Source organism: Cryptosporangium minutisporangium (assembly GCF_039536245.1).
In the GTDB taxonomy this organism is placed as follows: domain Bacteria; phylum Actinomycetota; class Actinomycetes; order Mycobacteriales; family Cryptosporangiaceae; genus Cryptosporangium; species Cryptosporangium minutisporangium.
The window spans coordinates 346,030-403,700 of record NZ_BAAAYN010000017.1; the positions used below are offsets into that span (position 1 = coordinate 346,030).

General features: G+C 71.1%; 51 protein-coding genes and 1 pseudogene (2 of these 52 only partly in view). 22 read left to right on the forward strand and 30 right to left on the reverse strand.

Annotation, left to right across the window (positions count from 1 at the left end; all coding sequences use genetic code 11):
* The 3 genes from nrfD to ABEB28_RS13375 form a co-directional block, all read left to right on the forward strand.
* On the forward strand, positions 1 to 885 hold the 3' portion of the coding sequence (nrfD, locus tag ABEB28_RS13365; RefSeq protein WP_345728374.1) for an NrfD/PsrC family molybdoenzyme membrane anchor subunit. The gene continues 171 nt to the left of window position 1, outside the view; 885 of the gene's 1,056 nt are visible here — the last part of the coding sequence; the start codon falls outside the window, past its left edge; it ends in the stop codon at positions 883 to 885.
* A 63-nt stretch (positions 886 to 948) separates the two neighbouring features.
* Positions 949 to 1,752, forward strand: a complete 804-nt coding sequence (locus tag ABEB28_RS13370; protein ID WP_345728375.1) for a hypothetical protein — start codon at positions 949 to 951, stop codon at positions 1,750 to 1,752.
* Between the two features lie 48 nt (positions 1,753 to 1,800).
* Positions 1,801 to 2,688 (forward strand): spermidine synthase, encoded by an 888-nt coding sequence (locus ABEB28_RS13375; protein ID WP_345728376.1) that lies wholly within the window; start codon positions 1,801 to 1,803, stop codon positions 2,686 to 2,688.
* Positions 2,689 to 2,710: 22 nt separating this feature from the next.
* Here ABEB28_RS13375 and ABEB28_RS13380 read toward each other — a convergent pair whose 3' ends face one another.
* Together ABEB28_RS13380 and ABEB28_RS13385 are read right to left on the reverse strand one after the other, a co-directional pair.
* Positions 2,711 to 3,619: an alpha/beta hydrolase gene (locus tag ABEB28_RS13380; protein ID WP_345728377.1), complete on the reverse strand. Its 909-nt coding sequence runs from the start codon at positions 3,617 to 3,619 to the stop codon at positions 2,711 to 2,713.
* 48 nt (positions 3,620 to 3,667) lie between these two features.
* A complete protein-coding gene (locus ABEB28_RS13385; RefSeq protein ID WP_345728378.1) occupies positions 3,668 to 4,624 on the reverse strand; it encodes an ADP-ribosylglycohydrolase family protein in 957 nt (318 codons plus the stop codon).
* A 173-nt stretch (positions 4,625 to 4,797) separates the two neighbouring features.
* Here ABEB28_RS13385 and ABEB28_RS13390 point away from each other — a divergent pair, with 173 nt between their 5' ends.
* The 4 genes from ABEB28_RS13390 (at position 4,798) to ABEB28_RS13405 (ending at position 7,537) form a co-directional block, all read left to right on the forward strand.
* Positions 4,798 to 5,037, forward strand: a complete 240-nt coding sequence (locus ABEB28_RS13390) for a hypothetical protein (protein ID WP_345728379.1) — start codon at positions 4,798 to 4,800, stop codon at positions 5,035 to 5,037.
* 112 nt (positions 5,038 to 5,149) lie between these two features.
* Positions 5,150 to 5,884, forward strand: a complete 735-nt coding sequence (gene ppgK, locus ABEB28_RS13395) for a polyphosphate--glucose phosphotransferase (protein WP_345728380.1) — start codon at positions 5,150 to 5,152, stop codon at positions 5,882 to 5,884.
* Positions 5,885 to 6,023: 139 nt separating this feature from the next.
* Entirely contained in the window at positions 6,024 to 6,608 is a 585-nt protein-coding gene (locus ABEB28_RS13400; protein WP_345728381.1) for an RNA polymerase sigma factor, read from the forward strand.
* The gene (locus ABEB28_RS13405; RefSeq protein ID WP_345728382.1) at positions 6,605 to 7,537 is read left to right on the forward strand and encodes a hypothetical protein; all 933 of its coding nucleotides are present in this window, start codon (positions 6,605 to 6,607) and stop codon (positions 7,535 to 7,537) included. The genes ABEB28_RS13400 and ABEB28_RS13405 overlap by 4 nt, the downstream gene beginning before the upstream one ends.
* Before the next feature lie 60 nt (positions 7,538 to 7,597).
* Here ABEB28_RS13405 and topA read toward each other — a convergent pair whose 3' ends face one another.
* The 5 genes from topA to ABEB28_RS13430 all read right to left on the reverse strand — a co-directional run bounded on the left by topA (position 7,598) and on the right by ABEB28_RS13430 (position 13,446).
* Complete coding sequence (gene topA / locus ABEB28_RS13410) at positions 7,598 to 10,480, reverse strand: type I DNA topoisomerase (RefSeq protein ID WP_376981976.1); 2,883 nt, start codon at positions 10,478 to 10,480, stop codon at positions 7,598 to 7,600.
* Positions 10,481 to 10,760: 280 nt separating this feature from the next.
* Positions 10,761 to 11,600: a lysophospholipid acyltransferase family protein gene (locus ABEB28_RS13415; protein WP_345728383.1), complete on the reverse strand. Its 840-nt coding sequence runs from the start codon at positions 11,598 to 11,600 to the stop codon at positions 10,761 to 10,763.
* A 180-nt stretch (positions 11,601 to 11,780) separates the two neighbouring features.
* On the reverse strand, positions 11,781 to 12,665 hold the full coding sequence (locus ABEB28_RS13420; protein WP_345728384.1) for a GntR family transcriptional regulator: 885 nt from the start codon (positions 12,663 to 12,665) through the stop codon (positions 11,781 to 11,783).
* A 44-nt stretch (positions 12,666 to 12,709) separates the two neighbouring features.
* Positions 12,710 to 13,081 carry an STAS domain-containing protein gene (locus ABEB28_RS13425; RefSeq protein ID WP_345728385.1) on the reverse strand — a complete coding sequence of 124 codons (372 nt, stop codon included), beginning with the start codon at positions 13,079 to 13,081 and terminating at the stop codon, positions 12,710 to 12,712.
* The gene (locus ABEB28_RS13430) at positions 13,078 to 13,446 is read right to left on the reverse strand and encodes an STAS domain-containing protein (protein WP_345728386.1); all 369 of its coding nucleotides are present in this window, start codon (positions 13,444 to 13,446) and stop codon (positions 13,078 to 13,080) included. Before ABEB28_RS13430 ends, ABEB28_RS13425 begins: the two co-directional genes overlap by 4 nt.
* 209 nt (positions 13,447 to 13,655) lie before the next feature.
* Between ABEB28_RS13430 and ABEB28_RS13435 the strand changes: the two genes are divergently transcribed.
* From ABEB28_RS13435 to ABEB28_RS13445, 3 genes are read left to right on the forward strand one after another with little or no spacing between them, the layout of a single operon-like run.
* A complete protein-coding gene (locus ABEB28_RS13435; RefSeq protein ID WP_345728387.1) occupies positions 13,656 to 14,915 on the forward strand; it encodes a PP2C family protein-serine/threonine phosphatase in 1,260 nt (419 codons plus the stop codon).
* On the forward strand, positions 14,912 to 16,531 hold the full coding sequence (locus tag ABEB28_RS13440) for a sensor histidine kinase (RefSeq protein WP_345728388.1): 1,620 nt from the start codon (positions 14,912 to 14,914) through the stop codon (positions 16,529 to 16,531). Before ABEB28_RS13435 ends, ABEB28_RS13440 begins: the two co-directional genes overlap by 4 nt.
* A complete protein-coding gene (locus tag ABEB28_RS13445) occupies positions 16,528 to 16,977 on the forward strand; it encodes a response regulator (protein ID WP_345728389.1) in 450 nt (149 codons plus the stop codon). The genes ABEB28_RS13440 and ABEB28_RS13445 overlap by 4 nt, the downstream gene beginning before the upstream one ends.
* Positions 16,978 to 17,110: 133 nt before the next feature.
* Here the strand turns inward: ABEB28_RS13445 and ABEB28_RS13450 are convergent, their stop codons facing one another.
* From ABEB28_RS13450 to ABEB28_RS13460, 3 genes are all read right to left on the reverse strand, one after another.
* Complete coding sequence (locus ABEB28_RS13450) at positions 17,111 to 19,453, reverse strand: sodium-translocating pyrophosphatase (protein ID WP_345728390.1); 2,343 nt, start codon at positions 19,451 to 19,453, stop codon at positions 17,111 to 17,113.
* Positions 19,454 to 20,053: 600 nt separating this feature from the next.
* Positions 20,054 to 20,497, reverse strand: a complete 444-nt coding sequence (locus tag ABEB28_RS13455; RefSeq protein ID WP_345728391.1) for an ATP-binding protein — start codon at positions 20,495 to 20,497, stop codon at positions 20,054 to 20,056.
* Positions 20,497 to 20,835: an STAS domain-containing protein gene (locus ABEB28_RS13460; protein WP_345728392.1), complete on the reverse strand. Its 339-nt coding sequence runs from the start codon at positions 20,833 to 20,835 to the stop codon at positions 20,497 to 20,499. Before ABEB28_RS13460 ends, ABEB28_RS13455 begins: the two co-directional genes overlap by 1 nt.
* Positions 20,836 to 21,035: 200 nt before the next feature.
* On the opposite strand from ABEB28_RS13460, the gene ABEB28_RS13465 reads away from it, so the two are divergent.
* From ABEB28_RS13465 to ABEB28_RS13485, 5 genes are all read left to right on the forward strand, one after another.
* Positions 21,036 to 23,450 carry a DEAD/DEAH box helicase gene (locus ABEB28_RS13465; RefSeq protein ID WP_376981621.1) on the forward strand — a complete coding sequence of 805 codons (2,415 nt, stop codon included), beginning with the start codon at positions 21,036 to 21,038 and terminating at the stop codon, positions 23,448 to 23,450.
* Between the two features lie 51 nt (positions 23,451 to 23,501).
* Complete coding sequence (locus tag ABEB28_RS13470; protein WP_345728393.1) at positions 23,502 to 24,194, forward strand: hypothetical protein; 693 nt, start codon at positions 23,502 to 23,504, stop codon at positions 24,192 to 24,194.
* Positions 24,195 to 24,395: 201 nt separating this feature from the next.
* Positions 24,396 to 25,916 (forward strand): TldD/PmbA family protein, encoded by a 1,521-nt coding sequence (locus ABEB28_RS13475; RefSeq protein ID WP_345728394.1) that lies wholly within the window; start codon positions 24,396 to 24,398, stop codon positions 25,914 to 25,916.
* On the forward strand, positions 25,913 to 27,307 hold the full coding sequence (locus ABEB28_RS13480) for a metallopeptidase TldD-related protein (RefSeq protein ID WP_345728395.1): 1,395 nt from the start codon (positions 25,913 to 25,915) through the stop codon (positions 27,305 to 27,307). Before ABEB28_RS13475 ends, ABEB28_RS13480 begins: the two co-directional genes overlap by 4 nt.
* A 14-nt stretch (positions 27,308 to 27,321) precedes the next feature.
* Positions 27,322 to 27,657 (forward strand): nuclear transport factor 2 family protein, encoded by a 336-nt coding sequence (locus ABEB28_RS13485; protein WP_345728396.1) that lies wholly within the window; start codon positions 27,322 to 27,324, stop codon positions 27,655 to 27,657.
* Between the two features lie 113 nt (positions 27,658 to 27,770).
* Here ABEB28_RS13485 and ABEB28_RS13490 read toward each other — a convergent pair whose 3' ends face one another.
* From ABEB28_RS13490 to ssd, 7 genes and pseudogenes are all read right to left on the reverse strand, one after another.
* Positions 27,771 to 28,157: an Rv3654c family TadE-like protein gene (locus ABEB28_RS13490; RefSeq protein WP_345728397.1), complete on the reverse strand. Its 387-nt coding sequence runs from the start codon at positions 28,155 to 28,157 to the stop codon at positions 27,771 to 27,773.
* Positions 28,154 to 28,474: a TadE family type IV pilus minor pilin gene (locus ABEB28_RS13495; protein ID WP_345728398.1), complete on the reverse strand. Its 321-nt coding sequence runs from the start codon at positions 28,472 to 28,474 to the stop codon at positions 28,154 to 28,156. Before ABEB28_RS13495 ends, ABEB28_RS13490 begins: the two co-directional genes overlap by 4 nt.
* Positions 28,475 to 28,494: 20 nt before the next feature.
* Complete coding sequence (locus tag ABEB28_RS13500) at positions 28,495 to 28,650, reverse strand: DUF4244 domain-containing protein (RefSeq protein WP_376981623.1); 156 nt, start codon at positions 28,648 to 28,650, stop codon at positions 28,495 to 28,497.
* A 149-nt stretch (positions 28,651 to 28,799) separates the two neighbouring features.
* Positions 28,800 to 29,537 carry a type II secretion system F family protein gene (locus ABEB28_RS13505; protein WP_345728399.1) on the reverse strand — a complete coding sequence of 246 codons (738 nt, stop codon included), beginning with the start codon at positions 29,535 to 29,537 and terminating at the stop codon, positions 28,800 to 28,802.
* The gene (locus ABEB28_RS13510) at positions 29,534 to 30,448 is read right to left on the reverse strand and encodes a hypothetical protein (RefSeq protein WP_345728400.1); all 915 of its coding nucleotides are present in this window, start codon (positions 30,446 to 30,448) and stop codon (positions 29,534 to 29,536) included. Before ABEB28_RS13510 ends, ABEB28_RS13505 begins: the two co-directional genes overlap by 4 nt.
* On the reverse strand, positions 30,445 to 31,620 hold the full coding sequence (locus ABEB28_RS13515; protein WP_345728639.1) for a TadA family conjugal transfer-associated ATPase: 1,176 nt from the start codon (positions 31,618 to 31,620) through the stop codon (positions 30,445 to 30,447). Before ABEB28_RS13515 ends, ABEB28_RS13510 begins: the two co-directional genes overlap by 4 nt.
* Positions 31,621 to 31,625: 5 nt before the next feature.
* A pseudogene (gene ssd / locus ABEB28_RS13520) lies at positions 31,626 to 32,713 on the reverse strand (septum site-determining protein Ssd).
* Between the two features lie 640 nt (positions 32,714 to 33,353).
* Here ssd and ABEB28_RS13525 point away from each other — a divergent pair.
* Together ABEB28_RS13525 and ABEB28_RS13530 are read left to right on the forward strand one after the other, a co-directional pair.
* Positions 33,354 to 34,301 carry an HAD family hydrolase gene (locus ABEB28_RS13525; RefSeq protein ID WP_345728640.1) on the forward strand — a complete coding sequence of 316 codons (948 nt, stop codon included), beginning with the start codon at positions 33,354 to 33,356 and terminating at the stop codon, positions 34,299 to 34,301.
* A 577-nt stretch (positions 34,302 to 34,878) separates the two neighbouring features.
* Positions 34,879 to 36,303: a hypothetical protein gene (locus ABEB28_RS13530; protein WP_345728401.1), complete on the forward strand. Its 1,425-nt coding sequence runs from the start codon at positions 34,879 to 34,881 to the stop codon at positions 36,301 to 36,303.
* Positions 36,304 to 36,319: 16 nt separating this feature from the next.
* Here ABEB28_RS13530 and ABEB28_RS13535 read toward each other — a convergent pair whose 3' ends face one another.
* Together ABEB28_RS13535 and ABEB28_RS13540 are read right to left on the reverse strand one after the other, a co-directional pair.
* On the reverse strand, positions 36,320 to 37,054 hold the full coding sequence (locus ABEB28_RS13535; protein WP_345728402.1) for a Fic family protein: 735 nt from the start codon (positions 37,052 to 37,054) through the stop codon (positions 36,320 to 36,322).
* A 29-nt stretch (positions 37,055 to 37,083) separates the two neighbouring features.
* Entirely contained in the window at positions 37,084 to 38,679 is a 1,596-nt protein-coding gene (locus ABEB28_RS13540) for a hypothetical protein (protein ID WP_345728403.1), read from the reverse strand.
* A gap of 329 nt (positions 38,680 to 39,008) precedes the next feature.
* On the opposite strand from ABEB28_RS13540, the gene acs reads away from it, so the two are divergent.
* Positions 39,009 to 40,982, forward strand: a complete 1,974-nt coding sequence (acs, locus tag ABEB28_RS13545; protein WP_345728404.1) for an acetate--CoA ligase — start codon at positions 39,009 to 39,011, stop codon at positions 40,980 to 40,982.
* A 103-nt stretch (positions 40,983 to 41,085) separates the two neighbouring features.
* On the opposite strand, the gene ABEB28_RS13550 is transcribed toward acs, so the two are convergent.
* Complete coding sequence (locus ABEB28_RS13550) at positions 41,086 to 42,066, reverse strand: WD40 repeat domain-containing protein (protein ID WP_345728405.1); 981 nt, start codon at positions 42,064 to 42,066, stop codon at positions 41,086 to 41,088.
* Between the two features lie 255 nt (positions 42,067 to 42,321).
* On the opposite strand from ABEB28_RS13550, the gene ABEB28_RS13555 reads away from it, so the two are divergent.
* Positions 42,322 to 43,245, forward strand: a complete 924-nt coding sequence (locus ABEB28_RS13555; protein ID WP_345728406.1) for an alpha/beta fold hydrolase — start codon at positions 42,322 to 42,324, stop codon at positions 43,243 to 43,245.
* 29 nt (positions 43,246 to 43,274) lie between these two features.
* On the opposite strand, the gene idi is transcribed toward ABEB28_RS13555, so the two are convergent.
* Positions 43,275 to 43,829, reverse strand: a complete 555-nt coding sequence (gene idi, locus ABEB28_RS13560; protein ID WP_345728407.1) for an isopentenyl-diphosphate Delta-isomerase — start codon at positions 43,827 to 43,829, stop codon at positions 43,275 to 43,277.
* Between the two features lie 214 nt (positions 43,830 to 44,043).
* On the opposite strand from idi, the gene mycP reads away from it, so the two are divergent.
* Positions 44,044 to 45,444: a type VII secretion-associated serine protease mycosin gene (gene mycP / locus ABEB28_RS13565; protein ID WP_376981617.1), complete on the forward strand. Its 1,401-nt coding sequence runs from the start codon at positions 44,044 to 44,046 to the stop codon at positions 45,442 to 45,444.
* Between the two features lie 96 nt (positions 45,445 to 45,540).
* Here the strand turns inward: mycP and ABEB28_RS13570 are convergent, their stop codons facing one another.
* Positions 45,541 to 46,101: a hypothetical protein gene (locus ABEB28_RS13570; protein WP_345728408.1), complete on the reverse strand. Its 561-nt coding sequence runs from the start codon at positions 46,099 to 46,101 to the stop codon at positions 45,541 to 45,543.
* 204 nt (positions 46,102 to 46,305) lie between these two features.
* On the opposite strand from ABEB28_RS13570, the gene ABEB28_RS13575 reads away from it, so the two are divergent.
* On the forward strand, positions 46,306 to 46,716 hold the full coding sequence (locus tag ABEB28_RS13575; RefSeq protein WP_345728409.1) for a hypothetical protein: 411 nt from the start codon (positions 46,306 to 46,308) through the stop codon (positions 46,714 to 46,716).
* Between the two features lie 323 nt (positions 46,717 to 47,039).
* Here ABEB28_RS13575 and ABEB28_RS13580 read toward each other — a convergent pair whose 3' ends face one another.
* Genes ABEB28_RS13580 through ABEB28_RS13590 form a run of 3 tightly spaced genes read right to left on the reverse strand, consistent with a single transcriptional unit; the run spans position 47,040 to position 48,621 of the window.
* On the reverse strand, positions 47,040 to 47,750 hold the full coding sequence (locus tag ABEB28_RS13580; RefSeq protein WP_345728410.1) for a histidine phosphatase family protein: 711 nt from the start codon (positions 47,748 to 47,750) through the stop codon (positions 47,040 to 47,042).
* Positions 47,747 to 48,232 (reverse strand): SUKH-3 domain-containing protein, encoded by a 486-nt coding sequence (locus tag ABEB28_RS13585; protein WP_345728411.1) that lies wholly within the window; start codon positions 48,230 to 48,232, stop codon positions 47,747 to 47,749. Before ABEB28_RS13585 ends, ABEB28_RS13580 begins: the two co-directional genes overlap by 4 nt.
* Positions 48,229 to 48,621, reverse strand: a complete 393-nt coding sequence (locus ABEB28_RS13590; RefSeq protein ID WP_345728412.1) for a YwqJ-related putative deaminase — start codon at positions 48,619 to 48,621, stop codon at positions 48,229 to 48,231. The genes ABEB28_RS13585 and ABEB28_RS13590 overlap by 4 nt, the downstream gene beginning before the upstream one ends.
* 92 nt (positions 48,622 to 48,713) lie before the next feature.
* Here ABEB28_RS13590 and ABEB28_RS13595 point away from each other — a divergent pair, with 92 nt between their 5' ends.
* Positions 48,714 to 50,363, forward strand: coding sequence for a right-handed parallel beta-helix repeat-containing protein (locus tag ABEB28_RS13595; RefSeq protein ID WP_345728413.1), 1,650 nt, complete (start codon positions 48,714 to 48,716; stop codon positions 50,361 to 50,363).
* A 41-nt stretch (positions 50,364 to 50,404) separates the two neighbouring features.
* Here the strand turns inward: ABEB28_RS13595 and ABEB28_RS13600 are convergent, their stop codons facing one another.
* From ABEB28_RS13600 to ABEB28_RS13620, 5 genes are all read right to left on the reverse strand, one after another.
* Positions 50,405 to 50,887 (reverse strand): SUKH-3 domain-containing protein, encoded by a 483-nt coding sequence (locus tag ABEB28_RS13600; RefSeq protein WP_345728414.1) that lies wholly within the window; start codon positions 50,885 to 50,887, stop codon positions 50,405 to 50,407.
* A gap of 37 nt (positions 50,888 to 50,924) precedes the next feature.
* On the reverse strand, positions 50,925 to 51,668 hold the full coding sequence (locus ABEB28_RS13605) for a YwqJ-related putative deaminase (RefSeq protein ID WP_345728415.1): 744 nt from the start codon (positions 51,666 to 51,668) through the stop codon (positions 50,925 to 50,927).
* A complete protein-coding gene (locus ABEB28_RS13610; protein WP_345728416.1) occupies positions 51,665 to 54,493 on the reverse strand; it encodes a toxin glutamine deamidase domain-containing protein in 2,829 nt (942 codons plus the stop codon). The genes ABEB28_RS13605 and ABEB28_RS13610 overlap by 4 nt, the downstream gene beginning before the upstream one ends.
* A gap of 190 nt (positions 54,494 to 54,683) precedes the next feature.
* Positions 54,684 to 54,818: a hypothetical protein gene (locus ABEB28_RS13615; RefSeq protein WP_345728417.1), complete on the reverse strand. Its 135-nt coding sequence runs from the start codon at positions 54,816 to 54,818 to the stop codon at positions 54,684 to 54,686.
* 46 nt (positions 54,819 to 54,864) lie between these two features.
* Positions 54,865 to 57,671, reverse strand: the end of a protein-coding gene (locus ABEB28_RS13620; protein ID WP_345728418.1) for a toxin glutamine deamidase domain-containing protein. 5,992 nt of this gene lie beyond the right edge of the window; the window shows 2,807 of its 8,799 coding nt (coding positions 5,993–8,799); the start codon falls outside the window, past its right edge — the gene reads right to left on this strand; its stop codon occupies positions 54,865 to 54,867.

Genomic DNA, 57,671 nt, shown 5'->3' on the forward strand with positions numbered 1-57,671 from the left:
GACCGGCGGCTGGCCACCGCGGGCCGGTACACGGCGGCCGGCTGCGCCGCCGCGGCGGTCGCAGCCCTGATCCGCGACCATCGACGTCCGGAACGCTTCCTCAGCGGGCTCCGCGCACCGGATCCGAGCTTCCCGCTCAGCCTGGGGACGTGGTTGATGTTGCCGTTCGCCGGCCTGGCGACGATCACCGCCGGCGCCGAACTAGGCCATGCCCTGCGGATCCATGCTCGGCTGCGGCCCGCGCAGGCGCCGACCGGCCGCGTTGTCGGGATCCACGGATACAAAAACGGTATCCGCGGACCCCTCCGCCTTGCCGGCCGACACCTGGGTGGGGCCTCGCTGCGAGCGAGATCCGCAGGACACGGCCTAGCCGGGTGGCGCCTGGTGGCGACGGTGACCGGGGCGGCCGCCGGGGTCCTGGGGCCAGCCGTGTGCACGTACACCGCGGTCACGCTCGTCGACACCGAGGTGCCCGCCTGGCACGAGGCGTACCGGGAACTTCCGTTCCTGTTCGCCGGCAGCAGCATCAGCGGCGCGGCCGGCGTCGGCCTGTTCGCGACCCTGGCCACCGACCCTGCTCCGGCCCGACGCCTGGCGCTGGCCGGCGCGGCGATGGAGCTGGCCGCCGCGGCCCGTCTCCGGGCCGCACCGGGCTCGTTCGGCGTCCCGTTCCGCAGCGGGCCGGCCGGGCGGCTGATGAGCGGCGCTGCGGCGCTGACCGCGCTCGGCGCCGTGGCCGTGCTGGTCGGACACGAACGGTTCGGCCGCGCCGGACGCTGGGCCGCGGCCGGTGGGGGCGCGGCGCTGCTGGTCTCCGGCGCGTTGAACCGACTCGGCGTGTACTTCGCCGGACGGCAGTCGGCCGAGGCCACCCGGCCGGGCTGAGACGGTTTGAGATGGGCACTTCGGGCGGTAACGTCAGTAAAGCGCAGTTCGCTGGGGGGAGCGATGGCCAACAATCCGATGGCCGCACACCACAACCCGGGCCTGGTCCGGCCGCACCCACCGCTGCCCGGAACACCGCTGCTCGACCTCCTCGCCGAGCCGCCCGAGGAACCGCCGGCCGCTGAGCCGTCCGGGCGTGACCCGGTCGCTATGGCCCTCGCCGGGGTTGCCGCGCTGTTCGCGACCGTGGCGCTCGGCGTCTCGGTGCTGACCTGGCTGAGCATGTCGGATCTGCAGACGATCGTCGCGGTCTCCGGCGCGAACCAGCCGGCGGACGGAGCCCGCCAGCAGCCGGCGGAGGTGGCCTCGGGCCAGGCCGTGGCGCCGATGCCCGGGCAACCGATGCCCGGCGAGCAGCTACCGCCGCCGAGCGCCGCCCCCGCGGCCTACTCGCAGGCTTATCGGCCGCAATCACTGCAGCTGTCGCTGCCTCCCTGCGGCTCGTCCCTGACCCGCTACGTAGACCTCGACGAACCGCGGGTGGACGCCGACGCCTCGCGCGCCGACCTGTACTACAAGTCGCGGGTCGGCTGTTACGGCACGCCCCAGCTCCACCTGATCAACGGGGTTACCGCCTCGATCGTCTCGCGGCCGACGATGCGTCCGACGCAGTGCGCCACCAGTATCCGGAACGCACCGGCCGACAACCCGATCTCGCTCGACACCACCAAGGTGCTCTGCGTGCTCACCTCGTCCGACAAGGCGATCGGCGAGGACATCACCCAGAAGATGGTCGTGCTGGTGATCTCGGCGCCGACCCCGACCGGTCAGAGCACGGCCCGCGTGAGCGCCTGGCACGTCAGCTGACGCACCTCTGCGCCGGACCGCGTGCCGGCAGTGGAGCATGCTGGAGGCGTGGCAGCAGTCAGCGGATCGAAGAAGCGCGGCAGACGGACCAACTCGGTCGAACCGTCTCCCGGCACGTACCAGTTGGAGGGCGTCACCGCGGAGATCGTCCGCGACCTCGACGCCGAGGCCGGTTGGATGCTGCTGTTGGACGGCGTCCCGAACTCGTACCTGAACCTGGACGACCCCACTCACCTGGAGTTCGAGTACCAGCAGTGGATGGCTCGCGCGGTGGACCTGCACCGACGCGACGACGAGCGTCCGCTCAGCGTCGTGCACGTCGGCGGCGGCGCGTGTGCGTTCCCCCGCTACGTCGCGGCTGCCCGGCCCGGGGCGCGACAGCTGGTGGTCGAGTACAACCCCGAGCTGATCGCGCTGGTCCGGACCGTGTTCGGCATCCGGACCGGCCCGGGCCTGCGCATCCGTGCCGGTGACGGGCGCGACGTCCTGGCCGGCCAGCACAGCGCCTCGGCGGACGTCGTGGTGCGCGACGCGTTCGTCGGCCCGGTCGTCCCGCCGCACCTGACCACCACCGAGTTCCTCACCGACGTCGCCCGGGTGCTGCGTCCGGACGGGCTGTACCTGGCGAACGTCACCGACGGGCCGCCACTGGAGCTCGCCCGCGCCGAGGTGGCCACCGCGCGGGCCACGTTCGAGCACGTCGCGCTGGTCTCCGAGTCACCGGTCCTGAAGGGACGCCGGTACGGCAACCTGACGCTGATGGCGTCACCCGCACCACTGCCGACGACGGACCTGGCGGGGCTGCTGGCTCGGTCGGTGGCGCCGACCCGGGTGCTGGAGGGCGCCGAGTTGGAGCGGTTCGCCGCTGGTGCGGTGGTCACGACCGACGACGCTCCGCTGGTACCCCCGGCTCCACCACCGCATCTCATCCGGTAACCGCGGGGGCGGGGGCCACCCTTCACGAGATCATCGGTACCTGCGCGAACCCCTGGCCGATGAACGTCAGCGCGCCGGGCGCCACCGAACGCCAGAACGTCGCGTCGTGGCAGCCCGGCGACACCCGCACCTGGGCCTCGTCCGGCAGGGCCGCTTTCAACGCCGACATGTTCGACGTGAAGGAGTCGTCGGTGCCGTAGTCGACGCGCACCGGCATCCCGGTCAGCGCCGCGCCGTTCGCGAGGACGTCGTAGCGGCTCCAGTCCGCGGCCGAGTCGAAGGCCTGCGCCATCGACTTCCGCGCCGCCGTGTAGTCGCGCCAGATCGCCGGCCCGGCGACCGCGCAGGCCGCCACTCGCGGCGCGTGGAGCTCGGCGAAGAGCAACGCGCCGTACCCGCCCATCGAGTAGCCGAGCAGCCCGATCCGCTGTCCGGCACCGGTTTGGAGCCCACGGCCGGCCAGTAGCGGCAGGAACTCGTCGACGAGCATGCCGAGCGGATCGTCACCGTCGGCGCGCGGATGCCAGAACCGGGGGCCACCGTCGGCGGCCGCCAGCACGAACGGCGGAACGCCTGCCCTGACGACGTCGGCGAGGTAGCGCGGTAGGGACAGCTCGTCCCCCAGTACGTCCTCGTCGCCGCCGTGGCCGTGCAGTACCAGGCAGACCGGCAGCGGCTCGTCGTCGCGGGCGCCCGGCGGGTAGGCGATGCGGTAGCGCACCGTCGCCCGGCGGTGCGCGGACCGGAACTCCCCCCGCACCACGTCCCCGGCCGCCGACCGCGGCTCCGGGGCGTAGACGTCGCAGGCGCCGAGCGCCCGGCGGAGCTGGAACTCGCCCGGCAGCACACCGGCGCCGACCAGGCTCACTCCGCTGACGGCGAGCAACCCGAGTCCGGCGACTCCACCGCCCAGTACCGTGCGTCTACTCACCACGCCAAGCAGACTAATTGGGCAACAAGGGTTAATTCATCCCCGTAGTTACCCCACGCGACGGCAGGCGAGCGCCAACCGCGCCAACCCGTCCGCGTCCAAGCCGGGCCAGCCGTGGACGATCGTGCGCCACTCGGCGGGAACCGCACTCTCCCCGCACGCCGCGCCCAGCAGCGCGCCGGCGATCGCGGCGACCGTGTCGGTGTCGCCGCCCCCGTTCACCGCACCCACGATTCCCGAGCGGAGCCGCTCGGCCTGGTCCTCGATCCGCCGCACCCGGACGATCGCCGACCAGGCCGCCTGGAACGCGGCAACCACCCAGCCGGAGGCGGGCGCGAACGCCGACGGCGGCTCCGCCTCGGCCGTCGCGATCCGGGCATCCCAATCCTCGGCCGAGTCGACGCGGTCGAGCCCCACCCGGACGTCGAGCTCGCCGGTACGGATCGCATGGTCGATCGCCAGGCACCAGAGCGCGCAGGCGTCACCGGCGACCGGGTCGTGATGGGTCAGCGCACTCACCGCCCGCGCCGCCTCGACGATGGCGTCCGGATCACCCGGATAGGCCAACGCGACCGGCGCCGTCCGCATCAGCGAACCGTTGCCCGCAGTGCGCCCGGACCGTGCGTGCATGCCCGCGCCGATCGCGCGCAGCAACGCGGCACCACCAGCCTCCCGGAACGGCGTGGCGGCAGCCTGGCCGAGCAGTGAACGGGTCTGCGCGCCCACGTCGGTCGCCCCGCCGCCGAACCACTTGACGACGAAGCCGGCGGCGATCCGGTCGAGAGCCTCGTCGGTCCGCAGGTCCAACCCTTCGGCGGCCACCTCCGCGATCACCACCGCCATCTGGGTGTCGTCGCTGTACTCACCTGCGGCGTAGTCGCCGTACCCACCACCGAGCATCTGCGGCTGGCCATCCGCGGGGCCGCGCTGCGACGGCTCGTACGCCACTCCCAGCGCATCGGCGCAGGCCGCCGCCACCAGCGTGCCGGCTACTCGATCGTCCACTATCCGCCCCTCGTCTTCCCTGGCAGGCACGATATCCCGTCCATCCTTTTCGGACCTTAAGTCCTAAGACGCAGCCGATAAGCGTCGTAAGCGATGTTCGCGACTTGCGTTACACCCGATCAGTCTGCAACTGTCGCGAAAGGTAGTTCCCAGATAACTCATGGTGACTGCCGATGAGCACCGGGAGAGCAGTCGTGACGTACAGCGGTTACAGCCGGAAGCAACCGCCACCGATGGATCCTCCACCGCAGGCACGGGTGCGGACCTACTGGCGGGGCTGTGTCCAACTGTGGCAAGCCCATCAGCCCGACGCGAACGGCCGCTGCGCGGCCTGCGGACGCCAGGGCGCCTGCCCCACCCTCACCGCGGTCGACGCCCTGCTGGCCGACGCGCTGGGCAAAGCAACCGACTGAGAGCCTCCGCCCGACCCGGCCGTAACCCCCGAGTTACCGGCCTAGTACGTTTCCGCCGCGGGTTTGCAAGGTAGGTCAGGTAGGAGAGCGCACCGCGGACGCTGGAGGCGGCATGACCATCCTGGGCATCGACATCGGCGGGTCGGGGATCAAGGGCGCGCCGGTCGACATCGACGCCGGCACGCTGACCGCTGAGCGGTTCCGGCTGGAAACACCCCGTCCGGCCGACCCGGATCACGTACTGCCGATCCTCGGCGAGGTCGCCGCACATTTCCCCGGCGACGGTCCGATCGGCGTCACGTTCCCCGGTGTGGTCGTCCGCGGGGTCATCAAGACCGCCGCCAACCTGCACAAAGACTGGATCGGCCTGGACGCGGGCACGGTCTTCACCGAGCTGACGCACCGCCCGGTGACCGTCCTCAACGACGCCGACGCCGCGGGCGTGGCCGAGATGGCGTTCGGTGCCGGGCGGGACCAGAAGGGCACGGTCATGCTCTTCACGTTCGGCACCGGCATCGGGAGCGCGCTGTTCCGGGACGGCGCTCTCGTCCCGAACACCGAACTCGGCCACCTCGAGCTCCACGGCAAGGACGCCGAGTTGCGAGCGTCCGACCGGGCCCGCGAGGAGAACGAACTGAGCTGGAGCAAGTGGGCCTCCCGGGTGGACGAGTACCTCGACCACATCGAGATGCTGTTCTCCCCCGACCTGATCATCGTCGGCGGCGGGGTCAGCAAGAAGGCCGAGAAGTGGATGTCCGAGCTCTCGGTCAAGGCCGAGATCGTGCCGGCCGCGCTGCTGAACAACGCCGGCATCGTCGGCGCCGCGATGGCCGCCGCGTCCGCCTGAGCCACCGGCAGATCGAGGCCGGCTCGCCTGCGCGGGCCGGCCTCGCCGCGCCGGTCGAGCCACCCGCCGCTCCGCCGGCATCGATTCGCCTGCCTGACCGGCGTGCAACGCGCCGGCGGATGCCGGCCACTCAGACTGTGTGACGAGTTCCCCGCTCACCGACCGGCAGCTGTGGGCCGATGCAACTGCCGGCGACGACAATGCCTTCGGGGCGATCTTCGACCGACATGCGAAGGCCGTCTACAACCACTGCTTCCGGCTCACCGGCAATTGGACGCTGGCCGACGACGCGACCTCCGCGACGTTCCTGGCCGCATGGCGGCGTCGTTCGACGGTGACGCTGGTACACGACTCAGCACTGCCCTGGCTGCTGACCGTCGCCACCAACACCGTGCGGGACGAGCGCCGCTCCTTACGCCGCCGGTTGTCGCTGCTGGAACGCATTCCGACGCCGCCTCCGTCGCCCGACCACGCGGACGCCGTGGCCGAGCGGCTCGACGACGAGCAACGAATGGCCGAAGTGCTCGCCGCCACGGACGACCTGCCACCGGCCGAGCGTGAGGCGCTCGCGCTCTGCGTTTGGTCCGGCGTGTCCTACGCGGACGCCGCCGAGGTGCTCGGCATCGCCGAGGCGAGCGTCCGCTCCCGGGTCAGTCGCGCGAAATCCCGCCTCACGAAGACCCTCAACACGGTCTCGGCCCGAACTGGAGGGAAGAACCGATGAGCAACGCCGTTCTCGAGCCCCCGCCGGAGCGTGATTTTCCGCCCGGACGGCACCTGGCCATGCGGGACGAGATCCTGCGGGACATCGCCGATGCCAGGCGACACCGCACCCGTGGCCCGCGCGCACTCGACCTCCGTCGACTCCTGACCCCCGTGGTCGCCGCCGCCGGAGTGCTCGCGGTGATGGGTATCGCCGTCACGGTCATTGCGCTGCCGAGTCTCGACAACACTGCGCCGTCCCTCGACCGGCCGACCTCACAGCCCGCGTCCGCGGAGGTGATCCCCGGTTTCACGGCCGCTCAGCTGACGACGCTCGAGTTGAGCTGCGTCGCGGGGATGAAGGCCGGGCACAAGAACCTGGGAGTTCTCGATCGAAAGCCGGCGCGGGAGGTCCTCGACCTCGACAGCCTGCGGATCCTGAACGCGGTCACCGGCGGTGGGAGCACTCTGGCGATTCTCGGCAACGCCGACACGGTCGCCACCTGCAGTTGGAAGTCGGTGGACAACGGCTCCCCAATGCCATCCGCGGCACCCCTGCAGCACACCGACTACATCTTGAACGCCGGCTGGCTGCCCGAGAAGGTGACGCAGGACGCCGGCACCGGCAGTCATCTGAAGCAGTCCAAAATTGCCTACCAGACCGTCGGCCGAGTGACCCCCGACGTCGCCGAGGTCGAGCTGAGCATGGCGGACGGCACGGTGCGGGTGCCGGTCTTCGACGGAACGTTCGCGGCGAACGTCGTCTTCACGGAGAACACCGTGGCGTGGCCCGACACCGTGGTCCGCGCCTACGACCGGAACGGCAGGTTGCTCGGCGAATACCCGCGCGCCGGTGCCCCCGACTGCGCGGTCGACCCGTCCGGAAACGTCGTCGACGGGCGCGGTGTGGACGACCCCACGAAGTGTGTGGAAGCCCGGCCCTGGCGATGAACGGGCGCTGAGCGCAGACGAAACGCCCCGCCCGTTCCGGGCGGGGCGTTTCGACGAGCCCTACTCCTTGACGGCCTTGGCCGGCGTCTTCTTCGGCGCGGCCTTCTTCGTCGCGGTGGTCTTCTTGGCCGCTGTCTTCTTCGTGGTGGTCTTCTTCGTGGCGGTCTTCTTCGCCGCGGACTCCGACGAAGCAGCCTTCTTCGCCGGGGCCTTCTTCCGGGTGGTCTTCTTCGCCGGTCCACGCGCCCGCCGGTCGGCGAGCAGCTCAGCGGCCCGTTCCGGCGTCAGCGACTCGACCTCGTCACCCTTGCGCAGGCTCGCGTTGGTCTCGCCGTCGGTGACGTAGGGCCCGAAGCGCCCGTCCTTGATCACCATCGGCTGCCCGCTGATCGGGTCGTTGGCGTTCATCTCCCGCAGCGGCGCCGCCGGTGCCGAGCGGCGTCCACGCGTCTTGGGCTGGGCCAGCAACGCGAGCGCCTGGTCGAGCGTCACCGTGAACAGCTCGTCCTCGGACCCCAGGGACCGCGACTCCGACCCGTGCTTGACGTACGGCCCGTACCGGCCGTTCTGCGCGGTCACCGGCTCCTTGTCGTCCGGGTGGGCGCCCAGCGTCCGCGGCAGCGAGAGCAGCTTCAGCGCGTCGTCCAGCGTCAGGGTCTCCAGCGACATCGAGTCGAACAGGCTGGAGGTGCGGTCCCCGCTCTGGACGTACGGCCCGAACCGGCCCGCCTTGGCGACGACCGGCTCGTTGGTCGACGGATCGACGCCCACTTCCCGGCCACCCTGCGGGGCGGACAGCAGCTCGGTGGCGCGCTCCGGCGTCAGGGAGTCGGGCTCGAGGTCGTCCGGGAGCGAGGCGCGCTCCCCCTCCTCGTCCGAGCTGCTGGTGCGTTGCAGGTACGGCCCGTAACGGCCGACCCGCACGACGACGCTCCGATTCTCCTCGTCGGTGAAGAGCGGGATCGAGTTCACGCCGCGGGCGTCGATGTCACCGAGGTTCAGCGCGACCAGGTGCTTCAGGCCGCCGGCCCGGGAGACGCTCTCCTCCCGGACGTTCGCGTCCTCCGGTGCCCCGAAGTAGAAACGAGTGAGCCAGTCGACCCGACGACGCTCACCCGCCGCGATGTCGTCCAGGTCTTCCTCGACGTTCGCGGTGAACTTGTAGTCGACCAGCCGCGGGAAGTACTGCTCGAGCAGCTGGACGACGGCGAACGCGATGAACGAGGGCACCAGCGCGGCGCCCTTCTTCCACACGTAGCCGCGGTCCTGGATCGTCCGCATGATCGACGCGTACGTCGACGGGCGGCCGATGCCCAGCTCCTCCAGCGCCTTCACCAGGCTCGCCTCGGTGTAGCGCGGCGGCGGCTGCGTGTTGTGGCCCTCGGCGACCAGGTCGTGCGCGGTCAGCGGGTCGTCCTTGGCCAGGCGCGGCAGCCGACGCTCGGAGTCGTCGGTCTGACCGTCGCTCCCGTCGCCCTCGTGCGACTCGTCGATGTCCTCGACGTACGCCCGCAGGAAGCCCGGCTCGGTGATCGTCCGTCCGGAGGCCGCGAAGTCGGCGACCTCGTTCGTCGACGACGTACCGGAGAGCCGCACCGACACCGACTGGCCCACCGCGTCGATCATCTGCGACGCGATCGTCCGCTTCCAGATCAGCTCGTAGAGCCGGAACTCATCGCTGGACAGCTCGCGGGCCAGTTCACCGGGCGTGCGGAAGTGCTCGCCGGACGGGCGGATCGCCTCGTGTGCCTCCTGGGCGTTCTTCACCTTGCGGGCGTACCGGCGGGGCTCGGTCGGCACGTACCGGTCGCCGTAGAGCTCACGGACCTGCTGGCGAGCCGCGTTCAGCGCGGTCTCGGACAGGTTCGTCGAGTCCGTCCGCATGTAGGTGATGTAGCCGTTCTCGTACAGCCGCTGCGCGACCCGCATCGTCTGCTCGGCGGCGAAGCGCAGCTTGCGACTCGCCTCCTGCTGCAGCGTCGAGGTCATGAACGGCGCGTAGGGCTTCCGCCGGTACGGCTTCTCCTCGACCCGGGTCACCTTGAACGCGGCGCCCTCCAGCCGGGCGGCGAGCCCGCGGGCTCCGGCCTCGTCCAGCTGGATGACGGCGCCGCGCGCCTCGTTCTTGAGCTGACCGGTCGTCGGCTCGAAGTCGCGGCCGGTCGCCACCCGGTCGCCGTCCAGGCCGACGAGCGTCGCCAGGAAGTCGCTCGGCTCACCCGCCGGGATCTCGCCGTTGACCGCGAACTGGCCACGGATGTCCCAGTACTCGGCGCTACGGAACTTCATCCGGGCGCGCTCGCGCTCGACGACGATCCGCGTCGCCACCGACTGGACACGGCCCGCCGAGAGCCGCGGCATGACCTTCTTCCACAGAACCGGTGAGACCTCGTAGCCGTACAGGCGGTCGAGGATCCGGCGCGTCTCTTGCGCGTCGACCAGAGAGAGGTTCAGCTCACGCGGGTTGGCGACGGCCTCCAGGATCGCCGGACGGGTGATCTCGTGGAACACCATCCGGCGGACCGGGACGCGGGGCCGCAGCTCCTCGACCAGGTGCCAGGCGATGGCCTCGCCCTCGCGGTCCTCGTCTGTCGCGAGATAGAGCTCGGTGGCGTCCTTGACCAGCTGCTTGAGCTTGGCGACCTGCGCCCTCCGGTCCGGGCTGACGACGTAGAGCGGCGCGAACTCCCGATCGACGTCGACGCCGAGCCGGGCCCAGGACTCGCCCTTGTACTTCGCCGGCACGTCGTCGGCGTTCCGGGGCAGGTCACGGATGTGGCCGATGCTGGCCTCGACCACGTATCCGGGGCCTAGGTAGTCGGCGATCTTCTTCGCCTTGGCCGGCGACTCGACGATCACCAGACGCAGGCCGTCGTCGCCCGCGGGGTTGCCGGTACGCCGGCCCCGCTTGGCGGCGGCAGCGGTGGTGGTGGGAGCGCTCACGGGTCTCCAAGGTCAACATGGCTCGGCCGGACGGCCGCTGGGCAGTGTGCAACCCAACGGGCGTCCGCTGTCAAACGTAACGCGCGGACGTGGCCGTTCGATGTCCGCCCGTCGGCCGGTCGGGCAGGCTCCTGCTGCCGTTCCGGGTGGACGAGGCGGTACGGCCAGCCAAAGCGACGCTGTACACAGGTGTTCCAGGGTCGCACTCCGGCGCTTAGTTTGCCCCCATCCACAGGGAAAAGCCGGTATCCACTGGCCCGAGTTACGCCGTTGCGCCCAGCTAGGCGTCCGCCTTGGGCTTTTTCTTGGCTTTTGCCTTGGCGCGAGCGCGGACACGGGCCTCGGCCGCTACCCGGGCCTTCGCTCTGGCCTGTGCGATCCGCTCCTCGACCTCGGCCTTCTCGATGATCGCCGCATCCTCCGGAGTCGGCGCGGTGCCGCCTCTCGATGCGGGCAGCCACCAGAGGTCGTCAGGGCCGGTCGACCGATACGGATCGGCCTCGATCGCCTCGTCGAGCAGGATGGTCATCCGGCGCTTCATCTCGGCGGTGACCTCGGCGGGGTCGTCCGCGGTCGTCGGGTTCAGTGGCTCGCCGACCCGGAGCAGCACCGGGTTGTTCCGACGGGTCAACTGCCGGGGGTTCTCCTTCGCCCAGTACCGCTGGGTACCCCAGACGATCATCGGGACGAGCGGCACCCCGGCCTCGGCGGCCATCCGCGCGGCCCCCAGCTTGAAATCCTTCAGGAGGAACGACCGGCTCACGGTCGCCTCCGGGAAGACGCCGACGATCTCGCCGCCGGCCAACGACTTCACCGCGGTGCCGTAGGCGCCCGCCCCCGCCGCCCGGTCGACCGGGATGTGCTTCATCCCACGCATCAGCGGACCGGACACCTTGTGGTCGAAGACCGACTGTTTCGCCATGAACCGAACCAGCCGCTTCGACGGCTGGGCCGCCAGCCCGCAGAAGAGGAAGTCCAGGTAGCTGACGTGGTTACTGGCCAGGACCGCCCCGCCCGTGCGGGGGATGTTTTCGCCACCCACTTCGTCGACCTTCACCCGAATGGCGGCGAAAGCCCCCCTGGCGAGCGCGATCACCGGCGGGTACACGAACTCGGCCATACAGCGCCCTCTGCTCCTCGGTTACTACGGACCCGTAGGTTACCGAACCGTAAGAAAGGCGTCGACCTCCCCGGTTGGTCCCGGGAGAACGGCTCGCGCTGCTCCGAGGTTCCCGGCCGCAAGAGGTTCAACCATGGCGGCCGGGCCGGTCACCGGCGCTCGACGCGCAGGAGCGAGCGACTATCCGTGGGCGTGCTCGCGGGCCGCCAACCAGGCCGCCGCCGGCTGCCCAGCGGCGATCGCCGCCAGAAGTCGCCGGTGCTCTTCGCCGAGGTCCGGCGAGAGCACGGGCACGGCCAGCCGCCCCGTCCCACCGTCGCCGGCTGCTCCGCCGACCGTTCCGCCGTGGCCCGTCGCGACGCCGTTCCCACCCGCGCCGTCCTCGCCGGCGCCGTTCACGTCGACGCCGTTCACCGCACTGCCGTTCACGTCGGCGGGGACGACGTCCGGGCCGGCCGGACCCGCGCCGATCACGGCGGGAACCTTCGCAGCCAGCCGCACGCGGCTCACCTTCTTCTTACCGGTCCTCTTACCGGCGACCGTGCCGCCACCGTCGGCGCGCGCGGCGCGCGACTCCGCAGCCAGCCGGGCCACCTCCAGGCGGTCGGCGAGGCGATCCAGCATGTGCAGTGCCACCGGGTTGCCGGCCAGTTCCGCGATCTGCCGGTGGAGCCGCTGGTCGTGCCGGTAGGCGGCCTCGGCGTCGCCGCGCTCCAGGCTCGCCTCGGCGTCGGCCGCAGCCTGCTCGGCGGCGCGCAAGGCAGCCGGCGAGATCTGGCCGGCCTTCTGCCGCCGGGCCGCCAACTCCGCAACGAGGACGTCAAGAGCGGCGCGCACCGTACGGGCGTGCCGCGCTTCCTCGTCGTCCATGAGATCCACGATGACCCCCCGATCGGAGGCACGGACCAGCCCTTCGCCGGCCAATCGCCGGAGCGCTTCCCGAACCGGGGTACGAGACATGCCGAGCGTTTCGGCGATCTCCACCTCGGTCAGGCGACGTCCGGCGGGGTACTGACCGTCGACGATGGCTTCCCGCAACCGCGCATACGCGGCATCCGCCTGCACGGGCGGACGGTAACATGACTATTCGGTCAAGCTTGTCAAATAGGTCATGTTTCGCTCACCGGGACCACCGGGATCACCCGATCGATGCCGGCCAGCGAGATCGTGCGCGCCACCGGCCCCACTGCGCCGGTCAGCGTGGTCTCACCGCCCCGGACAGACACCGTCCGATGCAGCCGAACGAAAGCCCCGAGGACGCTGGAATCGATGAACGTCGCTGCTGAGAGGTCGACGGTGACGTCCGCGGGATCCGCGTCGGCCAGCGTGGCGAACACCTGCTCCCACTCCGCGCTGCGTGTGAGATCGACCTCACCCACCAACACCACGCGGTACCCGGACCAGGACGGCTCGCACCTGACCTGTCCGGCGTTGTCCCAACCGGTGGATTCGTCCGCGGTTATCGAGAACCGCTGGGTCACCCCGTGACCTCGGCCGCCGATTGACCGCCCACCGCAGCGGACGCGTCCTCGACCGACCGATACACCGGCAGCGCACGGGAGAGATTGGTGATCGTCAGCAGCCGGACCAGCGCGGGACGCGCACCGACCAGCGCCACCGCTCCGTCGTTGTCACGGAGGCGGCGATGCACCTCCATCAACACGCCGAGGCCGGTGGAGTCCAGGAACGGAACCCCGGAGACGTCCAGCACCAGGTGCCGATGGCCTTCGTCGACCAGACCGAGCAATTCGTCCCGCAACTGCGGCGTGGTGGCCATGTCCACCTCACCGCCGATGACGCAACGTACGACCCCGTCGACGTGCTCCACACTCACCTGCAACGACACGCGAACCTCCGCGGAGAGGACTACCGTCCGGTTCCCTCTATCCAGTTTCCCTCCGCGACAAACATCTGGCGCGAACAGTTACGTTTTCGCGGTCGCGGACGCTTTTCGATATGGGACCGATCGCACTGCCGCGGTGAGCAAAGCGCCCACCCGACCCGGTGAGCCGGGCGTCCACCTATCCTCGGTGACGCCGAAAGAAGGAGTTGTCGGTGAGCGCAGCCACCTACCCGCCCACGCACGGGCTGAGCGGGCGCCCGGTCGACCCGGCGGATGCCGGACCGGTCCGGGTCATCCTCGTCGAGGACGACCACGGTGACGCGTTCCTGGTGGAGGAGCTACTCGCCGGTGCGCGAGTGGCCTTCGAGCTGACCTGGGTGCAGAACCTCGCCGACGCCACGGCGGCCCTCGACCCCGGCGTCCGCTGCGTGCTGCTGGACCTGGCACTTCCGGACGCCACCGGAATGGAAGGGCTCACCCGGATTCTGGAGCTCGCGCCGCAGGCCGCCGTGATCGTTCTCACCGGCCTCGCCGACGAGCACCGTGGGGTCGAGGCAGTGGCGATCGGAGCCGAGGACTACCTGGTCAAAGGCCAGGTAGACGGTGAGCTCCTGGCTCGGGCGATCCGGTTCGCGATCGAACGGAAGCGCGCCGACTCGGCTGCTCTGCGGCTCCGCGAAGCCGAACTGCTCGCCAGCGAGAACGCGCGCATGGAGCGGGCGCTGCTGCCGACGCCCCTGCTCGACGACGACAAGGTGCACTTCGCCCACGCCTACCGGCCAGGTCGCCGGATGGCGCTGCTCGGCGGCGACTTCTTCGACGTGATCGAGCGCGACGGCACCGTGTTCGCGTTGATCGGCGACGTCAGCGGCCACGGACCGGACGAGGCGGCGCTCGGCGTCTGCCTGCGCATCGCGTGGCGGACGCTGGTGCTCTCCGGCGTTCCGGCGGCCGGGATGCTGCCGGTGCTCGACACGCTGGTCGTGCGCGAGCGGCACAGCCCGTTCGCGTTCGCCACCGTCTGCATGGTCGTGATCGCGCCCGATCGCCGCAGGGCAGACATGTACCTGGCCGGCCACCCGTCCCCCATCCTGATCACCGAGGCCGGCGACCACGCCGTCGACCAACTGCCGATGGGGCCGCGAGGCCCGGCGCTCGGCTTCCTCCCCGAGGGCCGCTGGCCCGCCGTGCCGCTGGAGCTGCCGCCGTCGTGGGCGCTGCTGCTCTTCACCGACGGTTTGTTCGAAGCCCGCACCGGGAACGGGCCGGATCGGCTCGGCGAGGAAGGGCTCGTGGAGCTGATCGGCCACCGCCGGCCGGAACTGCCGGTCGTCGACGGGTGGCCGGAGACGCTGCTCGACGCCGTCGAGGAACGCAACGGCGGTGCGCTCGCCGACGATGCCGCGCTGGTCGTGCTCTCGCACCAGGCGGACGAAGGACCTGTTTCCCTTGAAGGAGGAGTGGGCGAATGAGCCCCCGCACCGGCGAGTGGACGCTCCGCCGACGTCTTCTCCTCACGTTCATCGTGGTCGGGGTGCTCACCGCGATCATCGCCGCGCTCGCGGCCACCGCGCTCGGCCGCACCGTCAGCCGCAACGACGACCTGCTCGAACGGATCGGTCCGGCGCGAATCGCCGGCTACCAGCTGGAAGCCGCGCTGCTCAACCAGGAGACCGGCGTCCGCGGTTACGTGCTGAGCAAGCAGCGGGACTTCCTCGACCCCTACGACGAGGGTCTCGCCGAGCAGAAGAAGCACCTGGCGACCGCGCGGGCCGCGGTGCGGGGCAACGAGAGCCTCGAAGAGGACCTCGATCGGATCGAGCGCGGCGCGGACGCGTGGCGCAGCCAGTACGCCGACCCGCTGATCACCGCGGCCAGAGCCGGCCGGACCACGACCACCACCATCCAGGACGACCAGGGCAAAGAACTCTTCGACGAGGTCCGCAGCGCGATCACGGCGTTCCAGAACAACCTCACGGTGATCCGGAACGAGGTCTACGACGACCTCGAGACGGCGATCACCACACTGATCGTCGTCGCGATCCTGGCGCTGGTCGGCGTCCTGGTCGCCGGCGTCGTCCTGTGGCGCGCGCTGCGTCGCTGGGTGCTGCAGCCGCTGGAGCGGATCGGCGCGGAAACGCGGCAAGTCGTGGGTGGCGCCCTCACCCACAAGGTCACGGTCGAGGGCCCGCAGGAGATCAACGCGCTCGCCGCCGACGTCGACGCGATGCGGCACTCGCTGGTGGCCGCGCTCTCCACCGCGGTCGCGGCCCAGGACCGGTTGAAGGAGCAGACCGACCAGCTGGCGGCCCAGACCGCCGACCTCCAGCGCTCCAACACCGAGCTGGAGCAGTTCGCCTACGTCGCCTCGCACGACCTCCAGGAGCCGCTGCGCAAGGTGGCGAGCTTCTGCCAGATGCTGTCCCGGCGGTACTCCGGTGAGCTCGACGAACGGGGTCAGCAGTACATCGACTTCGCCGTCGACGGCGCGAAGCGGATGCAGCGGCTGATCAACGACTTGCTGGCGTTCTCCCGAGTGGGCCGGACCACTGGTGAGTTCGAGGACATCGCGCTCGACACCGTGCTCGACCGGGCGCTGACCAGCCTCGGGAGCACGATCGAGGAGAGCGACGCGGCCATTCAGGCGGATCCGCTGCCGGAGGTACACGGCAACTCGATCCTGCTGACCCAGGTGTTCCAGAACTTGATCGGCAACGCGATCAAGTTCCACGGCATGGCCGCGCCCCGCGTCCGGATCACCGTGGAGCAGAAGGGCGACGTCTACGAGTTCGCCTGCAGCGACAACGGCATCGGCATCGAGCCGCAGTACGCCGAGCGCGTGTTCGTGATCTTCCAGCGCCTGCACGGCAAGGAGCAGTACGACGGCACCGGGATCGGGCTCGCGATGGTCCGGAAGATCATCGAGCACCACGGCGGGCGGATCTGGCTCGACACCGAGGGTTCGGCCGGCGGCGGGACGACGTTCCGCTGGACGTTGCCGGTACCGTCAGCCACGGAGCCGGCCGTTGCCGACACGCAGCCGGCCACCACCGCCGTGGGCGCGGCACGAACGGAGAGCGACGCGTGACAGAGGTCGAGCCCCTGCCGATCGAGGTCCTGTTGGTCGAAGACGATCCGGGCGACGTCCTGATGACCAAGGAAGCGTTCGACGACCACAAGCTGCGCAACTCGCTGCACGTGGTGAACAACGGGGTCGACGCGCTGCTCTTCCTCCGCAAGGAGGGCGAGTTCTCCAGCGCGCCGACGCCCGACCTCGTGCTGCTCGACCTCAACCTGCCGCGGATGGACGGACGTGAGGTCCTCGCGGAGATCAAGGCCGACGAGGCGCTCCGCCGGATCCCGGTGGTCGTGCTGACCACCTCGGAGGCCGAGGAGGACGTTCTGCGCAGCTACAACCTGCACGCGAACGCCTACGTGACGAAGCCGGTGGACTTCGAGCAGTTCGTCAAGGTCGTCCGCCAGGTCGACGACTTCTTCCTAACCGTCGTCCGCTTGCCCCCCAGCGGCCTCTGACGCGCCCGCACGAAGGCCCCCCGACCCGCTTCACGGGACGGGGGGCCTTTGGGTTCTGACGTGGAGCCCGCCCAGGACGAGGCTGGCGTCCGCGCGCAAGGCCGTCAGGCTCGTTCTGGGCGGGCCGTGCAGGTTAGACGCCTATGGGTTCGGTTTTGACGGCAGCGGGCTGCTCCTCGTCGTCCTCGGCGATCGAAATCGGCCGCCGCCGGGAGACGATGACGGCGCCGACGATGATCGCCGTGGCGACCAGCGCGATCGCCAGCCGAATGCCGACGTTCTCGTCCGGCCCGGTGGAGTACGTGACCACCGCCGGGGCGACGATCAGCGCGACCAGGTTCATCACCTTGATCAGCGGGTTGATCGCCGGACCAGCGGTGTCCTTGAACGGGTCACCGACGGTGTCGCCGATCACGGTGGCGTCGTGCGCCGGCGAGCCCTTGCCACCGAACGCGCCGTCCTCCACCATCTTCTTCGCGTTGTCCCAGGCGCCACCGGAGTTGGCCAGGAACACCGCCATCAGCGTGCCGGTCGCGATCGCACCGGCCAGGTACGCGCCGAGCGGTCCGACGCCGAGACCGAACCCGACCGCGATCGGTGCCAGCACCGCGAGCAGACCGGGTGTGGCCAGCTCCCGCAGCGAGTCGCGGGTGCAGATGTCCACGACCTTGCCGTACTCGGGCTTACCGGTGCCCTCCATGATCCCGGGAATCTCCCGGAACTGACGCCGCACCTCGAACACGATGGCGCCGGCCGCCCGGGTCACCGCGTTGATCGCCAGACCGGAGAAGAGGAAGACCACCGACGCGCCGATGATCAGCCCGACGAGGTTCTTCGGGTTGGCGATGTCGAGGACACCCGCGTACTCACCGGTGAGGCGCTGGCCGGCCTCCTCGGCGGAGGTGCGCACCGCGTCGGTGAACGAACCGAACAGCGCGGTCGCCGCGAGCACGGCGGTGGCGATCGCGATGCCCTTGGTGATCGCCTTCGTGGTGTTGCCGACGGCGTCGAGGTCGGTGAGCGTCCGCGAGCCGGCCTCGTCGATGTCGCCGGACATCTCCGCGATGCCCTGGGCGTTGTCGGAGATCGGGCCGAACGTGTCCATCGCGACGATGACGCCGACCGTGGTCAGCAGACCGGTACCGGCCAGCGCGACCGCGAACAGGGAGATCACCGTGATGCCGCCACCGAGCAGGTACGCGCCGAAGACCCCGGCGCTGATCAGCAGCGCGGTGTAGACCGCCGACTCCAGGCCGACCGTGATGCCGGACAGCACGACCGTCGCCGGACCGGTCAGCGCCGTCTTGCCGATGTCGCGCACCGGACGGCTACCGACCGCGGTGAAGTAGCCGGTCAGCAGCTGGATCGCGGCCGCCAGCACGATGCCGATGAGCACCGCGATCACCGCGAGGATCCGCGGGTCACCGTCGTGGTTCGCGATCCTCTCGGTGACGCCGTCGAAGTCGGCGAACGACGAGGGCAGGTACGCGAACGCCGCGATCGAGCAGAGCACTGCCGAGATCAGCGCGGAGATGAAGAACGCGCGGTTGATCGCGGTCATCCCGGACTTGTCACCCGGACGCAGCCTGGTGAGGAACACGCCGATGATCGCGGTGACGACGCCGATCGCGGGCACGATCAGCGGGAAGACCAGACCCTGCTCGCCGAACGCGACCTTGCCCAGGATGAGCGAGGCCACCAGCGTCACGGCGTAGGACTCGAACAGGTCGGCCGCCATACCGGCGCAGTCACCCACGTTGTCGCCCACGTTGTCGGCGATCGTCGCGGCGTTGCGCGGGTCGTCCTCGGGGATGCCCTGTTCGACCTTGCCGACCAGGTCGGCGCCGACGTCGGCGGCCTTGGTGAAGATGCCGCCGCCGACCCGCATGAACATCGCGAGCAGCGCGGCACCGAAGCCGAAGCCCTCCAGCACGGTCGGCGCGTCACCGTTGTAGATCAGCACGACGGTCGCGGCGCCGAGCAGGCCGAGGCCGACCGTGAAGAAGCCGACCACGCCGCCCGTGCGGAACGCGATCCGCATCGCTACCGGGGCGCCGTCCGCCTCCCGGGCCGCCGCGGCCACCCGCACGTTCGCCCGAGTCGCCAGCCACATGCCGACGTAACCGATGAACGCCGAGAACAGCGCACCGACGATGAAGAAGACGGAGCGTCCGATGCGCACCGACATCTCGTCGCCCGGTACCGGGAGGACGAACAGGAGGATCACCGCGACGACGACGAAGATCCCTAGCGTTTTGAACTGGCGGGCCAGGTAGGCGGCGGCGCCCTCCTGGACTGCCGCAGCGATTTCCTGCATCTTCGTTGTGCCTTGGCCGGCAGAGAGCACCGCGCGCACCAAGGCGGCGGCGACGCCAAGAGCGAGTAGGGCGATCGCGGCGGCTATGACCACGTACGTCACGTTGCTACCACTGAGTTCTACGCCCTCGCCGCCGATGGCGAGGTTTGGCCCTTCCATGCGTCCTCCTGAACGGGCGAGCGCGGTTAGGCGCTCTACCAGAAGCCTGCGCTGGGGGCCCGGCGGTAACGAATAAGGACTGGGGTTCTCTCCGCCGGGATTTGGGGAGTCTAGGTGACGTTGACCACAGGTGGCATCGCGACCTGCGGTGCGAGATGAGTCACATCCCTGGTGACCGGCGATAACGCGGTGAACGACGATCCGTCGGAATCGATCCTGTTCGTACGCATCGGTCCATCGGCGTGGGCCGTGACTTCACCCACAAGGGAGCTTCAGGACGTGGGAGTCGATTGCGCCCACTGGGGCGGTAAATGCTATTGAGCCGACCCTGGGCCGTCGGCGCGCACCCGGACAACGCGACACCACCAGTCAGCGTCCTCCGGAGCAGTCGGCAGTTGAAGCGCCGCCAGGCGCGCGCCGTTGTATTCACTACGGACCTGGAGCCCGCCCAGGGCGGGCTGGCAGTCGAGCGCGAGGCCGCAGCGAACCACTGATCCGCCGTTGTCAGGCGCCGCGCGAGGCAGCTCCCGCTGGGCGCGACCTTTGGCTGTGGTCCCAAGGCCTCGCGCTCGCCTGTCAGCGTCGTTCTGGGCGGGCCGCCTACGTGGGCCAGGACATGTGGACGACCGTTCCGTCCCGGTCCTCGGCGGGACTGACCGTCACGTCGTCGACGAGGCCGGTCAGCAGTGCGAGGCCCACCCCCGCCGCCACCTCTTCCTCCGACTTCGTCTCCGCGAACCCCGGGCCGGCCACGAACGGGCTGGTGACCGCGAGGTCCGCGTGCAGCGCCTGGTCGGCGGGGGCGGAGTCGCGGACGACGACCTCGAACCGCGGCCCGTTGGTGAACTCCACTTCGATCAGCTCGGGGCGCTTGTGCTGGACGTGCAACCCGACCGCCCGTGAACAGGCTTCACCGACCGCGAGTCGGATCTCGTCGAGGACGCTCTCCGCCACCCCCGCGTTCCGCGCCGTCGCGACCGCCACCAACCGGGCCGTGCGGACGTGGGCGGGGGTCGGGGAGAACGCCAACCTCACGGTGCGCATCAACCGGCCGCAACCGCCGCTTCGACGGATGGATGAATCCCGAACACCTTCTCCAGGCCGGTGACGTTGAAGATCTTCAAGATCTTCGGCTGGGAGCAGGCCAGCTCCACCGAACCGCCTGCCGCCCTGGCGCGCTTCAACGCTCCCACGAGGACACCGAGCCCGGTGGAGTCGAGGAAGTCGACCCGCTCCATGTCCACGACGATGTGTGCGTAACCGGCGTCGGCGAGGCGGATCAGCTCTGCGCGGAGCTGAGGGGCGGTGTAGACGTCGATTTCACCGCCGACCGCGAGAACCGTGTGGCGTCCCACGGCCCGTGTCGTCAACGACAGCTCCACGAAGACCCTCCAGGATGCCCGGCCGACTCGGCCGCCCCACACGGAGCCGACCTCGCCTGATTCAACCATCGGCGGACGCCTGCTGCGGCCGACCCACGCACGACGCGTCAACCTCGGGTCATTATCCAACTACGAGGAGTTCGCGCTCCGGGGCAGAACACTCGACGTCAACCGTCGTACATACGTGGCACAGTGCTTCCGTGTCCCCCCAACTCTCCGCCGAAGCGACTCCGGTCCCTGCGGTCACCGGCGGCCCGGAGGCTTGGTTGCACCGGGTGCGGGTGGGGCGCGCGAACGACCCGGTGACGCACGTCGAGCGCATGCCGGCTCGGCCGGGCGTCGTGGTGGATTGGCCGGCCTGGGCACCCCCCGCGCTGCGTGAGGCCTACGCGGCCCGAGGAGTGTCGCGCCCGTGGGCGCATCAGGTCGCCGCCGCGGAGGCAGCGGCCGCCGGCGAGTCGGTGGTGGTGGCCACCGGCACCGCCTCCGGCAAGTCGCTCGCCTACCAACTGCCCACGCTCACCGCGCTGCTCGCCGACGACCGGGCGACCGCGCTCTACCTCTCCCCCACCAAGGCGCTCGCCGCCGACCAACTGCGCGGGCTGCTGGAGGTCACCGACGCTGTGGGAGGCGGCATCCGCCCGGCGCTGTACGACGGCGATACCCCGGACACCGAGCGGGAGTGGGTCCGCGCGCACAGCCGCCTCGTGCTGACCAACCCCGACATGCTGCACCGCGGCATCCTGCCCCGGCACGACGCATGGGCCTCGTTCTTCCGCCGGCTGCGCTACGTAGTGGTCGACGAGTGCCACGCCTACCGCGGCGTGTTCGGCTCCCACGTGGCGCACGTGCTGCGTCGGCTGCGGCGGGTCTGCGCGCGCTACCGGTCGGCGCCGGTCTTCGTGTGCGCGTCGGCGACCGTGGCCGATCCGTCCGGCTCGGCCGGCACGTTGATCGGCGCGCCCGTGCGCGCGGTCACCGACGACGGCTCACCGCGGGGCGCGACGACGTTCGCGCTCTGGGAGCCGCCGGTCAGCCCGGTGGTCGGCGAACGCGGGACGCCGACCCGCCGCACCGCGACGGCCGAGGCGGCCGACCTGCTCGCCGACCTGGTCGCCGTGGGCGCGCGGACGCTGGCCTTCGTTCGGTCCCGGCGGGGCGCGGAGGCGGTGGCGCTCGGCGCGAAGCGGGCCCTGGCCGAGGCCGTGCCCGAGCTGGTCGAGCAGGTCGCTGCCTACCGCGCCGGCTACCTGGCCGACGACCGCCGCGAGCTGGAGGCCGCGCTGCGGTCCGGCGAGCTGCTGGGGTTGGCGTCCACGAACGCGCTGGAGCTCGGCGTGGACGTCACGGGCTTGGACGCCGTGGTACTGACCGGCTACCCGGGGCGGATCGCGTCGCTGTGGCAGCAGGCCGGGCGGGCCGGGCGCGGCAGCCGGGACGCGCTGGCGGTGCTGGTCGCCCGCGACGACCCGCTCGACAGTTACCTGGTGCACCACCCGGACGCGGTGTTCGGCCGACCGGTCGAGGCCACCGTGCTCGACCCGTCGAACCCGTACGTGCTGGGCCCGCAGCTGGCCTGCGCGGCGGCCGAGCTGCCGCTCGCCGAGGCCGACCTGCCGCTGTTCGGCGGCGACGCGGCCCGGGCCGCACTGGAGGAGCTGGTCGCCGCCGGGGTGCTCCGACGCCGACCGGCGGGCTGGTACTGGACGTCCCGGGGACGCCCGGACGCCGACCTGCGCGGAACCGGTGGCGAGCCGGTCTCGATCGTCGAGGCGGCGACCGGTCGTCTGCTCGGCACGGTCGACGCCGGGTCTGCTCCGGCCAGCGTCCACACCGGGGCGGTGCACCTGCACCGCGGCGAGACGTTCGTGGTCGAAGAGCTCGACCTGGAGAACCTGGTCGCGCTGGTCCGCCGCGCGGAGCCCGACTGGTACACCCAGGCGCAGGACGTCACCGATCTGGCGGTCATCTCGGTCGAGCAGCGGGTGGTGGCCGACGGCGTGCAGCTCTGCTTCGGCACGGTCGACGTCACCAACCAGGTGGTTTCGTTCCTGCGGCGGCGGATCCTCACCGGCGAGGTGCTGGACGAGCAGCCGCTCGACCTACCGCCGCGTCAGCTGCGCACGCGCGCGGTCTGGTACACGGTCGACGACGCCGTGCTCGCCGAAGCCGGGCTGCTCGGGGTGTCGGAGGACGACGAGCCCGACATCGCCGGCTCCGCGCACGCCGCCGAGCACGCGGCGATCGGTCTGCTGCCGCTGGTGGCGAGCTGCGACCGGTGGGACATCGGCGGCTTGTCGACGGCGTCGCATCAGGACACGGGGCTCGCAACGGTCTTCGTGTACGACGGGCATCCCGGTGGTGCGGGCTTCGCGGAACGGGGGTTCGCGGCGGCGGTCGAGTGGCTCGCGGCGACCCGGGACGCCATCGCCGACTGTGATTGTGCGGCCGGTTGCCCCTCTTGCGTGCACTCGCCCAAATGTGGAAACGGCAATGATCCACTGGACAAAGCCGGTGCTGTCCGGTTGCTGACAGCAGTCGTCGACCGCGTGCGGCGCGCCGACGTCCGACAGAGTACGTTTGGCCTCCAGGTCGGGGGGTCACACCCTCGGTAGCCGACGGGTCGGTTGCTGAGGAACCGGGCTGATTCGGAGAGGACGCGGACCATGGTTCTGCTGGGCCTGCTGCTCGCCGCAGTGGCAATCGCCCTCGGGGTGGGGCTGGCATTGCAGCCGGGCGACACGGCGAACGTCCATTTCTTCGGACTCAACATCCCGAACCTCAACGGCCGGACGCTGGTGCTCATCGGGATCGCGATCGGCATCCTGTTCATGGTCGGCATCTCGTTCATGCGGTGGGGCTTCGCGATGGCCAAGCGCCGCCGCCGGGAGCGCAAGGCCGAGAAGGCCGCGCTGGCCAACGCGAAGCGTGAGGCAGCCGACGCCCGCGAGCAGGAGGCGCGGGCCCGGGAGGAAGCCGAGCAGCGCGAGATCGAAGCTCGTCGGCAGGAGGAACTCTCGTCCTGGGAACGGGCCGAGGCGGCTCGCCGGGAAGAGGCCGCACGGCAGGAGGAGGCCGCGCTACGAGCGCGCGCCGAGGGCCATCAGCCCGACCCCTACCCGCCGGTGGTGCCGGACGCCTATCCCGGACACCGCCCACCTGAGCCGTACCGCGGCGACAACCACCCGACGGACGCGTACCCGTCGGTAGATCCCAAGACCGAGGAGTACCCGACGGTCGACCCGTACCGGGACGAGCCGCGCCCCACCGGCACCGTGTACCAAGCCGGCGGCCACTCGTACCCGGCGGACCCCGACCCGTACCCCGGCCCACCCCCCCACCACCATCGCCCTTACTAGTGGGCGGCCCGCCCGTCGTGGACGGGCTCCAGGTTCAAGCAACCTGTCACGACTGCTGTGTCCTGACAACGGCGCTGGAGCCCGTCCAGGACGAGGCTGACATCCGCGCGCGAGGCCGCCGCGACCTGGCTGTCGTCTCAAGGCCTCGCGCGCGGCTGTCAGGCTCGCTCCCTGGACGGGCCGCCCACTAGTGTCGGTTGGGTGCCGCACGAGATCGATCAGCGTTTCCTCGCCCTGCCCCGCGCGGCGCTCGCCGACGCCGCACTCCAGCGGGCCCGTGACCTCGGTGCCAGCCACGCGGACTTCCGGCTCGAACGGCTCCGGTCGCAAGGGCTCTCGCTCCGCGATGGGCGGCTCGAGGGTAGCCACGACGGCGAGGACGTCGGTTTCGCCGTCCGGGTCGTCCACGACGGCGCCTGGGGCTTCGCGGCCGGCGTCGACCTCACCGTGGATGCCGTGGTCGCGGCCGCCGAGACCGCGATCCAGGTCGCGAAGGTCAGCGCCCGGATGAGCACCGAGCGCGTGGAGCTGGCCGACGAGCCGATCTACCGAGACGTCCAGTGGATCTCGGCGTACGAGATCAACCCGTTCGACGTTCCGGAGCAGGAGAAGGTCGCCCTGCTCGCCGAGTACTCACGGCGCCTGCTGACCGCCGACGGCATCACCCACGTGACCGCGGGCCTGTCCCAGGTGCTCGAAGGCAAGTTCTACGCCGACACCGCGGGCACCGTGGTCACGCAGCAGCGGGTACGGCTCAATCCGAGCATCCAGGCGCTGTCGGTCGACGCCGACGGCGGCCGCTTCGAAACGATGGGCAGCCTCGCGCCGCCGGTCGGGCGCGGCTGGGAGTACCTGACCGGCACCGGCTGGAACTGGGACGCCGAACTGGCCGAGCTCCCGGCGCTGCTGGCCGCCAAAATGGCCGCGCCGAGCGTCGAGCCAGGGCGTTACGACCTGGTGATCGACCCGTCGAACCTGTGGCTGACCATTCACGAGTCGGTCGGCCACGCCACCGAACTCGACCGGGCACTCGGGTACGAGGCGAACTACGCTGGTACCTCGTTCGCGACGCCGGACAAGCTCGGGACGCTCCGGTACGGCTCGGACGTGATGAACGTGACCGGCGACCGGACCGTCGAGCACGGTTTGGCCACGGTCGGCTGGGACGACGAGGGCGTGGCCGGCCAAAGCTGGGACATCGTCCGGAAGGGGACGCTGGTCGGCTACCAGCTCGACCGCCGGATGGCCGGGCTGCTCGGCTCCGAACTCGGTGTCTCCCGCTCCAACGGGTGCGCGTACGCCGACTCGCCGGGCCACGTCCCGATCCAGCGGATGGCGAACGTGTCGCTGGCGCCGGCCGCTACCGAGGTCTCGACCACGGACCTGATCAGCGGCGTCGAGCGCGGCATCTACATCGTCGGCGACAAGTCGTGGTCGATCGACATGCAGCGATACAACTTCCAGTTCACCGGTCAGCGTTTCTTCGAGATCCGCAACGGTCAGCTCGCCGGTCAGCTCCGCGACGTCGCCTATCAAAGCAACACGCTGGATTTCTGGGGCTCGCTGGAGGCTGTCGGCGGCCCGTCCACCTGGGTCCTCGGCGGAGCGTTCAACTGCGGTAAGGCCCAACCGGGCCAGATCGCGCCGGTGAGCCACGGCTGCCCGAGCGCACTGTTCCGCGACATCTCGATCCTCAACACCGTGCAGGAGGGCGGCCGATGAGCGGCGTGCTGCGGCCGCAGGACCTCGTCGAGCAGGCACTGGCACTCGCGAAGAGCGACGGGTGCCTCGTCATCGCCGGCGAGTCGACCAGTGCCAACCTCCGGTGGGCGACGAACACGCTGACCACCAATGGGGTGATGCGGTCCCGCTCGGTCACCGTCATCTCGACGATCGGCACCGGCACCGGGGTGGCCAGCGGTGTCGTGTCGCGGAGCGCGGTGGCCGCCGACGAGTTGGAGGCGCTGGTCCGCGCAGCGGAGGAGACCGCTCGCGGCAACGGCGCGGCGGACGACGCTCAGCCGCTGGTTGAGGGCGACACCTCGGTGGACTGGGAGTCCGCGCCGGAGGAGACCTCGATCGACGTGCTCTCGAACGTCGCGCCGGCGCTGGGCGACGCGTTCACAGCGGCCCGCGGCGGCGGGCGCCTGCTCTACGGATTCGTCGAGCACGAGGTGGACACCTACTACCTCGGTTCCTCCACCGGGCTGCGGCTGCGACACGTCCAGCCCCAGGGCCACATCGGGATCACCGGAAAGGTGGCCTCCGACCACGCCCGCTCGGCGTGGGTCGGCCAGGCGACCCGCGACTTCTCGGACGTCTCGGTCGCCGCGCTCGACGCGGAGCTCGCGCGGCGCCTCGCATGGGCGGAGCGGCGGATCGACCTGGCGTCCGGCCGGTACGACACGGTGCTGCCGCCGACCGCGGTCGCCGACCTGATGATCTACGCATACTGGGAGATGGGCGGCCGGTCGGCGCACGAGGGCCGGACCGTGTACTCGGGTCCGGGTGACGGGACGCGAGTCGGTGAACGGTTGACGTCCCAGCCGGTGACGCTCCGCTCGGACCCGACCGCACCGGGGCTCCAGTCCGCACCGTTCGTGCTGGCCCGGGCGTCGTCGGGAACCAGCAGCGTGTTCGACAACGGGCTACCGCTCGGACCGACCGACTGGATCCGGGACGGGAAACTCTCGGCCCTGCTGCAGACCCGACGGTCGGCGGAGCTGACCGGGCTTCCGGTCACGCCGATGGTCGGGAACCTCATCATGGAGGTGGACGGCGCGACCGGGAGCGTCGAGGACCTCGTAGCGGGGGTCGATCGTGGTCTGCTGCTGACCTGTCTCTGGTACATCCGCGAGGTCGATCCGCAGACGTTGCTGCTCACCGGGTTGACCCGCGACGGCGTGTACCTGGTCGAAGGCGGCGAGGTCGTCGGCGCCGTCAACAACTTCCGGTTCAACGAGAGCCCGATCGGTCTGTTGTCGCGGATCACGTCAGCCAGCGGCACCGTGCCGGCGTTCTCCCGCGAGTGGGGCGACTACTTCCACCGAACCGCGATGCCGGCGCTGCGGGTGCCTGACTTCAACATGAGCAGCGTGTCCCCGGCGTCCTGACCGAGAGGGTGACCATGTCGAACGCGGACGTCGTCCGGGCCGCGATGGCGGCCTACCGAGCGCAGGACCTGGCGGCGACCGACGCGTTGCTGGCCGAGGACTACGTGTTCACCAGTCCGCAGGACGACCACATCGACAAGGCCACCTACCTGGAGCGGTGCTTCCCCACCGCCGATCGGTTCAGCGAGCAGCGGATCGTGCACCTGGTCGACGTCGGCGAGGACGAGGTGTTCCTGCTGTACGAGTACGAGCTGGTGACCGGGGAGCGATATCGCAACGCCGAGGTCGCCACGGTCCGGGATGGTCGGTTGGTCGAGACGCAGGTGTACTTCGGCGGCCGGGTCGGCTGACCCGGCGCGGCCCAGGTGCATCGCCGCAGCGGCGGCCGGAACGCTCGGTCCGCAGCCGCCGGGGCATCGCCCGGCGGCCGCGGAGCGGCTCACCGCAGCCGCAGCGGCCCCGGTCAGCGGGGTGACGGGGAACGGCGGCTGACCGGGCCCGCGCGGGCCCTGGCGGACGCGGAACCGACGAGGGCCGCCGGACCGGTCGGCACGACCGTCACCGTCGCGGTGAGCTCGTCACCGGTCACCACGCAGTCGACCAGGTGAGCGCCGTTCCCCGCGGCCACCGACCGGGCCCGGGCACAGGCCGCCACCGCGCCCTCGGCGACGTGCAGCGCGCCGGCGAGCGCGGCCAGGTCAGCAGCGAGGCCGGCTCGGTGCCGGGCGACCGCGGCACCGCCCACGGCCTGGAAGCCCAGAGCGGTCGTGAGCAGCGCCAACCCCACGGCGAGCGCGAGCACCGACGCGCTGCCCGTCGGCTCGGGAGACGTCCGGCGATCGACGCTCACGGCAGCGCGGGCGGCTCGGGCTCGGCGACGGCGGTCGCCACGATCCGACCCGGCCAGACCCGGCCGACAGCGGGCAGTGGTGCCGACACGGTGACCCGGACGAACTCGTCGTCGCGGGTCAGCCGCACGGTGGCTCCGGTGGGCGCGACTCGCTGTCCGGCAGCCGCTGCGTCGGGATCGCCGCGAGCCGCCGCCCGGGCGGTCTCCCGGGCGGCGTCCACGCAGCGCAGCTGGGTCGTGGTCGCGGTGAGCGCGGTAAGGCCGGCGGTCAGCAGAAAGACCACGACCGGAATCGCCGCGGCCAGTTCCGCCGTCACCGACCCGGCCGCCCCACGGCCTAACCCTTGAGCGCCTTCGCGATGATCGCGGTCAGTGCGGACTGAACGGCCGGGGACGTCACCACCTTGAGCAGCACGCCGGCGAACGCGACTGCGGCGATCGTGCCGACCGCGTACTCGGCCGTGCTCATCCCGGCCTCGCCCGCCAATCGCAGCCGGGCGACCCACCCGGGACGTGGGATCTGATGCGGCGCACTCGCGAGTGCGGTCGGTACCTGGGGCATGGGCATCTCCTCTCGTGGGCCGGGCTGGTCCCGGCAACCGGATCAGTGGGTGGGATCGGACGACATCGCCGGGACGCCGCTCAGGACAGGGCGTCATCGAGCACTCCCAGCAGGATCGGTACGACGCCGACCAGGACGAACGCCGGAAGGAAGCAGAATCCGAGCGGCAGGACGACGAGCACTCCGGCGCGCTGAGCCGCCTCCTCGGCGCGGGCCTCCCGGCGCTCGCGTAGGTCGGCCGCGCACCGAGCGCAGGCGGACGCCAAGGCCGCGCCGCTGTCGGCGGCCCGCACCGCGGCCGGCACGAAGCCGTCCGCACCGGCGACGTCGTCCAGCGCCTGCCAGCCCGCCTCCCCGGTGACACCCAGCCGGAGCGCTCGACTCACCGCACCGAGACGCTGCCCCAACGGGCCGTCGATCGCGGTGCCGACGACCTCCACCGCCCGGTCCAGCGGCGCACCCGCCCGCAGCGCGGCCGCGAGCAGGTCGATCGCGTACGGCAACTGGGCGGCCGCGACCGCCCGCTCGCGGCCGAGCGTCGGCGGGGGCAGGCGTCGGAGGACCCGCCACGTCCCGAAGCCGACCAACACCCCGGCCACCGCGCCGATCCAGCCACCCCACAACGCGGCGACCGCGAGGCCCGTCAGGACCGGCGCTCCACGGCGCAGCAGCGACGCCAGGTCGAGGCGGCCTCGGCCGTTCGTCCGCGGACGCCGGAAGATCCTCGCGAGCCGACGCCGCGGGGTCGCGCCGCCGACGACCACGACAACAGCGGCGAGCATCAGCGCTGCGGCGGCGACCACCGTGGAGCCGCTCATTCGACGGCCGCCCGACCGAGCCGGGCCGCCAGCCAGAACCCGGTGAGGTGCAGCGTCACCGCGACCGCCGCACAGGCGGCACCGGCGGTTGTTCCGGTGAGCACCGTGTAGGGCTGCGCACCGAGCAGGTGACCGACGCCCAGGCCCAGGACGGGCAGACCGGCGACCAAGCGTGCGGTGGTCCGCGCCGACGCCGTCTGGGCCGCCGCGCGTTCCCGGAGACGCCGCAACCGCCGGAGTTCGACGTCCAGCTGCCCGACGACCTCGGCCAGCGGAATACCGCAGTCGGTGAGCGTCCAGGCGGCGGCGAGGCGCTGCAGTGCCGGTGCGAGCGGTCCGGGTACGGCACGAAGTGCGGCCACGACGTCGCCCGGCGGATGCTGCACCACCGCACTCCGGACCGCCGCGAGCGAGGCGACCACCGACGGGGTGACCGGGCCACGCTCCAACGCGCCGACGGCCGCGTGCAGCGCGGCCAGCGGCGTCCGGCCGGCCCGGAGGTCGTCGGCGAGGCCCGCCAGCGCGACCGCTCCGAGAGCCCGGAGCGCGTCCTCGGCCCGAGCCCGTTCGCGGCGCGCGTACGCCCGGCGGCCGGCGAGTCCGTAGGCCGCCGCGGCCGCGCCTCCGACCGGCCCGGCGAGGGCGGTGATGCAGACCGCGGCGATCAGGACCAGCGCGGCGACCGCCGGCGTCGTCAGGCGCCGCATCGAGCGGCTCCGGCGGCCGGTGCCGAGCAGCCGCGTCACCGGTTGGCCGTCCGGGCGGGTGAGTCCGGTGCTCGCAGCGGTACCGAGCGTCCCGGCCGGCCGCGCTACCACCCGGAGCCGACCGCGGACTCCGCCCGGTGCCGCGAGTAATGCCGCTGCGAGCACCAGGGCCAGCGCGGCGATCAACGGAAGCAGGCCGTTCACGGTGCTCCACCTCGAGCCACCAGCAACCTCCGGAGCGCGTCGAGGCCTGGTGCCGGCCCACCGTCCCGCCGCCAGGCCGGCTGGACTCCGACCCGCCCGCCGGCATCGGCGCGGAGTACACCGATCTCGGTGACCACTCGCCCGCCGGAGTGGTCCTTGCCCGGTGGGCGCCGGACGACGTGGAACACGACCTGGACGGCGCTGGCCAGCTGGGCGTGCACGGCGTCCCGGCCCAGCCCGCCGACGAGCCCGAGCGCCTCGATCCGGGCCGGGACGTCGTCGAGCGCGTTGGCGTGCAGAGTGCCCGCGCCACCGTTGTGACCGGTGTTCAGCGCCGCGAGCAGCTCCACCACCTCGCCACCGCGGCATTCACCGACCACGATCCGGTCGGGGCGCATCCGGAGCGCCTCCCGGACGAGCGTCCGCACCGGGATCTCCCCCGCCCCCTCGGTATTGGCCGGCCTGGCCTCGAGCGAGACGACGTGCGGATGAGCCGGCCGCAGCTCGGTCGCGTCCTCGACCACGACCAGCCGTTCGTTCGATGGAACCTCGCCGAGCAGCGCGGCCAGCAACGTCGTCTTGCCGCTGCCGGTTCCACCGGTGACCAGGAAGGCCAGGCGATGCGCGACCACCGCTCGTGCGATCCCGGCCGACTCCGGCGTCAGCGTGCCCGCGGTCAGCAGATCGTCGACGGTGAAGCCTCGCGGGCGGAACGTTCGCAGCGAGAGATGGACGTTCGCCACCGCCACCGGCGGTAACGCGGCGTGCAGCCGGGTTCCGTCCGGCAGCCTCGCGTCGACGAACGGGGACGCGTCGTCGAGTCGGCGTCCGCACGCCGCCGCCAGCCGCTGGGCCAACCGGCGCACGGCCGCGTCGTCGCCGAGGTCACAGTGGACCCGCTCGAGTCCGGCGCCGCGGTCGATCCAGACCTCCTGGGGGCCGTTGACGAGAACGTCGGTCACCGCGGCGTCGGCCAGCAACGCGGTGAGCGGCCCGGCACCGACGAGCTCGGCGTGCAGCCGCGCGGTAAGCGTCAGGAGCGTCCGATCGCCGATCGGAGATCCGTACTCGGCGCGGACCGCGGACGCCACGGCGGCGCGCGTCGGCGTGTGACCCAGCGCTATCAGACGATGACGTACTCGTTCGGTGAGGGCATCCGTCGACACGCTCAGGGTGCTCACGTCGGCCTCACGGTGGCGTCCAGGTCGGCCAGGAAGCGCCCGCAGAACTCGGCGAGCGGCCCTCGACCGGAGGCGGCCGGCACGTCGCCCCGCTCCAACGCGCCGGCCAGCTTGGGTTCGGCGCGCAAGACGCCGGCCAGGGGCAGCTCCAACGCGGTCGCCAGATCGGCCGACCGCAAGCCCGCCGGAGCCGGTCCGCGCACCACGCAGGAGAGGCGCGCACAGTGCGCTCGTACGGCCCGTGCCACACGGGACGCCGCTGCACACGCCCGTACACCTCCGCCGGTACGACGAGCAGCGTCAGATCGGCCGCCTGGAGCGCGCGCACGGCCGCGTCGTCCAGCCGACGCGGCAGATCGACCACCAGGACGTCGGAGCACCGCCGCCCGGCCTCCAGTGCGGCCTCCGCCGCCTCGGCCGGGATCGTGAGGACGTCACCGCGGTCCCAGGACAGTACGCAGAGCTCCCCGACGCGAGGCAACGCGTCGTGCAGCGCCGGTGGGCTCATCCGGCCGGCGGTGTCGACCAGATCCGGCCACCGCAAGCCGGCCGCGTCCTCCCGGCCGAGCAGGAGATCCAGGCCGCCGCCCAGCGGATCCGCGTCGACCAGCATCGCGCGCGAGCCCTGGCGCGCCGCGGTGACCGCGAGCGCCGTCGCCAACACGCTCGCACCCGCGCCACCGCGTCCCCCGACGACCGCGATGACACGACCCGCGGCGCCCGACCCACTGACCGCGTCGGTGTAACGATCGACCAGCCACGCCTCTGCGGTCGGGAGAAAGACGACGTGCTCGGCTCCGAGTTCGGTAGCCAGCCGCCAGACGATCGGATCGTCCGGGTGGGTGCGCTGCTCGTCGACGGCGAGCACGAGCCCGGCGCGGAACGGCAGCCGGGCCGTGGCGTACTCGGGCGCGACGTCGATCCCGACCACGACGAGTGGTGCTTCGGTCCACAGTGGTCGCGCGCCGACCGGATCCACCGGCACCTCGACGTCCGCACCGGCGGCTGCGCCGAGCCGCAACAAGCTGTCGGCAAGCTCCGGGTCGCGGACGCAGACGAGCGGTCGTGCCTCGGGCGGCGACATGGGTTCCTCCGGCGGTGGGTCGTGATATCGACCCGACCACCGTCGCGAACCGAACGGCGTGCGGAAACGTTGTCCACAGACTGGCGCCGCCCCGGATCGAACCGGTGGACAACGGCTGCTCTCTCGGCTCTCCTGCTATCGCGGAGACCATTCACCGAACACGGTTCCCCGGCTCTTCGTTATGGACCGCGAAGAAATGTAAGAGCCTGAGAAGCATCAAGAAATGTCGGCTGCAGTACCCAGATTAAAGGGGACGGTCCCCGCCGGGGGGGTGGGCGGGGACCGTCCGGGGTCCGGCTCCGGGGGGGCCGAGCCGAACCCGCCCAGATGACCGCGGGGGGGGTGCGGTCAACCAGGCCGTCTGGAAGTACCGAGGGTGTCTAGGACGATGTCAGCTTCTCCGCTACTCGGCACACACGGAGACCCCCCATTGATCATTGCGCAACCGGGGCAGATTCTGCAACCGAGAGTTGACGGAAACAAGATCCGTAAGAAATTTCTTGCGCACGCTGGGCTCTTGATGCACAGCCGTGCGGAAGACAGCGGGAATCAAGTCCTGCCGTCGGGTGAGACATACACTCCGTCCATGAGCGTGAGCGCCAGCGCAGGCGACGAGCGACCCACCGCCGGTCTCCCAAATGTGGACAGTGGTAGTCATCTACCCACAGACCCCCTAAGCCCGGAATCCAGTACCACGGTAACGCCCGCAGCGGCGAGAAGCGCGGCGTTCTTCGATCTCGACAAGACCGTTATCGCCAAGTCCAGTGCGCTGGCGTTCGGTCGGCCGTTCTACCAGGGTGGGCTCATCACGCGGCGTGCCATGCTGCGCAGCGCGTACGCGCAGTTGATGTTCCAGCGCGCCGGCGCCGACGAGGCGCAGATGGCGCGGATCCGCGACTCGGTCACCGCGATGATCACCGGCTGGAACGTCAGCCAGGTCCGGCAGATCGTCGCGGAGACGCTGCACGAGCTCATCGAGCCGACGATCTATGCCGAGGCCGCCGCACTGATCGGCGAGCACCGAGCCGCCGGCCGGGACGTCGTCATCGTCAGCACCTCGGGCGAGGAGGTCGTCGCGCCGATCGGCGCGCTGCTCGGCGTCGACCGCGTCGTCGCGACCCGGATGGCGGTCGTCAACGGGCATTACACCGGCGAGATCGAGTACTACGCCGCGGGCCCGGCGAAGGCCGCCGCGATCCGGGAGCTGGCCGAGAGCGAGGGCTACGACCTCGACGACTGCTACGCCTACTCGGACTCGGTCAGCGACGTCCCGATGCTGGACACCGTCGGACATCCGTTCGCGGTCAACCCCGACCGCGGGCTGCGGAAGACCGCAGTGGAGCGCGGCTGGCCGATCCTCGTGTTCCGGCGGCCGGTCACGCTGCCCACCCGATTCGTCCGGCCGTCGACGCCGGTACTCGCGACAGCCGCGGTCGGGTTCGGAGTCGGCGCGGCGGCGCTGGCCGGAATGGTGGTTTGGTACGGCCGTCACCGCGCACGCTCCGCCTCCTCGGGAATGTCGCGATTAGCGCAGCGTGCGAGGTCGAGCAACGCAGCGTCACCGCCGGTGGTGCCCGTCCCCGGGTGATCGGTCGGCCGCCGGGCCGGTGCGCAGGGCCGTGACCACCCATCGACGAAGTACGAACGTACTGCTCAGGACCCCTTCCGCAGCCCGGGGAAGCGGCGTAGAAAGAGGTCACGGGCTCCGCTCGATCGGCACATCCGACGGACGAAGCTCGGGCACAGCTCCGGGTACCCACGCGCGACCAGCCGCGCGAGGCGCGTCGAGGCGGATTCGACGGGATCCGCGCTCGTCGAGATAGGTGCACGCTTGGTAGCCCGGGATGTCTGTGCGTGACGGCGCCTCGTTACGGGGCGCCGTCCGCTTGCGCTCTCCGCGCCGACTGACCGCGCGGACGCGGCTCCCTCTCCCCGCAGCCCGCCACCAACTCCCGCCGCCGACGCTCCCGGCCCGAGTTCGGGAAGCTTTGTGACGCTTCACGGCTCCGAATTTGTGCCGTAAGTACAACGCCGACATCGCGATATGCGCGATGCGTGTGAGGTCTAGCTGACCGGAGTTACTCGCGGGGCATGCCCGATATGCTGCACTCAGGGTGCCTTGCACAACGCTGTGTGGCGCCAGCGGTATCGAGGGGAGCACCACGATGGATCCGCGGCAGGAGTTCGACGGGCCTCGGGCGCTCGACGACCCGTTCGGCGGCGGAGACCCGTTGACAGCGCCGCTCGTCCAGCCGCTGGCCGACCGACCCACCTCGGGTCCCGCACCGGCAGCGCCGATCCAGTCCGGCGGTTCTCCGCCGTCGGCCCCGTGGTCGGCGATCACCGGCACGACGGCCGAGCCGCGTTCCACCGGTGATCCGTTCGGGCGACCGCCGTTAGCCGGGCCTCCGTTCGGCGGTCCCCAGCCTCCCCGCTCCGCGCCTCCACTGTCCGCGCCACCCCGATCCGGCCCGCCGCAACCCGGTCCGCCGCAGCCGGGCCCGTTCCAAGCGGGTCCGCCGCACTCCGCGCCGCCGCACGCCAACGTGTCCGAGCTCCGCGGCGCACCGTCCTGGCCGCCGTCGGACGTCCCGCATGTACCGGCGCCCCAGCCACCTACCTACGACACCAGCGCAGCCGCAGCGCCGACCTACAGCGGCTCGCCCGCATTCCTGCCGTCACACCCCATCGCACCCACCCCGGTGGAGAACGTGACCGAGCCGATCCCCGGCTACAACCGGTGGGCCGGACCGACCGCGCGCGGCACCGCACGCGCCGGACGTCCGGGGCCGATCACCGCGACGGTCGGCGACGTCCTCATGGTGCTCGGCGGCGCGCTGGTACTGGTCTTCTCCGTGCTGCCGTTCGTCTCCTACACCGACGGACGATTCGTGGCGGTCGAGAACCGCGACGACATCCCCACGTCGTGGACCGCGTGGTCGCCGGGCACATTCCTCGCTCCACTCAGCTGGTTGGCGATCCTCGCCGCGGTGGCGGTTGCTGCGCTCGGCGTACTGCGCATCCTGGACCGCGGACATCTGACGCTGTTCGGGCTGGTGGCGCCGCAAATCCGAGTACTGCTCGCCGGATTCAGCTTCCTCGTCCTGTTGAGCTTCGGCGTCTCGTCCAAGACCGTGATGTTCGGGGACGACCGACCGCAGGTCACCGAAGCCGGCGTCATGGTCGACTCGACCCTCTCGCTGGACGTCGGCGGTTACCTGATGATGCTGGCGACCCTCGTCCTGCTGGTGGGGGCGGTGCTCACCGCGCGCAGTGCGGGTGGTCCGGTCGTCTGGCCGCTGCCGGACAGCGTCCGAACCGCGTTCTCCAAGCGGACACCGACCACCGGACCGACGCCGGGCAACGGACCACTGCCGACCGCCGGACCGCCACCAGCTGCCGGCCCCATGCCGACCAGCGGCCCGACGCCGCTCGCCACCCCCTCGGCGCCGCCGTACGCGCAGCCGATGCACGACCCGGCGAACGGGTACGGGCCTGGCTCAGCGCCGCCGGGCGCCTACTACCCGGGGCCTCCGCAGATGGCTGCGCCGCCCCCCGGTTACTCAGCCCACCAGCCACCGCGCGGCTGATCGCCGAGCGGTCCGCTCAACTCATCGCCTCGCAGATCGCGAAGCCCTCGTCGGCGCCGAGCGCGACCGCCGTGCAGCAGTGCTTCAGCCACGAGCGGACGCCGTCGACCGTGCCGGTGGCGTACGAGTTCGCCGCGCCGATGTACTCCGGCTCGCGGGCCAGGTGACCGATCTCCGGTACCGAGACCGCCTTCGGATCCAGACCCTTCGCGATCAGGGTCAGTCGCGCAGCGGCTCGCGCGACCAGCCCGCCCGGACCGTCGAACGGCGCGAGCGCCAGCAGCTCACCGTGGACGATCGCGGCGAGAATCACCGCGGGAGCCTCCGTGCCGCCGGTGACCAGGTCACTCAGGGCAGCGAGCCGGGCAGCGACCTCCGGATCGGTGCGCGGCCGTCCCAGCGCCTCGGTGGGCAAGACGTCTCGCGCCGCCAGGACGTGCAGGCGAGCCAAGACTTGCAGCGGGGCTTTCGTCCACGTGTCGACCAGAGAACCGATCGCACCGGCGACCCGCAGCGAGCCCTGGACGACCGGGTCGGTCACCGCGCCCGCACGCACCGCTTCGAGGTCGTAGCGAGCGCCTTCGAGCGCTGCGGACGCCTGGGCGCCGCGCAGGGCAGCCTCGACGCTCACCGGTCCCGAGCTCCGGCGCAGAAGCTGGTGCCCGAAGAGCTGGTCGATCTGCTTGCGGGCCGCTGCGGCGGCGTCGGCGACGTCGGGCAGGTCCAGCAGCGGGGCGAGGGGATCCGGCACGGTAAGTACCGTATCCGGCACCTCGGCGATCAGCGCGGTAGGGGCCAGTCCGCCCCGTCCGCCGCCGCGGTCGGCGCCCCGGCTTCCGGCGTCCCCGCCGAGCCTGCGGGCGGCATCCCGCCGCCGGGCGATCCCGCCATGCTCTCGGACGACGTCCGCTGCGGGACGATCTGCGGTCCACCGACCGCCCACGCCGCGGGAGCGGGAGCCAGCGCAGGAGCCGGAGGCAACCCCGCGACCGGCCCACTCCGGGCCCCTCCCGGCGGAGCGAAACCGCCCGGCCAAGCGGAACCGCCCGGCGGAGCGAAACCACCCGGCGTGACGTGAAACGGCGGCACCGGGAACGCCCCGATCGGGTAGCCCGCCGCCAGCGGACTCACCCGCCGAGTCGCGGCTCGCCGCCGCAGCAGTAGCGGCAACCCGACCGCCAGCCCCAGGACCGCACAGACCAGCGCCGTGACGAGACCGGTTCCGACGCCGACCGCCACCCGCCAGCCGGTCGGCGTCGGCCCACCGGCGAACCCGGCGTCCTGGGCGGTCGCGGTCGCGATGAGTTCGGACGCGAACTGCGCCGATATCGTCGAGTACCCGAACTCCAGCACCCGCTCGCCCCGCGTGCCGTCCAGCCCGTAAGCGTCGACGACCACGGCGCTGTCCGCGTCGAGGCCGGAGAGCAGCACCTCGGCTGGCGCGCGCCAGCCGATCGGCTGCGGTTGGCTGAACTCCTCGTACTTCAACGTCACCACTCGGGTGGCAGTGCGTGTGGCGACATCGATCGCCAGCACCGACGTCGCACCGTCCACGTCGGCCGTCTCGTCACGGGTGACGAGGATCCGCTTGCCATCCGGCGACCAGGCCGCGGCTCCGGCGAGCCAGACGCTCCGATCGGTGAGCAGCGTCGGCGCGCCGGCACCGTCGACCCGGTAGATCTCGACGTCCACACCGTCGTCGTAGGCGATCGAACGGCCGTCGGGCGAGAACGCGGCCTGCCCGGTGACACTGTCGGACGTTGGAACCGATTCGTCGGTCGGCTCCTCACCCGGGAGCAGGTCGGCCTTGGTAATGGCATCGGAGGGATCGGCGATCTTCGTCGCACGTCCGCTCTCCAGGTTGAGGACGTAGAGACCGTCGACGCCGACGGCGAGCGAACGACCATCCGGCGACCAGGCCAGTACCTCGGTCACCCCACTCGCCGTGGACCCGAGCCCAAAGCGCTGCTCACGCCCGGTCACCAGGTCGATGATCAGCACGTCGTTGAAGTAACCGGACGCGTCGCCGACCGCGAGCCGACTCCCGTCCGGCGCCAGCTGCATCGTCACCGTGGCGTACTCCGCGTCGGTCCGCTCAGCGATCGCGGACACCTCGCGCACCCGGTTGGAGTCGGCGGCGTACACCACGTAATTCGTGTTGTCTGCCAGTGCGATCGCTCGGCCAGAAGGCGATTCGGAGACGTCGGCCATCCAGAGCGGCAGCGCTTCCGGGTCGGTGGGGTACGACGGCCGGTCGTAGCTCTCCGCGGTCTCGTCACCGGCAACGGCCGACGCACCAGCGAAGCCCATCCCCAGCGAGACCAGAATGCCGAGCAGCACCAGCCCCACGACCACCAGCACCGTCCGCCCGCGCATTCCCGTCCTCCCGAATAGGTCCCGGCCACCTGCGCGGGCAAACGGGACAGTAAGACACGCGCGTTGCGTCCAGTCATCTGGCCGGACCCCTATCCACCGGACGGTGTCGGAGTCGAGCCACAGAGTTGAGCCGCTCGCGGCGCCTCCGAGACCGTCGAACGCCGTAAGTCGGCCGCTCAACGCCACACCTGCTGTGCGGGGTCCCCGGCCGCACTAGGTTAAATGTGGCCGCCGGCACAACTGAACTCTTTTCAACCCCCGGCATGCGCAGAGGACGAACGACCTCAGCAGGTGCCGGTCGAAAAGAATTCACTGAGGAGGTTCCGCACATGACCGAAGAAGCCTCTTCCGAGGCCACGCTCTCGAACTTGCTCCGGGAGGAGCGCACCTTCCCGCCGCCGGCCGCGTTCGCGGAGGCGGCCAACGTCCCCGCGAGCGCCTACGAAGAAGCCCGCGACGACCGGATCGGCTTCTGGGAGAACCAGGCACGCCGGTTGTCCTGGGCCGAGCCCTGGCACACGGCGCTGGAGTGGACCCCGCCGTTCGCCAAGTGGTTCGTCGGCGGGAAGCTGAACGTCGCCTACAACTGCGTCGACCGGCACGTCGAGGCCGGCAACGGCGACCGGGTCGCCATCCATTGGGAAGGCGAACCCGGCGACACCCGCACGATCACCTACGCCGACCTGCAGAAGCTGGTCTCCCAGGCGGCGAACGCACTGCACGAACTCGGCGTGCGCCCCGGCGACCGGGTGATGATCTACCTGCCGATGATCCCGGAGGCCGCGGTCGCGATGCTGGCCTGCGCGCGGCTCGGCGCGGCGCACAGCGTCGTCTTCGGTGGCTTCTCCGCCGACAGCCTCCGCAACCGGATCGACGACGCCCAGGCCAAGGTCGTCATCACCGCCGACGGCGGCTACCGCCGAGGCAAGCCGAGCGCGCTCAAGCCCGCGGCCGACGAGGCGATCGCCGGCACCGCGGTGGAGAAGGTCCTCGTGGTCAAGCGGACCAACGAGGACGTCCCGTGGACCGAGGGCCGCGACGTCTGGTGGCACGACGTCGTCGACCGGCAGCCGACCGAGCACGAGTACACGACGTTCGACGCCGAGAACCCGCTGTTCATCCTCTACACGTCCGGTACCACCGCACGTCCCAAGGGCATCCTCCACACCAGCGGCGGCTATCTCACCCAGGCGTCCTGGACCCACCACGCGGTGTTCGACCTGAAGCCGGAGACCGACGTCTACTGGTGCGCCGCCGACATCGGCTGGGTCACCGGACACAGCTACATCGTCTACGGACCGCTGTCGAACGGCGTCACGCAGGTGATGTACGAGGGCACGCCGGACACCCCGCACCAGGGCCGGTTCTGGGAGATCATCCAGAAGTACGGCGTCACGATCCTGTACACCGCGCCGACGACGATCCGCACGTTCATGAAGTGGGGCGCGGACATCCCGGCGAAGTTCGATCTGTCGTCATTGCGGTTGCTCGGGTCGGTCGGTGAGCCGATCAACCCGGAGGCCTGGATGTGGTACCGGCACCACATCGGTGGCGACCGGTGCCCGATCGTGGACACCTGGTGGCAGACGGAGACCGGCGCGATCATGATCTCGCCGCTGCCCGGCGTGACGGCCACCAAGCCGGGAAGCGCGCAGCGAGCGCTGCCGGGCATCTCGGTGGACGTCGTGGACGAGAGCGGCAAGCCGGTGCCGGACGGGGGCGGCGGGTATCTCGTCCTCACCGAGCCGTGGCCGGCGATGCTGCGGGGCATCTGGGGCGACGACGAGCGGTACAAGGACACGTACTGGTCGCGCTACTCCGAGCAGGGGTACTACTTCGCCGGCGACGGGGCGAAGAAGGACGACGACGGCGACCTATGGCTGCTCGGCCGGGTGGACGACGTCATGAACGTGTCCGGTCACCGCATCTCCACGACGGAGGTGGAGTCCGCGCTGGTCAGCCACCCGTCGGTGGCGGAGGCCGCGGTGGTGGGTGCCACCGACCCGACGACCGGTCAGGGCATCGTCGCGTTCGTGATCCTGCGCGGCGAGGCGACCGAGGGCGGCGACACCGCAACCGAGCTACGGCAGCACGTCGCGCGGGAGATCGGGCCGATCGCCAAGCCGCGGCAGATCCTGGTGGTGCCGGAGCTGCCCAAGACGCGCTCGGGCAAGATCATGCGCCGCCTGCTGCGCGACGTCGCCGAGAACCGCTCGATGGGCGACGTCACGACGCTGGCCGACCCGACCGTGATGAACATGATCAGCGCCGGCCTGGCCGGCAACGCCGGCAAAGAGGACTGAGACACGTCCCGAGCGGCCCCGGCTTCCCCGCCGGGGCCGCTCGCCGTTCAAGCACTACGTCATGCGGACGCCCGGCAGCGCGCCGCCGCCACCGACTGACCGACTACCTGCGCTCTTTGCGGAAGGCTCCGCGCATCGCTCCGGTCATGCGTTGCCAGCGCGGCGGGACACCCAGGTCGACGACGTCGCCGTCCAGGTTCGGGCGCACGACCTCCAGCAGTCCGGCGGCGGCGCGCACCTCCCACACCGACCCGTGCAGCCGCGCGAGCGTCTCGATCTCCGCGCCGTCCAGCCCTCGCACGACGAGCCGGAACGGCTCCTCGAAACGACGCTCGAGCAGCAGGATCGAGTTCATCGAGCGCCACCCGATGAACGCACCCGCAACCACCCCGACGACGCTCACCTGCGCGGCGGGCCGGAACCCACGCTCGGTGTCGAGAGCGGTGATGACGAGGTCGAACCCACCCCGCTGGTCACGGGACGGCGTGATCTCCCGCCCGACCGCCAGCATCCGGCCGTCCGGCGACCACCCCTGCGCCCCCAGCGCGGCGTCCTCCGGCAGGGGAACGCGAACCGGCGGCCCACCCGCGAGCGGAGCGATCCGGACGTACGCCCCCACGTCGACCGCGATCCGGGCCCCTTCCGGCGCCACCGCGACCTCGCGCGGCTCCTCGCCGGAGAGGTCGTAGGCGTCACTCCGCCCGGTCTCCAGATCCAGCAGGTACATACCTTCGTCGTTGCCGTAGAGCAGCCGTCTACCGCTCGGTAGCCAGGACAGCACCTCCGCCCCACGGACGGTGGCGGGGAACCCCCGACGACTACCGTCCCGCAGGTCGAGCACCGAGACCGTGGGCACCGGCCGGTCGACGACCAGCGCCAAGCGAGTGCCGTCCGGGGACAGCTGCCCCGGGTCCTCCAGGCGCTCCGCCCCCACCATCCGGATCCGGCGCCCATCGGCTGCCAACAACAACGTCTGCTCGCCGTCGTCAACGGCGAAGGCGGCCCTCCCCGGCGGGTCGGCGTCCCACGACATCGTCCAGTCCGGGCACCGGGGAACCTCAACTGGCGCGTACACGTCGATCACGGAAACCTTCCTCTCCCCGGGTCGTCAGGGTAGAGGCTGTCAGCGCAGTTAGCGTGAGAAACGTGCACGCCAGCGCGGTTGTGAGCACCGAGAAATCCGCCCAGGCGAACCCCTCGCCGGAGAATGCACGCGGATCGACATCGAGAACGAACACCCGTCACTGTGTGCAACGACCTAGCGCCACTACCCCCTACGGACGGTAACGCGCGGGTCGAGACCCTCAGCAGCCTCCCCGGGCGCTCTACGCTGGCCGCTATGGCCAACCCGCCGGACGATGTGGTCGTTCTCCATGACGGACCGTGGAGCCACCGCTTCGTCAGCGCCAACGGCAGCAGATTCCACGTCGTGGAGGCCGGAACAGGACCGTTGATCCTGCTCCTGCACGGCTTCCCCGAGTACTGGTGGACGTGGAGACACCAGATCGAGCCACTGGCCGGGGCCGGCTACCGAGTCGTCGCGGTCGACCTGCGGGGCTACGGCGCCAGCGACAAGCCTCCCCGCGGCTATGACGGCTTCACGCTCGCCAGCGACGTCAGCGGGTTGATCCGAGCGCTCGGCGAGCGGGACGCGATGCTCGTCGGGCACGACTGGGGTGGATCGCTCGCCTGGGCCACCGCCGCGTTCCACCCGCGTCAGGTGCGTCGACTGGTCGTCGTCGGGTCGCCGCACCCGCTGCGGCTCCGGGCGGCGATCGCCAGCGATCCGCGCGGGCAGCTCGCCGCGAGCCGGACGCTGTTCGCGTTCCAGACCCCCCGTTACGAGCACCGGGTGACCGCCAACGACGCGGCCTACGTCGGAACGTTGTTCGAGAAGTGGGCCGGTCAGCGCTGGCAGCAGACCGACGACTACGCGGAGTACACCCAGGCCTGCCGGACAGCGATGCGGATTCCGCAGGCGGCGTTCTGCGCGATGGAGTACTACCGGTGGTCGCTCCGGTCGCTGACCCGCCCGACCGGGTGGCGGTACGCGAAGCTGATGCAGGCGCCGATCACCGCGCCGACACTCCAACTCCACGGCGCCGACGATGCCTACTTGCTTCCCCGGACCGCGCAGGGCTCCGGCCGGTACGTCACCGCCAGGTACGAGTGGCAGGTACTGGACGGCGTCGGCCACTTCCCTCAGGCCGAGCAGCCGGAGCTGGTCACCGGCGAGCTGCTGCGCTGGGCGAAATCCGCTTAGCGTCGTGAGTCAGAAGTTCGTCGCCGGGTCTAGCGGCGGAGGGTGGCCACCGCGGGGTGGTCTTCCAGCTCGGCGAGCTGAAGGAGCGCCCACGGCGAGAGGCCGATCTCGGCCCGGCCAGCCAGGGCCTCGACGGTGAACTGCGGCCAGTCCACCCAGCGGTACTCCTCGACCTCGTCCGGGTTCGGGACCGGCTCGGCGTCGACCCGGACTCCGAACACCGGGCAGATCTCGTTCTCGACCACACCGTCCAGCTCCGCGCGGTACCGGAAGTCGGGCAGCAGCGGCACGATCTCCGCGATCTCGACGCTCAGCCCGAGTTCCTGCTGCAGGCGACGCTGCACGGCGGCCACCGGCTCCTCGCCCGGCGCCGGGTGCCCGCAGCAGGAGTTCGTCCAGACACCGGGCCACGTCTTCTTCGACAACGCACGCCGGGTGAGCAGGAACCGACCGGAGCGGTCGAAGACGTAGCTCGAGAACGCAGCATGCAGCGGGGTGTTGCGGTGGTGGCTGGCCAGCTTCGGAGCGGTCCCGATCGGGCGTCCGCTCTCGTCGAGTAGCACGATCAGCTCGTCGTCGGCCACCTGGTCGGATGAAATCGAAGCTCCGAGCGGCTGAACGTCGTTATGTGATTGCTCACACAAGGTCGCGTCCAGTTCAGCCCTGTCTGTGTCGGCGAACACCAAGAAAGCCTCTTCCATCCCCGACGCTGGCCCCATATCTGTCTCCAGTCTGCCTGGCCTGGGCGGGTAGCGCCTCTCGGGACCGACGAGGCACGGGGTGAGTTTTCGCCGTACCGTGTCAACCGACGACACGATGGTCATCAGCGGAGACACCCTCCGCTCGGGCGAACGGCGGCGATCGGTGCACGACCCGACGGCAGGGCGGCAGCCCGCCCCGCGGCGTGCCCGGCGGTCCCGAGGTCGGCTGCTCGCCGGCCTGCTCGCAATGCTGACGCTCGTCGGAACGCTGGCTCCTGGCGCCGCTCCAGCCGCCGCCGACACCGTCCGCGACCAGCAGTGGCAGCTGTCGTTCCTGCGGGCCACCTCGGCGTGGAACTACTCCACCGGCCGGGACGTCACGGTCGCCGTCATCGACTCCGGCGTCGACGCCACCCACCCGGACCTGGTCGGTCAGGTGCTCCCCGGTACCGACTTCGTCGACGGTACGACCGACGGACGCACCGACGTCGTGGGGCACGGCACCGCGGTCGCCGCGTTCATCGCCGGCCGGAACGACGAGGACGGCGTGGTCGGGCTGGCTCCCCGCACCAAGATCCTGCCGATCCGAGTCCTCGACCCGCGCAACGAATACGACTCGGCGGCCACCATCGCGAAAGCGGTGCGGTGGGCGGTCGACCGCGGCGTCGAGGTGATCAACCTGTCGCTCGGCAGCGCCGACACCGCGAAGGTCCTCACCGACGCGATCGCTTACGCGTTCTCGAAGGACGTCGTCGTGGTGGCGTGCGACGGCAACACCTCCAACGACCGCGGCGCCAAGGTCTGGCACCCGGCGCGCCAGCCGGGCGTCGTCGCGGTCTCCGGGGTCGTGCGCACCGGCGCGTTCTGGACCGGTTCGCTGCAGGGGCCCGAGACCGTGCTCGCCGCACCGTCGACCGAGCTCACCGCCGCGGGGATCGACCACGGCTACTGGCGGGTGCAGGGCACCAGCTTCGGAGCGCCGATGGTGAGCGCGACGGCGGCACTGCTCCGCTCGCGTTACCCGGACCTCTCCGCCGCGAACGTCGTCAACCGATTGATCCGCACGGCCGACGACGAAGGCCCGGCCGGTCGCGACAGCCAGTACGGGTACGGCATCGTCGATCCGGTGGCCGCGCTGACCGAGGCGGTGCCGCCGGTCAGCCGGAACCCGCTGCTGACCTCGGTCACCACCAACCGGGGCGGGAGCGCTCCGTCGGTGACCCCGACGCCGAGCGTGCCGTCCAGCGACCAATCCGCGGTGCAGGCGCCCGGCCCGGCGGCACCGGCCACCGCCGCCCCGACCGAGACACCGCTGGCCGCCCGGATCGAGCGGCTGCGCTCCCACGCGCTGCTGCTCGGCGGGGCACTTGCGGTGGCGCTGCTGATCGGAGTCGGTGTGGTGGGTTATGCGCTGATGGGCCAGCGGCCCCGGGCCGGTCGCCAAGGCTGGGATCTGCCCCCCGAAGACCGCAGCCCTCCGCCCCCACCGCACTGGTAACCCGGGCCTGTTCTCGGGACCCCTCGCGCCGTGGCAGGGATGCGGGTTTTCGGGAAGACAACGCCGCGTGGCGGTGGCGTGGGCGCCGCAGCGGAGTCAGCTCGCCGCGCGGGCCAGGGCATCGCGGTACGTGTTGCGGATCGTCAGCAGCCGCCGACGCCGGAACCGGCCGGGCTCGGTCTGCCGCAGCGTCCGGCCCCGATCGGACCAGAAGCCGGCGCGCGGCACCTCGTCCTTCTCCGGCGGGATGAACTTGAGTACCTCGTCCATCGCCGCCACCGCGACGATCAGCGACTCGCGAGCCTCCGCGCTGAGCACCGGGCCGGGCTCCCGCCCCGGTCCTCCGGCGGCGGCCTGGGCACACACGTCGGCCACGTAGAGCCACTCCCCCGCGTCCAGCAGCTCCGACGGCTCGTCGCCACCGAACAGGACCACGTCGCCGGGGCCCGGCAGTAATGGCCGCTCGGGCAGGCGGAATATGAACTCGCGTGGCGTCTGGCACCCGGGGCAGGAGCCGCTGTAACGCCGCGCCGGTGCCCCCTCGTCCGAGGTGAGCGCGCTGTCCCAGTGGACATCGCTCTTACCGCACTTCGGGCAGGGCCGCATATCCATGTAGAGATGAGCCTCGTCCCGGGTTCGTGCTACCGGTAATGCCATACCGCGCAGCCTACCCAAATGCGACGTACGCGCGACCCCGTCCACCTGCGGCTAGGCCATTACCGCGGTATTCGCTTGCGTTGGGCGCACACTGGAGTAATGAGCATTCGAACAAAGGAGAAGGTAGATCGAGAACCACGACTGGGCGTCGATTTCGGACGAGTGATCAACGGAGGCGCTGATCAACCAGGCAACGAGGACACCGTGTTCCTGCACGGTGGCTTGGACGCAGCGATGTCGACGCCGGGCGCGATCGGCGTCTTCGAGATCCTTCCGCGAATCGTCGAACGCTTCGACGGGCGGGTGTGGATCGTTTCCAAGTGTGGGCCGAAAACACAGCAGCGCACGCTTCAATGGCTCGAACACCACGATTTCTATCGACGCACCGGTGTGCCGGAAGGAAACGTTCGCTTCTGCCGGCAGCGGCCCGACAAAGCGATCCATTGCCGGGAACTAGCGATCACACACTTCGTCGATGACCGGATCGACGTCCACCGGGCGTTACGCGGCCTGGTGCCGAACCTGTACCTCTACGGCCCGCAGGCGGAGCCCGCCCCGGACTGGGTCCGCCCGGTCGCCACCTGGGCCGAAGCCGACCAACTGGTCCACCCCTGAGCGCTGGCGCCCAGTCCTCCCGAAAGGTCAGCCCCCGGACGGCGGAGAGCCGAACTCCCCGCGAGCCAGTCCCGGCGGCGGTGCGCCGAACGTTGCAGGGCGACCACCCCGATTTTCGGGAAGACACCTCGCCGGGCACCGCTCCCGACCGATTCTCGGGAGGACAACCTCTCCGGGCGCCTCCCCGGCAGGGTTTTTTGGGGAAGACAACGTCACGCCGCGTCCCCGGACACCAGCGCGGGGAGGAACCTCCGAGCGAGGGGCGCGTCAGCTACCAGTGATGCAGGGGCGGGCATACCTGCGGTGGTTCGCCGGACGGCGTATCAATCGAGGTGACGGACGTCGTTGAACGCGGTCAGCCGGAGACGCGACCCCTGCCGCTCCCAGCGGGTCACCGAGGCGTTGCGGATGCCGCCGGAGGCGGCGATCGCGGCGACGTCGGCCTCCACCAGCCCTTCGATGATGTATCGCAGCATGACGACGACCGAGTCGTGCGCCACCACGAGCACGCGCCGGCCGGTGGCCACCTCCGACAGGTCGGCGAGGAAGCTGCGTAGCCGGATCGCCATGTCGGTGTGCGCTTCGCCGCCGGGCGGGCGGTAGTAGAGGAAGCCGGTGGCGTCGCGGCGGGCGTACTCCTCGGGGTAGGTCGCCTTCACGGCCGCCTCGGGCATCAGCGTGAGGATGCCGATCTCGCGGTCACGGACACGGTCGTCGAGGAGGAAATCCGGTGCGCGCCCGGCGGCGGCGAGCGCGGTGACGGCCGCCTCCGCGGTGCGCCGCGCACGCAGGTACGGCGAGGAGATGACCAGGTCGGGCGGGGTCTTCAAGGCCTGGGCCCAGCGTCCGACCGCGGCCGCTTCCCGCTCGCCCCGTTCGGAGAGGTCCACGTCGGCGTCGCGGGCGGGCAGGCCGGTGACCTCGGAGACACCGGCCTGGTTCGCGGCGATCAGGATCTCGTTGGAGAGGCTCTGCCCGTGCCGGATCGCGACCAGCTCGGTCACGTCGACGGCCGGAGCCGGGAACCCTTTCATGCGACCGATCCGTCCACTCGTACGCGCGCCGGACGCCGCCCGAGGACGAGCGTGGTGAGCGCCTCGTCGATCGTGCGGCCGAGTAGCCACTCCGCGGTGTGGTCGAGGGCGAACACCCGGCCGGTGCCGTCGATCGCGAGCGCGGAGACGCCGTCGTCCTCGATGCCCAGCGGGAACAGTCCTGAGCCCAGCACCGCACCGAGTCCGCGCAGCGTCAGCCAGGTGGGCAGGGCACGCTCCGGGTCGAGGACGAACGGCGTGCGGGCGACGTCGACGCCGGGGCCGGACTGCTCGACCACCAGCCCGCCGAACTCCGCGAGCGCCGCGGAGGCTTTCGGCGAGAACGTGTGCTGATGCCCAGCCGGCGACGCCCAGGCGCTCAGCGTCAGCCCCCAGTGCCGGGCGCGCTGGACGTCCTTGCGGCCCGGCGACCAACCGGCCCCACGCAGGACCTTCTCGACCTCTTCGGGGAAGCGGCTCATGCGGTCACCGTGGTGATGCCGAACGTCTCGAGGAGCACGGCGCACGACCGGCAGGGCGGCTGGAACTGACCGTGTGTCGGGTCGCCGTCCTCTCGGATGCGGGAGATGTGGATCTGCCCGCCCCGAAGCTTTTCGCGGGCCTCGTCCTCGGTGATCGGCCGCCCGGCGGCTTTGTCGGCCTCGTGCAGGCGGTCGGAGATCAGCGCGACTTCGGCGCACCAGCCGGTGTAGCGCTCGCGTTGCTCGTTCGGGAGTCCGTCCAGGATCCGCGCCACGATCGGGTGGAGGCTCGGTGGTACGTCACCCCGGATCGACGTGTGCGAGTGCACCATCCCATCGACGATGAGCGCGCCCGCGGTCATCGGAAGCGGACGGGGAGCGGGCTGCATGCGGTGGACCCTACCGGGCAGCTGTTTCGGCGGTCCGTGCGCGCCTGCCGGGTTATCGTCGGATGACTGATCCTCGACCTTCTCGGAGCGCCATGTCGCGCACGCTGTTGGTCTCGACGAGTCGGCCCGGCGCCTACCCGACGCTCGGCGAGGCGCTTGCGGCCGCGAGCACGGGTGCGGTGGTCACGGTGGAGGCCGGTGAGTACACCGAGAACCTTGTGCTTGCTGATTCCGACGTGACGGTGGTGGCCGCCGAGGGTGCTTCGGTCGTGCTGTCCTTCTCCGACCGGTACCTGCCGTTGATCCGGACACGCGACGGATCGGCGACGCTGACCGGGCTGACGCTGCGGGCCGGGGACGCCCCGGCGGTGCTGGCCGAGGGCGGCCGGTTACAGCTGACGCGGTGCCGGATGTCGGCGGGGTACGGGCCGGGTGTCCGGGCGTCGGACCGGGTCGACCTGACGATGACCGACTGCACGATCAGTGGCGCCCAGCAGGGCCTCCTGATCGAGGACGCCGACGGCACGGTCACCGGCACGACGATCGAGGACATCACCGACGACGGGGTCGTGGTGCGGCTCGGCGCCGACCCGGTGCTGCGCGACTGCACGATCGTTCGCTGCGGGTACCGGGGCGTCTACGTCTACGAATCCGGGCGGCCGACGTTCGAGGGCTGCGACATCTCGGCGACCCGCGACGCCGGCGTGGCCGTGACGCAGGCCAGCGCGCCGACGCTGCGGCGTTGTTACGTGCACGACGTCGGCGCCGCGGGCATCACCGTCGACCGCGGCTGCGGTGGAGCGATCGATTCGTGCAAGGTCGAAGGAACGCTCCTCGTCGCCGAAGGCGCCACGACGACCATCACCGAGGCGCCGGTCGCGGCTGCGGTCGGAATCGGCTCCGCGGCGGAAGCCGACACCTCGCAGGTGGACACACTGCTCTCCGAACTCGACGCGATGGTCGGCTTGGAAGGTGTGAAGGCCGAGGTCCGGGCGTTGATCGACGAGATCCAGGTCAACGAGTGGCGACGCAGCGCAGGGCTGGCCGTCGGCGCGATGAGCCACCACCTGATCTTCGCCGGTGCCCCGGGAACCGGTAAGACGACCGTGGCGCGGCTCTACGGGCAGATCCTGGCGGCGCTCGGGGTGCTGCCCGGCGGTCCGTTCCGTGAGGTGTCCCGGCGGGACCTGGTCGGTCAGTACATCGGTCACACCGCGGAGAAGACGTCAGCGGTGTTCGATTCCGCGAAGGGTGGCGTGCTCTTCGTCGACGAGGCGTACACGCTGTCGCGCTCCGGCGCGGCCGGTGGGGACTTCGGCCAGGAGGCCATCGACACGCTGGTCAAGCTGATGGAGGACCACCGCGACGAGATCGCGGTCATCGCCGCCGGTTACACCGGCGAGATGCTGGAGTTCCTCGACGCCAACCCGGGTCTGGCGTCCCGGTTCGTGAAGACGATCGAGTTCGGTAACTACGCTCCGGACGAGTTGACGCTGATCGTGCGTCGGATGGTGGGCTCCGGGGACTACGTGTTGACGACGGACGCTGTGCCCGCGTTGTTGGAGCACTTCAGCACGATCGAGCGGGACCAGAACTTCGGCAACGCGCGCGAGGCCCGCAAGCTGTTCGAAGGCATGCGGAAGGCACAGTCGCAGCGGCTGCGGTTGCTGGGTCGCATGCCGAACATGGACGAGCTGCGGTCACTGACCGCCGACGACGTACGGGCGGCGGTCGCGCGTTAGCGGCGCGGGTGGCCGCTAACGCGCGGCCCACCGCCGCGCGGTCACCAAGTGCCGTCGTCGCGGACGCGCGGTGGGGCCGCACCGGTGATCAGCGTGGTCAGCGCCGCCTCGATGGTGGGGCCGAGGAACCACTCGCCCGCGTGGTCGAACGCGAAGACGCGGCCCTGCTCGTCGATCGTGAGCACCGCGTCGCCGTCGCCCTCGACGCCCAGCGGGAACAGCCGCACCCCGAGCAGCCGACCGAGGTCGGCGAGCGTCGCGGCGGTGGCGGCGGCCATCGTCGGGTCGAGCGCGAACGGACGGCGACGAAGTTCGCGGCCCGGCTCGTCCTGCCGGACGAAGACGCCGCCGAACTCCGCGAGCACCGCCTCGGCTGCAGGGAACGGGGTGTGCCGGGACCCGTCGGCACCGGGCTGTGCGCAGACGATCCGGATCGCCTCCGCGCTGGCCTCGGGGACCCGACGCCCCTCGCTCCAGCCGCTGGCGCGGAGGACGGTCTCGACCTCAGCGGGGAATCGGCTCACGCGTCGTACTCCGTGTTCGGGTTGGTCTGCGGGGCGTTCACGCGTCCGGGTCCGTCTCCGCCCAGAAATCCTCGGGAGGCGCGACGTCGAACCCGAAGTAGGCGAGCATCGCCAGGCAGGAGAGGCACGGAGCGCCCGCCACGGCGTCCTGCGGGTCGGCCGGCTCACGTACCCGGTAGGTGACGAGCTCCGCGCCGCGGAACACCCGCTTCCGGGCCTCGTCCAGGGTCGTGGGTGGCGCGCCGACGCCGGCTCGGCGTGCGTCCTCGGCCAACAGCGCCACCGAGAGCGCCACCACTTCGGAGCAGCGCTGGTAGCCCCGCTCGCGGAACTCCACCGGAAGGCGCTGCAGGGCGTCCTCGACCAGCGGGTGGTGCTGGGGCGCCGAGTCACCCTTCACACTACGAGCGGTCACCGGCGGACCGTCGAGCAGCAGGTAGGTGATCGTCGCCGGGGTGCCGACCCGGTCCAGGTCACGGCGGACCTGGGTCAGTTGGTCACCGTCCGGGCGGGGAAGCGGAAGCGCCGACTGTGCTGGCAGCGCCGCTCGGTAGCGCTGCGCGACGACCTCCACTGGCAACGCCGGCCAGACCGAGAGCTCGCCGGTCTCCCGGTCGATCACCCCGCGTCCGGCGCCGAGTTGGGGTTCGGCGCCGGCGCCCCAGACGACAAAACCGGCGTCGAACTCGTAGAGCTGGGGCGACAAGTCGGGGCTGCTCTCGGCGACCCAGCGAGCGGCGATCCGCCGCGCTTCGTTCGCCGTGATGCCGCTGCCGGTCATCGGGCCGCCCCGGTCGGACGGGTGGGCACCTCGGGGCTTTCTCGCTGGGCCGGGGGTTCACTGGTGGCAGGGCTCACCGGGTGTCCGGCGAGCAACTCGTCCGGGATGACCGGGAGCACCGTGGTGGCTGCCGCCACCGACGAGCCCGCGGAGGCCGGTGTCGGTCCCGCCGGCGGCAGGGCCGCCGGGGCCGCCGGGGTCGGATCGGCCGCGGGAAGGGGTAGCGCGGTCGTCGGAGGCGGACCGGCGGCCGCGGCGGGCGGGGAAAGGTTCGCGGGTGCCGGTTCGGTGACCGCAGTGGCGTAAGCGGTCGACGCCGTCCGCGTCGTCCATGGGGACAGCGGCATCCCGGGAAGCGGCACCGGCCGGGCGGCACCGTCCACGATCACCACCTCGAGAGTCCGCACCCACTCCGTCGGCGGCGGGACGTCGGACACCGTCCCCAGCTGCGGATCCACCCACCGCACCGCACCGCGGTGGTTCACCGCGGCCGTGGTGCGCGCGTCACCGTCCTGCCAGCCGGTCACCAGGACCGCGAACGCACCGTGCCCGGCCTGCCGCAGCTGGTCGGTGACCGTGTCGAACGCCGCGTGCACCTGGTAGGTCTCCAACCGGCTCTGCACCTGCTCTGCCTGGCGGAACAGCAGCTGCAGGTTCCCACCCAGCGCGTCTTCCAGCCGCCGCCGTCCGGTCGGCTCTCCCCGCAGCGGCAACCGGGTGGTCCCGCTGCGGTGGGCGTCGACGATCCGCGGCACCGCGACCCGCGGCCGCCCGCGCAGGTAGACGTCGTAGAACGCCAGCGTGGCGTCGACGCAGTTCTGCGCGCGGCTGTTGTCCGCGTACGGCCCGACGCCGTTCAGCCGGGCCAGCCAGGCCGGCGTCGGCTCCGGAGCTGCCTCGAACGCCCCGTCCTCGGTGCGCGGCAGCACCTGCTCCAGCGCCGCGTGTTCGGACTGCAGCGGTCGGCGGTAACCCGCGGGGATCTCGTAGCGTCCGGCGCCGTGCCGGCCACCCTCGCGGACCAGTGCCACCGCGGCACCGTTCACCCAGCGGCACATCTCGGGCCGCAACCCGACCAGGTCGATCAGCCGCTCCCGGCCCTCGAGACGTAAGCCGGTCGCTTCGGCGGCGCAGACCGCCGCTTCCCGATCCATTCGCTGGGCCTCGGTGCCGAGCCGCTGGTACCGGTCGACGAGCAGCTGCTGCCGAGCGGCCAATTCCACCGACTCGTTGACCCGCTTGTCGCGCTCCCCCGCCAGGCCGTCGAGATGCGCGGCGAGTTGCCGGAACCGCTGCTCGGCCCGGTCGAGCCAGTCGCGGAGCTGTTCGACCTGCCGCTGCCCCTGCTCGGCGCGAGCGAGCGCGGCCTCGGCGTCGGCGGATTGGTCGTCGACGGTGAGACGGGCGCTCTCCTCCCGGAGCTGGCCGATCCAGGCGTCCCAGGCCGCGACGTCCCGCATTGCGCCGCGGGCCTGTTCGGACAGGCGTCGCTGCTCGTCGGCGACCGTGTTGGCTTCCGCCGTGATCTGCTGCAGTTCCTCGGCGAGCGTGGCCCGCCGGTGCGCGGTCCACTGCCAGGTCGCCCGCGCCTCGTACGCCTGGTCACGGGCTAGGGCAGCCTGCCGGCTCAGCTCGGCGGTTCGGGCTTCGGCGGCGAGCGCCTCCCGACCGGCGCGATGGGCCTGCACCTGCAGCTCCACGTCGGAGCGTCGCCGACCGGACTCGATCGCCTGCGTACGGTGCAGCGCGTCCGGTGGCGCGACCGGCGGGGGCATCAGCAGCCGGATCGCCCGCGGCAGGCGGTCGGCGACCGCCTGCCGGTAGTCCCGTGCACCGCCGAACGGTCCCGCAGGATCACGATCGGCCGGTTCCATGGCGACGTCCGGTAACGCCAAAAGCTCATCCGGACGCCGCTCCGCGACCGGTTGCGGCGTCGGCTGCACATCCGCCGGGGCCGGGGAGATCGGGGTCGGCGTGGCCGGTTGGGTGGCCGTCGGCGCCGGGGAAACTGGAGCGGGCGCGGTCTCCTCGGTGACCGTCGGCGCCGGAGAAACCGCGGCGGGCATCTCGTCCGCGTCGACCGAGAACGCCAGCGCGAGCGGCACGTCGTCCACCGGCGTGGTCTTGGGCGGGTCGGAAGCCGCCACGGGTTTCGGTGGGTCAAGCTGCCGCACGTCGGACGCCGACGCAGGCTCGAGCGGGTCGGGCTGCCGCGCGTCGGAAGTCGACGCGGGTTCGGCGTCGGCCGGTGCGCTGACGAATTCCGGAGGAGTGAGCAGCTCCGGCGGGGTGGGCCCGGGTTCGAAGTCGGCCGGGTCCGGCATCTGGTACGGCTGCGTCGGCTCGTCGACGAAGCGCCGGCGGCGGTCGGCGTTCATCCGCTCGCTCGCGTCCGGCAGCGCGGGCATGTTCTGAAGCGTCGGCGGGCCGGCCTCGACGTCCGGGTCGGCGGCCAGCAGGAACTCGGACCGGGTCCAGCGCGAGCGCTCCGGCCGGCCGTCCTGCGCACCGCGCACCAGTTCGAGCTGCGGGCCGCGGAGTAGCGCCTGCGGCACGTCGGTCGGCGACGCCGGACCATCCGACGTGGACGACTTCGAGGTACTGGCGGGCAGCGCCGGGCCAGCCGACCATCTGGTCGCGTCCGGGTCGTCGTCCGGAGGGCCCAGCCGCTCCAAGTCAGGGTCGGGTGCGGGGCCGTCGCCGGGGACCGCGTCGTTCGTCGGCTCGTCGATCGGAGCGCTGTGACGACCGGCCCCACCGTTAGCCCCAGTGGCCGTGCGGGACGGCTCCGGGAGACCGTGGAGCGCCAGACCGGAGGATTCCACGGGAACACGGTACGCGGCGTCCGCCGCTCCGTCCGGCCATCGTGACGTGCGGAACCTCAATTTCCGGTTCTATGCCCTTCGCCCGGTTCGGAACGTCCTCGGACACGCTCGGCGGAACCATCGAAAGCGAGCCCACTGTTGTGATCCAGCCAGCAAAACCCCTTCTACGTAACGTCGCATTGACCCAGCGTCATCGCGTCAGGTACTCACCGGTGTCCGGGTCGTACCCCTCGATCTCGCGGGCCCGGCGGACGAACTCGTCGTCGGCGCTGTTGGTCCGCAGCTCGGCCTCGGCGTGGTGCCGACGCGACCATTCGTAGTGCAAGTCCGCGAGCGCATGCGACGGCGGGTCTCCTCGTGCATCGGGCTCCTCACAGCTCGGGCCGGCCGAGCCACCAGGTGAGTGCGGCCTCGGCGGGGTCGGGCGGCTCCCCGGCGGCATGCCGGTCGAGTTGAGCGGCCACGCGATACACCGCGGCACGACCGGCCCGCGGCCCGGCGTCCATCGCAGCTCGAACGGCCTCGACGACCGCGGCGCGCGCCACGGTCCGCACCGCGTCGACGACCTCCGCGGAAAATGGGCCCGCCGACGCCGGTCCGTGGATCCGGCTGACCAGTGAGCCGCCCGGGGTGGGCGGCAGCAGCGGACGCGCGGTGGGCAGACCGGCGGGGATGTCGGTGACCACCGTGGCCGGGTCCTGGGTGCGGAGGTGCTGCCAGCCGGTCGGCGTGGGCGGCCAGTGTACCCAGAGCGCGTGGCGGCGGGCGAAGTCCGGGGCGAGGCGACCGACGATCCACGGGACGGTGTCGTCGCCGGTGACGAACAGGAAGCGGCGATCGCCGGTGGCCTGTGGGGTCAGCTGGACGAGCGTCTGGTCGACGGCCGCGATCAGGTAGGGGGCGGTCCAGCGGAGGGCGACGTCGTAGGCGGAGGCGACGATCGCGACGTCCGCGGGGGACGTGAGGTCGTGTGCGGCGACGGCCGCCCGCACCGCCTCTGGGTGGGCAGACACCTCCGGGGCGGTTACTTCGCCGTGGTGCTCTGGCGGTAGAGGTCGAGGAATTCCGCTTCGCTGGGCAGCGTCACCGCCATCCGGATCCGCAGGAACTGCTCCGTCTCGCTCCGGTCCACCGGTCGGAGTATCCCCAGGTATCGGTCCTGCGCCAGGAAGGTGATCGGGTCGGAGTGCCAGGTCTTCTCCGGCAGCGCCAACGTCATCGACCGGTGTCCCTGCGGCCCGCTCGCCAGCACGGTGACGCCCGAAGCCGGCCTCTCCGTGCCCTGAAAGTGGTTGAGGAAGTAGTAGATCTTCGTCGACCCGTCCGACGGCGTCGGCGCGAGCGTCTCCGCGTTGGGTTTCGGGTCCTCCGGTGGCGGCTTCGGATAGATCGGGGCTCCCACCGGCTCGCGTCCCTCCGCGATCGCCGCCAGGTACCGCTGGATGACCACCCGAGGGGGGAACGGTCCGTGCCCGGTGATCCGCCCGGTGCTCGCGTTCAGCACCCACGTCGACCGCCCCGGCTCCCGGGCTCGCCTGATCTGCTCCTCCGTCACCGGGATCGGCTTGATCACCCACCCGTACTCGAAGCGGACCATGGTCCACTCCATCCCTGGACGGAACACGCGATCCAGGTAGGCCTGTGCCGCTTCCCGCGTGTCCAACGGTTCCGTCAGCACCGTTGACCCTCCCGTCCAGCTCTACCGTGATGTAGGAGAGCTCAATCGTGTCGGAGACCAGCCACTCCGGCGGCCCATCGGACGTCGACCCGTCCTGCGGGTCCCACCACACAGGGCCGTCCGCGTCCAACGGGTAGACCACGACCGTGGCGTGCGCATCGCCGTAGAGCGGCTCGTTGTGCTCGTCGAACAACAGGTTCCCGTCGTTGTCCGCGGCCTGCCAGACGTTGGCCACCAGGGCAGCGGAGCCCGGCCCGAGCGCGGCGACGTTGTCGTGCAACGCCCAGAACCGATCCGCCATGTCCGACAGGTCGTCGTGGTTCAGCCACGTCTCCGCGCCCAGCCACCACATCGCGCGGTTGATGCCCCGTAGCTCGCCTTGCGGGTTCTCGCCGGCCGGAACTTCGTCCGCCCACCGCGGCAGCGACACTTCAGGCCGACCGTAGAAGGACGACAACGCCGCCAGCGAGCAGTCCAAACAGTTGTTGTCCCGGTCCGGCCGCTCGACGCCACCGTCGTTGATCAGCGCCCCGTATGGATGCCAGCGAGGATCCGCTCCGATGATGTGCCCGTCAGGTGAGGCGAGCGCTTGGCGCACTGCGGCTTGATACGAGGGATCTTCGAGTGGCTGCAGGCGCCGCTTACGGATGCTGCGGGTTTCGTTCAGCGGCGGAGACGGGGTGCTTCGCGCGAACGGTCCGGCTGGGCCTTGCCAGGCGGAGTCGTTGTCGCTGGACGGGGCTTCTACAAGGGATCCAGCCCCGGTGGTTCGCCCTTCCACCGGAACAGCCAGTGGATCGTCTCCTCGTCCGGGAGCGGTTCCGACCCCGTGATCCCCGGTGTAATCCGCTCCGCCTCCGCCCGGTCCAGAGGGCGGAACCGATCGAAGTTCTTCCGGTTGAAGAGGATTCGATGAGCCGCCGCCGGATCGTAACTCCAGGCCTTCTCCGTGTGGTCCCACAAGAGCGCGTCGGACGTCGCTGTCTCGAGCACTGCGATCCCCACCGCCCGCGGGTCCGAGATGCTGCGCCTGTAGAGCGCGTAGTACGCCAGCGTCATCAGCTGTCAGCTCCTCCAAGACGGCCGGCCGTACGGGCAGATCTTGCTCGTCGAGCCCGAACTCGGCCACCACATCTCCGATATCAAGGCCTTGCGAGGTCAACCACTTAGCGTAGTCAGCAAGTAGCTTGGGATGCTTCGATAGCCATCGTGCGAGGCTGTCGTCCACGATGGACCAGCTTGAAGCGAGGGCTGGAGGTGGCTCGGCCAGTCCCAGCATGTCTCGGCTGATAGCTGTGGACTTCTGTATCCATATCAACCGCAGTAGTGCAGGAATCTTTCGCGCGACCGCCTCATTGGGCTCCTGCAATATCCGGTCGAGCTCGGCTATACCTCGCACCGAGCTCAACGACCGATAGGTGGCGAGAGCTAGCTCGAATGGCTGGTCGTGGTGGGCGGAGCGCAAGACCACGACGAGCTCCTGGTGCAGATTCCCTGCCT

Bases quoted from the DNA above. Each gene is read 5' to 3' on its own strand.
- ABEB28_RS13370 (WP_345728375.1), top strand. From the start codon at position 949: ATGGCCAACAATCCGATGGCCGCACACCACAACCCGGGCCTGGTCCGG.
- ABEB28_RS13390 (WP_345728379.1), top strand. From the start codon at position 4,798: ATGAGCACCGGGAGAGCAGTCGTGACGTACAGCGGTTACAGCCGGAAG.
- ppgK (WP_345728380.1), top strand. From the start codon at position 5,150: ATGACCATCCTGGGCATCGACATCGGCGGGTCGGGGATCAAGGGCGCG.
- ABEB28_RS13405 (WP_345728382.1), top strand. From the start codon at position 6,605: ATGAGCAACGCCGTTCTCGAGCCCCCGCCGGAGCGTGATTTTCCGCCC.
- ABEB28_RS13415 (WP_345728383.1), bottom strand. From the start codon at position 11,600: ATGGCCGAGTTCGTGTACCCGCCGGTGATCGCGCTCGCCAGGGGGGCT.
- ABEB28_RS13440 (WP_345728388.1), top strand. From the start codon at position 14,912: ATGAGCCCCCGCACCGGCGAGTGGACGCTCCGCCGACGTCTTCTCCTC.
- ABEB28_RS13450 (WP_345728390.1), bottom strand. From the start codon at position 19,453: ATGGAAGGGCCAAACCTCGCCATCGGCGGCGAGGGCGTAGAACTCAGT.
- ABEB28_RS13455 (WP_345728391.1), bottom strand. From the start codon at position 20,497: ATGCGCACCGTGAGGTTGGCGTTCTCCCCGACCCCCGCCCACGTCCGC.
- ABEB28_RS13470 (WP_345728393.1), top strand. From the start codon at position 23,502: ATGGTTCTGCTGGGCCTGCTGCTCGCCGCAGTGGCAATCGCCCTCGGG.
- ABEB28_RS13480 (WP_345728395.1), top strand. From the start codon at position 25,913: ATGAGCGGCGTGCTGCGGCCGCAGGACCTCGTCGAGCAGGCACTGGCA.
- ABEB28_RS13485 (WP_345728396.1), top strand. From the start codon at position 27,322: ATGTCGAACGCGGACGTCGTCCGGGCCGCGATGGCGGCCTACCGAGCG.
- ABEB28_RS13505 (WP_345728399.1), bottom strand. From the start codon at position 29,537: ATGAGCGGCTCCACGGTGGTCGCCGCCGCAGCGCTGATGCTCGCCGCT.
- ABEB28_RS13530 (WP_345728401.1), top strand. From the start codon at position 34,879: ATGGATCCGCGGCAGGAGTTCGACGGGCCTCGGGCGCTCGACGACCCG.
- ABEB28_RS13540 (WP_345728403.1), bottom strand. From the start codon at position 38,679: ATGCGCGGGCGGACGGTGCTGGTGGTCGTGGGGCTGGTGCTGCTCGGC.
- acs (WP_345728404.1), top strand. From the start codon at position 39,009: ATGACCGAAGAAGCCTCTTCCGAGGCCACGCTCTCGAACTTGCTCCGG.
- ABEB28_RS13555 (WP_345728406.1), top strand. From the start codon at position 42,322: ATGGCCAACCCGCCGGACGATGTGGTCGTTCTCCATGACGGACCGTGG.
- ABEB28_RS13570 (WP_345728408.1), bottom strand. From the start codon at position 46,101: ATGGCATTACCGGTAGCACGAACCCGGGACGAGGCTCATCTCTACATG.
- ABEB28_RS13580 (WP_345728410.1), bottom strand. From the start codon at position 47,750: ATGAAAGGGTTCCCGGCTCCGGCCGTCGACGTGACCGAGCTGGTCGCG.
- ABEB28_RS13585 (WP_345728411.1), bottom strand. From the start codon at position 48,232: ATGAGCCGCTTCCCCGAAGAGGTCGAGAAGGTCCTGCGTGGGGCCGGT.
- ABEB28_RS13590 (WP_345728412.1), bottom strand. From the start codon at position 48,621: ATGCAGCCCGCTCCCCGTCCGCTTCCGATGACCGCGGGCGCGCTCATC.
- ABEB28_RS13595 (WP_345728413.1), top strand. From the start codon at position 48,714: ATGTCGCGCACGCTGTTGGTCTCGACGAGTCGGCCCGGCGCCTACCCG.
- ABEB28_RS13605 (WP_345728415.1), bottom strand. From the start codon at position 51,668: ATGACCGGCAGCGGCATCACGGCGAACGAAGCGCGGCGGATCGCCGCT.